This is a genomic window from Desulfurellaceae bacterium, assembly GCA_021296095.1.
Classification (GTDB): domain Bacteria; phylum Desulfobacterota; class Binatia; order Bin18; family Bin18; genus JAAXHF01.
In genome coordinates this window covers 1-42,945 of record JAGWBB010000010.1, presented here as the reverse complement: position 1 = coordinate 42,945, position 42,945 = coordinate 1, and the positions used below count along the sequence as shown (strand labels likewise).

The 42,945-nt window shown below is 63.5% G+C and carries 40 protein-coding genes and 2 tRNA genes; 24 read left to right on the top strand and 18 right to left on the bottom strand.

Features of this window, described 5'->3' with window-relative positions; translation table 11 throughout:
• From J4F42_04115 to J4F42_04100, 4 genes are all read right to left on the bottom strand, one after another.
• On the bottom strand, positions 1-1,061 hold a 1,061-nt coding region (locus tag J4F42_04115; GenBank protein MCE2484671.1), incomplete at its 3' end, for a TonB-dependent receptor plug domain-containing protein.
• A gap of 270 nt (positions 1,062-1,331) precedes the next feature.
• Positions 1,332-3,197: a c-type cytochrome gene (locus J4F42_04110; protein ID MCE2484670.1), complete on the bottom strand. Its 1,866-nt coding sequence runs from the start codon at positions 3,195-3,197 to the stop codon at positions 1,332-1,334.
• A gap of 129 nt (positions 3,198-3,326) precedes the next feature.
• Positions 3,327-4,973 (bottom strand): hypothetical protein, encoded by a 1,647-nt coding sequence (locus J4F42_04105; protein MCE2484669.1) that lies wholly within the window; start codon positions 4,971-4,973, stop codon positions 3,327-3,329.
• Between the two features lie 34 nt (positions 4,974-5,007).
• Positions 5,008-5,223 (bottom strand): hypothetical protein, encoded by a 216-nt coding sequence (locus tag J4F42_04100; GenBank protein ID MCE2484668.1) that lies wholly within the window; start codon positions 5,221-5,223, stop codon positions 5,008-5,010.
• A gap of 381 nt (positions 5,224-5,604) precedes the next feature.
• Here J4F42_04100 and J4F42_04095 point away from each other — a divergent pair, with 381 nt between their 5' ends.
• Positions 5,605-6,066: a hypothetical protein gene (locus J4F42_04095; GenBank protein MCE2484667.1), complete on the top strand. Its 462-nt coding sequence runs from the start codon at positions 5,605-5,607 to the stop codon at positions 6,064-6,066.
• Positions 6,067-6,106: 40 nt separating this feature from the next.
• On the opposite strand, the gene J4F42_04090 is transcribed toward J4F42_04095, so the two are convergent.
• From J4F42_04090 to J4F42_04070, 5 genes are read right to left on the bottom strand one after another with little or no spacing between them, the layout of a single operon-like run.
• A complete protein-coding gene (locus J4F42_04090; GenBank protein MCE2484666.1) occupies positions 6,107-6,466 on the bottom strand; it encodes a hypothetical protein in 360 nt (119 codons plus the stop codon).
• Positions 6,467-6,488: 22 nt separating this feature from the next.
• Positions 6,489-7,496: an FAD:protein FMN transferase gene (locus J4F42_04085; protein ID MCE2484665.1), complete on the bottom strand. Its 1,008-nt coding sequence runs from the start codon at positions 7,494-7,496 to the stop codon at positions 6,489-6,491.
• A 1-nt stretch (position 7,497) separates the two neighbouring features.
• Positions 7,498-8,082, bottom strand: a complete 585-nt coding sequence (locus J4F42_04080) for a hypothetical protein (protein MCE2484664.1) — start codon at positions 8,080-8,082, stop codon at positions 7,498-7,500.
• Between the two features lies 1 nt (position 8,083).
• Positions 8,084-8,638, bottom strand: coding sequence for a hypothetical protein (locus J4F42_04075; GenBank protein ID MCE2484663.1), 555 nt, complete (start codon positions 8,636-8,638; stop codon positions 8,084-8,086).
• Entirely contained in the window at positions 8,616-10,061 is a 1,446-nt protein-coding gene (locus tag J4F42_04070) for a hypothetical protein (protein MCE2484662.1), read from the bottom strand. The genes J4F42_04075 and J4F42_04070 overlap by 23 nt, the downstream gene beginning before the upstream one ends.
• Before the next feature lie 428 nt (positions 10,062-10,489).
• Here J4F42_04070 and J4F42_04065 point away from each other — a divergent pair.
• From J4F42_04065 to J4F42_04055, 3 genes are all read left to right on the top strand, one after another.
• Positions 10,490-10,576, top strand: a tRNA-Ser gene (locus J4F42_04065).
• A gap of 147 nt (positions 10,577-10,723) precedes the next feature.
• A tRNA-Arg gene (locus J4F42_04060) sits at positions 10,724-10,798 on the top strand.
• 58 nt (positions 10,799-10,856) lie between these two features.
• Positions 10,857-11,147 carry a hypothetical protein gene (locus J4F42_04055; GenBank protein ID MCE2484661.1) on the top strand — a complete coding sequence of 97 codons (291 nt, stop codon included), beginning with the start codon at positions 10,857-10,859 and terminating at the stop codon, positions 11,145-11,147.
• Positions 11,148-11,286: 139 nt separating this feature from the next.
• Here the strand turns inward: J4F42_04055 and J4F42_04050 are convergent, their stop codons facing one another.
• The 8 genes from J4F42_04050 to J4F42_04015 are packed head-to-tail and all read right to left on the bottom strand — an operon-like array spanning position 11,287 to position 21,087.
• Complete coding sequence (locus J4F42_04050) at positions 11,287-13,443, bottom strand: bifunctional (p)ppGpp synthetase/guanosine-3',5'-bis(diphosphate) 3'-pyrophosphohydrolase (protein ID MCE2484660.1); 2,157 nt, start codon at positions 13,441-13,443, stop codon at positions 11,287-11,289.
• Positions 13,440-14,141 carry a guanylate kinase gene (gene gmk, locus J4F42_04045; GenBank protein ID MCE2484659.1) on the bottom strand — a complete coding sequence of 234 codons (702 nt, stop codon included), beginning with the start codon at positions 14,139-14,141 and terminating at the stop codon, positions 13,440-13,442. Before gmk ends, J4F42_04050 begins: the two co-directional genes overlap by 4 nt.
• Positions 14,142-14,145: 4 nt before the next feature.
• On the bottom strand, positions 14,146-15,021 hold the full coding sequence (locus tag J4F42_04040; GenBank protein MCE2484658.1) for a YicC family protein: 876 nt from the start codon (positions 15,019-15,021) through the stop codon (positions 14,146-14,148).
• Positions 15,009-16,037: a D-glycero-beta-D-manno-heptose-7-phosphate kinase gene (gene rfaE1 / locus J4F42_04035; GenBank protein MCE2484657.1), complete on the bottom strand. Its 1,029-nt coding sequence runs from the start codon at positions 16,035-16,037 to the stop codon at positions 15,009-15,011. The genes J4F42_04040 and rfaE1 overlap by 13 nt, the downstream gene beginning before the upstream one ends.
• A 4-nt stretch (positions 16,038-16,041) precedes the next feature.
• A complete protein-coding gene (locus J4F42_04030; protein MCE2484656.1) occupies positions 16,042-17,148 on the bottom strand; it encodes a glycosyltransferase in 1,107 nt (368 codons plus the stop codon).
• Entirely contained in the window at positions 17,111-18,754 is a 1,644-nt protein-coding gene (locus J4F42_04025; protein MCE2484655.1) for a glycosyltransferase, read from the bottom strand. The genes J4F42_04030 and J4F42_04025 overlap by 38 nt, the downstream gene beginning before the upstream one ends.
• Positions 18,755-18,785: 31 nt before the next feature.
• The gene (locus J4F42_04020) at positions 18,786-20,030 is read right to left on the bottom strand and encodes a sulfatase (GenBank protein ID MCE2484654.1); all 1,245 of its coding nucleotides are present in this window, start codon (positions 20,028-20,030) and stop codon (positions 18,786-18,788) included.
• Between the two features lie 16 nt (positions 20,031-20,046).
• Complete coding sequence (locus J4F42_04015; protein MCE2484653.1) at positions 20,047-21,087, bottom strand: glycosyltransferase family 9 protein; 1,041 nt, start codon at positions 21,085-21,087, stop codon at positions 20,047-20,049.
• A 237-nt stretch (positions 21,088-21,324) separates the two neighbouring features.
• On the opposite strand from J4F42_04015, the gene pyrE reads away from it, so the two are divergent.
• Together pyrE and J4F42_04005 are read left to right on the top strand one after the other, a co-directional pair.
• Positions 21,325-21,924: an orotate phosphoribosyltransferase gene (gene pyrE / locus J4F42_04010; GenBank protein ID MCE2484652.1), complete on the top strand. Its 600-nt coding sequence runs from the start codon at positions 21,325-21,327 to the stop codon at positions 21,922-21,924.
• 24 nt (positions 21,925-21,948) lie between these two features.
• Complete coding sequence (locus tag J4F42_04005) at positions 21,949-22,743, top strand: alpha/beta hydrolase (protein ID MCE2484651.1); 795 nt, start codon at positions 21,949-21,951, stop codon at positions 22,741-22,743.
• A gap of 50 nt (positions 22,744-22,793) precedes the next feature.
• Here J4F42_04005 and J4F42_04000 read toward each other — a convergent pair whose 3' ends face one another.
• Positions 22,794-23,948, bottom strand: a complete 1,155-nt coding sequence (locus J4F42_04000; GenBank protein MCE2484650.1) for an acyl-CoA dehydrogenase family protein — start codon at positions 23,946-23,948, stop codon at positions 22,794-22,796.
• A 214-nt stretch (positions 23,949-24,162) separates the two neighbouring features.
• Between J4F42_04000 and J4F42_03995 the strand changes: the two genes are divergently transcribed.
• The 18 genes from J4F42_03995 to J4F42_03910 form a co-directional block, all read left to right on the top strand.
• Positions 24,163-25,350 carry an acyl-CoA dehydrogenase gene (locus J4F42_03995; protein ID MCE2484649.1) on the top strand — a complete coding sequence of 396 codons (1,188 nt, stop codon included), beginning with the start codon at positions 24,163-24,165 and terminating at the stop codon, positions 25,348-25,350.
• An 86-nt stretch (positions 25,351-25,436) separates the two neighbouring features.
• Positions 25,437-26,222 (top strand): N-acyl homoserine lactonase family protein, encoded by a 786-nt coding sequence (locus J4F42_03990; GenBank protein MCE2484648.1) that lies wholly within the window; start codon positions 25,437-25,439, stop codon positions 26,220-26,222.
• Between the two features lie 20 nt (positions 26,223-26,242).
• Entirely contained in the window at positions 26,243-26,761 is a 519-nt protein-coding gene (locus tag J4F42_03985) for a zinc ribbon domain-containing protein (GenBank protein MCE2484647.1), read from the top strand.
• A gap of 82 nt (positions 26,762-26,843) precedes the next feature.
• Positions 26,844-27,782, top strand: a complete 939-nt coding sequence (locus J4F42_03980; GenBank protein ID MCE2484646.1) for an FAD-dependent oxidoreductase — start codon at positions 26,844-26,846, stop codon at positions 27,780-27,782.
• A 3-nt stretch (positions 27,783-27,785) separates the two neighbouring features.
• Positions 27,786-29,204 (top strand): hypothetical protein, encoded by a 1,419-nt coding sequence (locus J4F42_03975; GenBank protein MCE2484645.1) that lies wholly within the window; start codon positions 27,786-27,788, stop codon positions 29,202-29,204.
• Positions 29,201-30,640 (top strand): UDP-N-acetylmuramoyl-L-alanine--D-glutamate ligase, encoded by a 1,440-nt coding sequence (gene murD / locus J4F42_03970; GenBank protein ID MCE2484644.1) that lies wholly within the window; start codon positions 29,201-29,203, stop codon positions 30,638-30,640. Before J4F42_03975 ends, murD begins: the two co-directional genes overlap by 4 nt.
• Before the next feature lie 30 nt (positions 30,641-30,670).
• A complete protein-coding gene (locus tag J4F42_03965; GenBank protein ID MCE2484643.1) occupies positions 30,671-31,081 on the top strand; it encodes an OB-fold domain-containing protein in 411 nt (136 codons plus the stop codon).
• Between the two features lie 8 nt (positions 31,082-31,089).
• Positions 31,090-31,872, top strand: a complete 783-nt coding sequence (locus J4F42_03960) for an SDR family oxidoreductase (protein ID MCE2484642.1) — start codon at positions 31,090-31,092, stop codon at positions 31,870-31,872.
• A gap of 17 nt (positions 31,873-31,889) precedes the next feature.
• The gene (gene rsmI, locus J4F42_03955; protein ID MCE2484641.1) at positions 31,890-32,771 is read left to right on the top strand and encodes a 16S rRNA (cytidine(1402)-2'-O)-methyltransferase; all 882 of its coding nucleotides are present in this window, start codon (positions 31,890-31,892) and stop codon (positions 32,769-32,771) included.
• A 138-nt stretch (positions 32,772-32,909) separates the two neighbouring features.
• The gene (locus J4F42_03950; protein MCE2484640.1) at positions 32,910-34,136 is read left to right on the top strand and encodes an aminotransferase class I/II-fold pyridoxal phosphate-dependent enzyme; all 1,227 of its coding nucleotides are present in this window, start codon (positions 32,910-32,912) and stop codon (positions 34,134-34,136) included.
• Complete coding sequence (locus tag J4F42_03945) at positions 34,118-35,437, top strand: homoserine dehydrogenase (GenBank protein ID MCE2484639.1); 1,320 nt, start codon at positions 34,118-34,120, stop codon at positions 35,435-35,437. The genes J4F42_03950 and J4F42_03945 overlap by 19 nt, the downstream gene beginning before the upstream one ends.
• A gap of 28 nt (positions 35,438-35,465) precedes the next feature.
• The gene (gene thrC, locus J4F42_03940) at positions 35,466-36,851 is read left to right on the top strand and encodes a threonine synthase (protein MCE2484638.1); all 1,386 of its coding nucleotides are present in this window, start codon (positions 35,466-35,468) and stop codon (positions 36,849-36,851) included.
• 70 nt (positions 36,852-36,921) lie between these two features.
• The gene (locus J4F42_03935) at positions 36,922-38,151 is read left to right on the top strand and encodes a cofactor-independent phosphoglycerate mutase (protein MCE2484637.1); all 1,230 of its coding nucleotides are present in this window, start codon (positions 36,922-36,924) and stop codon (positions 38,149-38,151) included.
• Positions 38,152-38,163: 12 nt separating this feature from the next.
• Entirely contained in the window at positions 38,164-39,120 is a 957-nt protein-coding gene (gene glpX / locus J4F42_03930; GenBank protein ID MCE2484636.1) for a class II fructose-bisphosphatase, read from the top strand.
• 1 nt (position 39,121) lies between these two features.
• The gene (locus tag J4F42_03925) at positions 39,122-39,904 is read left to right on the top strand and encodes an enoyl-CoA hydratase/isomerase family protein (GenBank protein ID MCE2484635.1); all 783 of its coding nucleotides are present in this window, start codon (positions 39,122-39,124) and stop codon (positions 39,902-39,904) included.
• 242 nt (positions 39,905-40,146) lie between these two features.
• On the top strand, positions 40,147-41,784 hold the full coding sequence (locus tag J4F42_03920) for a methylmalonyl-CoA mutase family protein (protein MCE2484634.1): 1,638 nt from the start codon (positions 40,147-40,149) through the stop codon (positions 41,782-41,784).
• 82 nt (positions 41,785-41,866) lie between these two features.
• Positions 41,867-42,283, top strand: a complete 417-nt coding sequence (locus J4F42_03915) for a cobalamin B12-binding domain-containing protein (GenBank protein MCE2484633.1) — start codon at positions 41,867-41,869, stop codon at positions 42,281-42,283.
• 3 nt (positions 42,284-42,286) lie between these two features.
• Positions 42,287-42,945, top strand: a 659-nt coding sequence (locus tag J4F42_03910) for an FAD-dependent monooxygenase (protein MCE2484632.1), incomplete at its 3' end; no start/stop codon positions are given.

Here is a 42,945-nt window from a genome sequence, read left to right as displayed (position 1 = left end):
TCGCTGCCCCAGGTGTCCCAGTCCAGGTCGTCCTTGATGCGTGTCCGACTGTGGTCCGGGGCGCGGCGCTTTTCGTCCTCCTGAATATCGGTCTGGTGCAGATAGCCCAGCCAGGTGATGCGGCTCAGCCACGAACCCGGTGAGTGGTGTTCGTAGCGCAGGTTGAACAGATTGCGGTCCGTATCATCGTCTTGGGTACGGCTGGCGTATTGGTCGCTCGACGCAAAGGGAATATCCGAGGTGTCGCGAAAGAGTTGGGTGGTGAAACTCAGCGTATCCCGCTCGGTCACAAAATAGCGGCTCTTGAGAAACACGTCATTTGTGCGGAAGCCGCTGTTGTCGATGGTGTCTCTGGCCGTCTCCACATCGCTCGCGTCGTGGCGGGTGTAGCTGACGATGTAATCGAAACGCTTGCCAATGATGCCGTACAGGGAGACGTGCTCGCTCAGCTCCTGGTTGTTGCTGTTAAACGTCCAGCGCGCCCGGGCGCCCACCGTCTGGCCGGGGCGGAGCATTTCACTGCCGCTCTTGGTCAGCATATTGATCGTGCCGCCCAGGGCGCTGCTGCCGTACAGCGCCGAGGCCGGGCCGCGGATGATTTCGAGCCGTTCCAAGGACTCGATGTCAACGAAGTTGAGGTTGCCCCCATGGGCGGTGTTGTAATTGAGCCGGGCGCCGTCGACGGTCAGCAGGACGCGGGTGCCGCTCAGCCCGCGAATCGAGGGCCGTTCGGTGATGCGGCGTGGTCCCGAAACAATGTCTATGCCCGGCTCATAGCGCAGCAGGTCGGCCAGGTCCTGGGCCTGGTAACGCTCAATGTCCTGGCGGTCGATGACGCTGACATGGCCGGGGATATTGGACACCGAACGTTCCTCACTTTTTGTGGCTGTTACCGATATTTTGTCCAGCATGACAGCCGGAGCGGACGACGGCGGGACGGGTTGCGACACGGGCTGTTCGCCCGAGGCTGGTGTCTGCTGCGGGGAGTCCTGGGCCGGGCTGGTGGTCCCCAGACACACGACAAGAACGGCCGCCAGGCTCCAAACACAGCTGGTTCGCATACGCTCTCTTTTTCGGCCTGGGCAAACCTCCCGAGTCGGCCAGAGTCTGCCGTAACGACAGGTCTGCTCTTGTCATCCCTGGCCGGGAGGCTGGTCGCCCCGCTGTTGCACTCCTGTTATCCGTCCATAAAAAAAGCCCGCCGGAAAACATGCTTCCTGGCGGGCTCTGAGCTGTATCGCTGCTGGCCTCTACTCTGTCAGTTGAAATTGATTTTCAAATTCAACTAGCTCCTACGATTATTCTTTGTCTTTGTCAAGGCCAAACGCCGCTCACAGCGACTCCAAAAACGCGATCAGGGCTTGGCGGTCTTCCTTGGCCATCGCCCGCACGGCTTCTCGTGACCGGGCGGCTTCCCCACCGTGCCACATGATCGCTTCCATGAGGCTGCGAGCCCGGCCGTCGTGCAGGAACAGGGTATGGCCCTGGATACGCAGGGTGAGCCCGATACCCCACAGCGGCGGGGTGCGCCACTCCCGACCCGTGGCCAGAAAGTCGGGCCGACCGTCGGCTAAGCCCTCGCCCATGTCGTGGAGCAGCATGTCGGTGTAGGGATGAATCGTCTGGTGTGATACCTCCGGCACCCCGACCAGGACGCCTGTCCGCAGCGTCGGGGTATGGCAGGCCGCACAACCGGCCTCACCAAACAGTGCTTCGCCTCTACGGACCTGTGGGTCGTGTATGTTGCGACGGGCCGGAACGGCCAGCGTCTGGACGTAGAAGGTCGCCACATCAAGGGTTTCCATATCGATCTCGGGATCGTCGGACAGGCCGTCGGCCTGGATTTGGCCCGAGGCGCTTTCAAGCGGCAAGACCGGATTGGTAATGCCGATGTCTTGCTGATAGGCGCTGAAGGTCTGCTGGAAGAGGTTGGGATTATTGGCCTTCCAGCCAAAGCGGCCGAGCTGTGTTGTGCCGCTTACGATGTCCCAGACCATATTCGGCCGACCGGAAATCCCGTCTCCATCGGCGTCAAACTCGTCGGCCAGGGCCAGGATCGTCTCCTGCTCAATCGCTTCGAGCAGGCCGCGTCCTAAGACAGGCAGGCCGGTGCGCGGCGAGGTCAGGACATGGGCGGGCAGGGGTTCAGTCGGATTCTCGATGTGGAAGTGTAGCGTCCGCAGACGAATGGTCTCGCCGTCGGCAAAGGTTTCGATACGCTCGGTCTCGGTCATGCTCACGTCCGCTTCCGGCCGGACACCAAACACGGCCCGATGTTGGAGCTGGGTGCCCATACCCGGAACGGGCAGCGGCCCGCCCGTCAGGGGGTCGGTGCCGGGGACGCTGATACGCAGAAACATGGACCTCAGCCGCTCGCCCTCGCGGGGCGGGCGGCCGCGTCCGTTTTTCGGGTGACAGCTGTCGCAGGCATTATTGTTGAAGATGGGACCCAGGCCGCTGAAGACCGGAGCCGGGGCGGTGACAAAACTGTCTCCAAAAGCGGCGTCCCCATCAAAATGCTTCTGGAGACGCTCCCCGACCAGGTTCGGAGCCGGCATTTCAAACGCCTGGCTGCTCGCGTCGAAAAGGGTGGTCTCGCCGCCCGACAGGGCGGCGTGCTGAGCGCCGCTCGGGTCGCTGTCGGTGGCGGCCACAATGACCGGCGATTGGTTACGCGGCTCATAGGTCACCCGCAGGTCAACCGTGCTTGTGCCCAGCTCGGAGCGCAGCCGGACCCCGGACAGCACGAGTTCATTGCCCTCAATGCCGGCCTGGGCCTGACTCAGGTCGAGCTGGTCAACGAACTCGGCCCCGCCCGGCTTCACCACCCTGACGGGATGCTCGACAAAGACCGGCTCTTCGCCCGGCGCCGTGACCTCCACCCCCAGGCTGTGGACGCCCGCGTCGAGCAGGCCGTAGTTGAACAGCAGGCCGAAGGCCGTATGCAGCGGCGCCCCAGGGATGGCGTCCGTCACATCCTGGCGCGGGCCGCAGCAGGGGACGGGGCCGTAGGGCTCGCCGTTGATGCGGAGCGCGACCGTAATGGGCGCGTCGCTGTCCGAGAAGGCCCAGCCGGAAATGACGCTCAGGCCCGAGACACTGCCGCTATCGCCGGGGTTTTCGAGGCTGACGGTCAGGGTGGCCTGACTCACCGCCGGCCACACCAGGCAGACACACAGGATAAACGCACGATACAACACTGCTCTCCTTGCTCCTTCCTTGGCTCTTGGTCTGAACCCTTAGGTGTCTGGAAGGAGAGCAGGAACGTGTCCTGTAGGGGATGGGCCGCTCAGGGCAGTCTCTCCCTCGTTCAGTCATCGGGTCGCTCAGTGGGTGAAGCTCGCCGCCTGGACGACAGGCAGGATTTCTTCCAGCGTCGCCTGCAAGTGCTGGGCTGCCTCGACCGCCGCTTGGACAGTCGCGCGATGGCTCATGATGCTCTGGCCAAACGGCTCGGGGATGGCGATGACTGCCGTCATGGCGTCACGGATCGCCATCCGTACCTTCGCGTCAAGGGCCGGGTCTTGATTGGCGACAAAATCCGTCACTCCCGTCGAGGTGCCGTCATGCTGGTCAAAACGGCCCTCATAGACGTTGTTGATGCTGCGCACGTTGTCGATGAAGTCGCGCCTGGAGTTGTTGCTGAAGCGCGACTCTTCTTCGGCGGTGCTCTGATCGTTGAGAGGAACCCCTATTTTGACGTTGCCCAACTCGTCGGCAATCCCGATCATGCCGTTGACCAGCTCCTGCACGGCCGATTTCTGGTCGGTGTAGGTCATCCTACCGCGGCCGGCCAGGGCCAGTTCGTGCACAAAGTCGCCGCCTGCCGGGTCCCAACTGTTGCGGAGTTCCTGGGTGTGGCGGGCAAAGAGACCGGCCACAGTCCGCGCGTAGGTTCGCCTGCGTTCGTCGGTGCTGAAGCCGGCCACAATCGCGGCGGGGTCGGTACTCCCGTTTTTGTCTTGGAACAGCAGATATTCCAGGGCGTGGAAGCCCTGGACATCGTCGGCAAGATCGAGGGTCGCAATGTCATCGCTGGAGGCGATGATATTTTCGAGGTCGGTGACGTTGAGCGGCCAGGTATCCAGGAAGGGGTCGTGTTCGTCACTGTCCACCGGCCCGAACAGAAACGCCTCGCTCTGCTCCCAGGGGACCCGCGTATTCCGCCAGGCGGCTTGGACGGCGGGCAGCAGCTCAACAGCCGCAGCCTGGCTTCCGGCGCTCGTCCCGACAAAGGAATGGACCGCCGCGTGCAGGGTGCTCGTGTCCACCGTCATGCCCGTGGTGGACGCCTCCGGGTCTATCGTCGCTTCATTCAGCGCGTCATAGGTGGCGAAGATGGCATGGGCGACATCCTCTAACAGTTCCAACGCATCGTAGGGGGACTGCATGGGACCGAGGTCATCCTGAGCCATGTCGATCCCAAACCCCTGACGGCTGACGTGGTAGGACAGGGTCAGATCTGTTTTGACTGAGGTGTCGTCTGTTGGGGTCGCCTCGGCCTCGGTAATATGAATTTCGCCGTCATGTATGTCGACCCTGGCATTGTCGATTGAGAGCGACTCGAGAAACTCGGCATCGGCCGGTCTCACCACGGTGATGCTGCTGTCCGCAATCACCGACTCCTCGCCCTCGGCGCTGACTTCGACGCCGATGGTGTGGACGCCCGAGGGCAATGCACCATAATTCCACAACAGGCCGAAGCCGCTGTTGAGCGGCGCCGCTGCGTGCCTATCCTTGACATCTTGACGCGGTCCGCAGCACAGCACTGTGGTCTCGGTGGTTTTCCCGTTGACGCGCAGCGAGACCGTGACTGCGGCGCCGCTGTCGCTGAAGGCCCAGCCGGAAACAACCGTCACTCCGCTGGCGCTCGTCCCGCTGGCCGGGTTTTCCAGGCTGACCTGAATGGTGGCGAAGGCCGGAAGGGCGCTGAACAGCAGGCCCGCAAACATCATCCATATTGACTTCTTCATGCAATCTCCTTCTCAAGTTCAGGTGCCGACCGACTCAGTGCTTTGTGTGGCCATGTTCAAAGCCGTCATGTTCGAGCAGGTGTTGTTGGGTGGCCATGATAATTTCCGCCAGATCGAGAAAATCCGACTTGCGGAGGGACACGCAGGTATGACCGATACACACGGCCACACTGCCACGCGGACAGATCCGGGTGGAAAGCCCACGCTGGTTCATGAAGACGACCGTGTTGTTGTCCTGGATTTTTTCCATCGGTTCTTCCTCCTTTTCCGACTGAGCCTGAACGGCACAAAAAAAGCCCGCGAAGACGATGTCTCCACGGGCTCTGGGTGCATACCTCTGGCCGCTTTTCAGCTCTTATCTCCGGTCCTGTGAAATATAGACTAGGGTCCCATATGGCGTCCTTTCCGGGGTGAATTGAAAATGCTTTTCAATATCAGTTCATGAATAGCGTTTCTAATTGAAAATGGATTTCAAAATCGTCTTTGCTTCTAGTTGAAAATGATTATCAGAATCATTTTATTCAACAAAATCAGTAACTTAGATCGAAAATAGGCTTGACACACCGGGTCGAGCGTATTACTCTATGTGCATACGACGTTTTGTCCTGTCCTGAAGCGAAAGGAGTTCACGATGGATACCAAAAAGATGATTGATGCGCTCAATAAGGCGGTTGCTTTGGAACACACCGCAGTCATGCAGTACAAACAGCACGCCCTGCTGGTCAGCGGCTTGTGGCGCAAGGAGTACGCGGGCTTCTTTTCCGACCAGAGCGAGAGTGCCCACGGCCACGCCCACAAGTTCGGCCAGAAAGTTGTGATCCTGGGCGGTATCCCGACGGTCGAGTTGGGCGCGCCGATTCGCCAGTCAACCGACCTCGAAGAGATGCTGAACCAGGATTTGGAACTCGAACGGGCTGCCCTGCAGGCATACATGGACGCCCACGCCCTGGCCGACGATAACCTGCCGCTGCGCGTCATGCTGGAGAACCAGATTGAGGCGGAGCAGGCAGACATTGAAGAGCTTGAAATGTATCTCGGCATGGTCCAAACGAGTGGGCTTGAGCGCGAGGTGAATCTGCGCCGGGTCGGCTAAACGCGAGGCTCTTCACCCTTTTTTCCGATAAGCGGGCAGCTCATGAACGGGCTGCCCGTTTTTTTGTCCGTTTCGCCCTCTCCCCATCGCCTTTATCCGTCCTCCCGCCGCCGAGAATCGTACCCGACGCACGTCCGGGAAACGGAATGACCTTTCCGCCAGTCCGTTTCGAGTGTTTCCGCCAGGTGTGGCCGCTTGTGCGCAAGGTCTGAAGCAGGGCCTCCGCTTCCGCCGGCCCGAGCTGTAAGGTGTGTTGCCGGTACCAGCCCACGCCTTTGCCCCACGACTGCCGCCGGAGTTCAAGGGTCTGTTCGCCGGCGGCATCGGAGCTGAGGGCGACTTCAAGACGGCTGTGCTCCTTGTCGGCCGTGATGGTACTCAAGATTTGCTCGTGTGACATACGTCTCTCCTGATGTGTGCGCTTACAAAGCAACAAACGAAACGGCCTGCCGCCAGCCCTTCGTTTCCCACCGCTGCCCGTCTGCTTCGAGTAACAGGCCCTCTACGCCTGACTGACGCTCCAGCAGCGCCGTTCCTTCCGATTCACCGAGGATGAGCAAGGCTTTGCTCAAGGCTTCGGCCTGGGCGGCGCTGGGAGCGACCACGCAGGCCAGCAGGTCGCGTTGAATGGGCTGCCCGGTGCGGGGATCGATCACATGCCCGTAGCGCCGGTCGCCGAGCGCGACACTCTGGCCCAGGCTGCCCGAGACGGACAGGGCTTGGTCGCGCAGGGTGGCGATCCCCGTGATGGTACCGTCCGGGAGTCGGACCAGCAGCCGCCAGCCTGGGGCATCGGGCGGGCGGCCCACAGCCCACTGGCTGCTGTGGCCAAAATTGAGCAGGGCGCGGCCGACCCGCCGCTCCTTGAGCAGGGCGACCATGCGGTCGAGCGCAAACCCCTTGCCAATACCCCCGAGGTCGAGGGTCATATCCTGCTGAGCCAGGGCAACCGTCCCCTGCGGGGAGAGGACGATCTGGTGGCTGCCGACCCGGCTGAGGGTGTGCCGCACAGCGTCGGGGGAGGGCAGGCCGGAGGCGTTCTTCCACAAGGCCATGAGCGGGCCAACGGTGATGTCAAACGTGCCGCGGGTCAGCTCCCAGTAGCGAACGGACAGGGAGAGCGCGTCCATGACCTCGGCCGGAACGGGCATCGCGCCCTGGCCGGCCGTGGCGTTCAGACGGCTGACCGGGCTGTCGGGCGCGTATGTCGTCAGCAGCCGATCCAGCCGAGCCGCAGTCTGAAACAGGCTGTCGCTGGTGCGCCGGGTATGGTCTGGGTCGGTTCCACACAGCGTCAGCTGCAAGACCGTGCCCATGGTGTAGCGGCCGTCGATCACGCACGACAGCGGCAGGCCGGCGCTCGGCAGACTCAGCAGGAGCAGGCAGCCGAAGACATGGAGGATGATGTGGAGGCGGAGAGGTCGCAGCATCCTAGCGCTCTACTCCTTCCAGACCGACTTCCGTCATGGGCGACTGCTCGGGGCTGTTGGAGGGCGGTCGGGGCGTCGCGGCCGGCCTGCGGTCCTTGCGGTACTGCTCCTGAGAGCCGACAAAGACTGCCCACAGCGCGACAAGGATCAGCACCGCCAGACTGATTTCCAAGGCCACAAACCCGCCGATTTTCAGGTAGGCGAACACGGGATGGACAAAACGCACCAGCCAGCCGCCGCCCTCGTTCACCAGAGCGGACGTAAACGGAATGATGATGAACCCGGCCTTGGCATTCGGGCTGAGCGGTACGAACAGCATCAGATGGGTCAGCGTCAGCAGGAGCAGCCCCATGGCAAAGAGATGAAAGTGTGCCACTTCCAGCATGCCCTGATAGCTGCGGGGCTGCAAAAAACGTTCTTCCGATCCCAGATAGTATTCCGTCACCGAGGCATAGCTGAGGCTCATCTTCTGGAAATACAGCAGGGCGTTGGTCAGCCACAGGCCGGCCACATAAATGACAAAGATGACGATGATGAGTTGGAGCAGCCGGTTTTTGGACCACTCGCCGGTAATCACAAAGCGCACGCTATGGTTTCTCCTGAATCAAGACCTGAAAAAGGGCCAGGACTTTGCGCACGCCTTGGGTCGCAGCCTGGGCGGTCAGGGTGGAGCCCATGATACCGTGGATATCGCGCCGCAGGCGTAACGCAGGCGTCAAGTGTTTCTGATCGAACTGCTCCAACCAGAGATCTGACGGCAGGTATTCGAGCGGCTCGTAAAAGGCCAGGACCAGGAGTTTTTGCAGGCTGCCGTCGGGTGACACCACCATCAGAAAGGTTTCCGGAAAGGTCCGCACAATATGGGTCTCAATAAAGGCGTAGCCCTGCACGGTGTCGGCCGCATGGCCGACGTGAAAGGTGGCCAGCTTGGAATCGACCGAGGTCTGGGCCAGGGCCTCAACCCGCTCGATCTGCTGCGGGGTGAGGAAGAAGGTTTGCGTCTCGACGCGGTCTGCCGTGGGAAATGCCACCTGCAACGCCTTTGCCTTGGAATAAAAAACCTCGGCTTCAATAATAGTGGCACTGCCCAGCAGTGCCACCACGCACAGGATGTACGGGCTAGAAGACAAAGCCAATGCCAAAGTTGACCTCGTCTTCGCGCTCGTGGTTGTTATCTTCGGTATCGAAGTTGCGGTAATCTACCTTGAGCACGACGTTGGGGTGAGGTTTATAGCTGATACCGGTGGTCCAGATGTTGTGCTCGTACCGATCCTGTTCCTCCCAGTCTCCGGCCATATCGGCATGCTGGTCGATAAGCGAGAAGCGGAAAAAGGGCGACAATTGCTGTTGGGTGTCGCCCAGCAGCCACGGCATGATGTCGTAGGCGGCCTCGGTATAGAAGCCGTACATCTCCTTGGCGATCTTGCCGCCGCCGCCGATCCGGTTGAGTTCGTCCGAGTCTTCCAGATGGGACATGGCGAACAGCGCCCGCAGGTCCAGCCCTTGCCAGCTGTACATGCCATGCAGTTCCCAGATGGTCAGCCGCGCGCCGGGCACATTGACCGGGCCACATTCCCCGTCCACACACTCGTAGTACTGACTGTCGTGGGAGGTCTTGCCGGTGTACACCGAGCCGCCGAACGTGAGGTTCAGCATCGGCGTATAGTCCAGCCGCGCGGCCAGGGCGATATCCTCGGCCATGGCATTCCCGCCCTTCTGGCGCGTGCTGCGGAAGTGTTCCTTCAGTTTGAACGAGGGCTTGGTCAAACAGTTGCCGTTCTCGTCAGGCGTACACGCTGCCGTGTTGCTCGACGCGCCTTCAAGCGCGTTCATGCCGTAGATGCGGTATTCCAGGCCGGGCAGCAGTTGGCCGAATATGCCGATGCCGTTCTCGCGCCAAGTTGAGGGGATGATGCGCCGCTCGACCTCGGGTCGCTCCACGCCGTAGAAGAACACGGGCTCGTGCAACTCGTTGACGATACCCAGCGGGGCGAGCAACATGCCGGCGCGGAAGTTGGCCCACTCCCACATCAGGAAATCGATGTAGGCGAACTCGACCGACACCGAGCCGCCGGCGCCCGTCCCGGCGTGCTCGAACTCCAACTCGGCGTTCAGGATGATGCGGTCGGTGAACTTATAGCCGGTGTACAGTACGAAACGCAGGTTGTCCGTGAAGTCGCGGTCGCTGCGCGTCTTATCGCTCACATCCTTGCGGTAAAAGGCCTCACCATAGCCGCCGATCGACAAGCCCCGCTCCACGCCGTAAATCTTCGAGGCTGCCGGTCCCAGGCCGTACACGCTGTCTTCCATGGTCAGCGGCTCGAAGTCGGGCACGGTCAGGCTGGTGCGCAGGTTTTCCACTTCCTCGGCCAGCAGGCTGGTGCGCCGGGTGGCTTCTTCCTGCTCCTGCTGTCGTTCTTCTTTGAGAGCAGTCAGTTCTTGTTGCATCTGTAGCATTTGCTGTTCCAACTGCTGAATTCGGTCATCATCAGCTGCCCGGGCCAACTGAGAAGTCCCGCCCATGCAGATGAGCGTCGCCAGGGCGACTGCCAACATTCGTACCATTCTCAACCCTCCTCCCTGTTTGAGGTCCATCACAAAAGGGCTCTGGGTTTGGTACCGCTGGCCTCTGCCGCACTGATTCGATCACATCATGGCTCTGGGCTCAGTTGCCTCCTTCCTGTTCGGCGTCCCGCCACTCAGCTGTCACGTCATGCCGCATCGACGCTGCACCCCACGGAATGAGAACGATCCGTTTACAGCGCCGACATTTGAGTTCGACGCCGTTTGGGCGGAGCAGGGCTAAGAGGTTCCCGCAGCAGCAGCGACACTCTTGCGCATGGCTTGATGAGGAAGATGGAGCTTGGACTTCCATGAGTGAAATTGAGAATCATTATCAATTTCATTTGTCAAGGGCTAGAGAAGAAAAAGTCGTTGCGCGGTTGTGGCAGAAAGGCTAGTATTCCGGGAGCCGAATCCGAGCCAAACAGCGTGGAGAGGTGGCCGAGTGGTCTATGGCGCTCGCCTGCTAAGCGAGTGTACGTTAGCGCGTACCGCGGGTTCGAATCCCGCCCTCTCCGCTCCCGTCTCTCGGCACCGCACCGCTTCCACTGACACGCCTTGATCGAGTCGTACAAGGACCGACCGCTGCGCTCGGCGCTTGTCGTGTTCCTGCGGGTATGCTAGGAGGGAGAGCCCATGACCGGAGGGGTTTTTCCGCCGTGTATGCGCCCTTAGCTCAGTCTGGATAGAGCGGCAGACTACGAATCTGTAGGTCGGAGGTTCGAATCCTCCAGGGCGCGTTTTTTTGAGCGAGAAGCCTGCATGGCGAAACGCCGGTGGGCGGAAGAGGCAAGACGCATGGCAGCCAACCAAACCGGTGTCCACAAGAAGATGGATAAGATTCTGCAAAAGCTGGCTACTCTGGAAGACAACGATAAAGCGCTGCTGAAGCAGACCAACTACCTGGCGCAGCTCGTAGTGCTGGCCAGGCAAGACTCTACTCGCCAGCAGCAGGAATCTCAGACTATGCTGCGCGAGTCCCAGGCTATGCTGCGCGATGTGGGGCAAATGCTGCTGGAAATCAAGCAATCCTCAGACCGGACCGAGGAACGGGTCGCGGCAATCCTGGCCGAGACTCGTCAGCATTAGAGCCTTCACTGTACTCCGGTCATCACAAAGTTCTGCGAAGCTTGTTGCCAGACAGTTTGGAGCGACATTGCGGGCCGTCAGTATCTTCTACCAGAACTGGCCGGCTAGGCTCGCAGGCGCCTGCCTGACCCGCACGACCTTATTGACGCTCGCGGACGCGGTTGACTTTCACCACGCCACGGATCTTGCCCAGATTGTTGACGACCCGCTTGAGGTCTGTCGCGCTGCCGACCATGACCTCGAAGACGTTCAGCGCCCGGTTGTCGGACAGGGTGCGGACATTGGCGCTTTTGATATTGACCTCGACCGAACTGATGGCCTTGCTCATGGCGGCCAGCAGGCCGGGCCGGTCTTCAGACAGGACTTCGACTTTGACCGTGCGGGTGAAATCGTTGGCCTTGTCCCAGCTGACCGCGACGTGGCGTTGGGGATCGCTCTCCAGCAGACGCTGACACTCCACCGCGTGCACGGTCACGCCTTTGCCCCGGGTGATGACGCCCAGAATGCGCTCTCCGGGCAGGGGATTGCAGCAGCGCCCGAAGCGCACCAGGATATCGCCGATACCCCCGACCCGCACCCCGCTCCGGCCGCCGCCTTCGCGGTCCGTTCGGCTGACAATCTTGTCGAGTTCGGCCTCGCCCAGGGCTTGCCACGACTGGCTGCCGTTGGCCGGCAGCAGGTGGGGCAGCAGATTTCTGACGGTCAGCTGGCCGTAGCCCAGGGCGGCCAGCAGGGTCTCTTCCCCCTTATAGCCCAGGGCCTTGATGGCGCCCTCGAGTTTGCCCTGTTTGCGCAGCGCGGTCGCGTCGAGCTGGTGGCGGGACAGCTCGCGCTCCAGCAGTTCGCGACCCAGGGCAACGCTGCGCTCGCGCTGCTGGGCCTTGACCCACTGCCGAATCCGGGCCTGGGCTTTGGGCGTTTTGACGAGTTTGAGCCAGTCCTTGCTCGGCGTTTGGGAGGGCTTGGTCACAATCTCTACTGTATCGCCGTTGCGGAGCTGGTAGCGCAGCGGCACCAGACGGCCGTTGACCCGTGCTGCGGTACAGTGGTTGCCGACCTCGGAGTGGACCCGGTAGGCGAAATCCACGGCCGAAGCTCCCTGCGGAAAATCGTGCAGGTCGCCCTTTGGGGTGAACACATACACTTCTTCGGTGAACAGGTCGCCCTTGACCGTGTGTAGAAATTCGGCCGGGTCCTGAACCTGCTGCTGCCACTCCAGGAGCTGGCGCAGCCAGGAGAAGCGTTGGTCTTCCTCCACCACCCGACGGCCCTCTTTATACGTCCAGTGGGCGGCAATGCCCTCCTCGGCAATCCGGTGCATATCGTGGGTCCGAATCTGCACCTCGATGCGCTCGCCGTAGGGACCGATCACGGTGGTGTGCAGGGACTGATACCTGTTCGCCTTGGGCAGGGCGATGTAGTCTTTGAAGCGGCCGGGAACCGGTCGCCAGTGGCTGTGGACAATCCCCAGGGCGCCGTAGCACTCGCTGACCGAATTGACGATAATCCGAAACGCTACCAAGTCATAAATCTGGTCAAACAGCAGGTTCTGGGACTCCATCTTCTGGTAGATGGAGTAGAAGTGCTTGGGCCGGCCGTGGACATCGGCCGAAATCCGGGCGTGGTCGAGCTTGGCTTGCAGAATGCTGATGACTTCGTCGATATAGGCCGCCCGCTCGGTTTTTTTCTTGGCGATATCGCGTTTGAGCTGCCGGTAGACCTCGGGGTGGAGGTAGCGCAGGGCGTTGTCTTCGAGTTCGCTTTTGAGCCAGTAGATACCTAGCCGATGGGCCAGGGGAGCATAAATGTCCAGGGTTTCTGCGGCAATCTCGCGCCGCTTGTTCGGCGACAGATAGGACAGGGTGCGCATGTTGTGGGTCCGGTCGGCGAGCTTGACCAGCACTACCCGGATATCACGGCCCATGGCCAGGATCATTTTACGGAAATTCTCGGCCTGGCGTTCTTCGCGGGTGGTGAAATGGATCTGGCTGATCTTGGTCACCCCATCGACCAGACCGGCCACTTCGGTGCCAAACTGCTGCTCGACCTCTTCCAGGGTGGTCAGGGTATCCTCGACCGTGTCGTGCAGCAGGCCGGTGATGACCGTCGGCACGTCCAGCTTCATCGTGGTCAGAAGCTTGGCGACCTCAACCGGGTGGACGAAGTAGGGCTCCCCGGAGCGGCGCTTCTGGCCCTGATGCATGCGTTCCGAGAACGTGTAGGCCCGGGCCAGCAGGTCGGTGTTGGCGTCCGGATGGTAGGTCTGAATGGTGTCGATCAGCTGTTGGTGGGTCATGGCTGTTCGTATCCGTCGGGCGAGACCAGGGTCGGGGCGGTTGAAGAGCAGTCCGGCTGCGGGCCGAGCAGACTTTGCAGCGTCACCGACTGGGTGAAGCGGGCAATGCGGGTCCGCTCGGTTCGGATGATAGCCACGAGGTCGGCCTCGGTCTCGTCGAGTTGCTCGTTCACCACGCAGTAGTCATACCGGGCCAGCTGGCGAGCCTCCTGGCGTCCACGGGTCAGGCGTCGGGCAATGGTCTGGGCCGAGTCGGTGGCGCGTTTTCGCAGCCGTCGCTCAAGCTCCTGCCATGACGGTGGCAGAATAAAAATCGCCACTGCCTGCGGATAACGGCTTTTGATGTGTCGCGCCCCCTGGACATCGATCTCAAGCAGCAGGTCGCGGCCACGTGACACGGCGGCGTCGAGGACGGCGTGGGCAGTACCGTACAGCGCGCCGTGGACCTCGGCCCATTCGACAAAGGCGTGGGCTCGGCGCAACCGCGCAAACTCGGCTTCGCTCACAAAGTGATACGCCCGTCCGTCGACCTCTCCGGGCCGGGGCGGGCGGGTAGTATACGAGACCGAGACCGACAGCCCGCTCACCCGCTCCAGCAGCCGCTGGGCCAGCGTGGTTTTGCCCGTTCCGGAAGGAGCCGAGAGCAGAAAAAGCACCCCCTGTCGGGGAAAGCAGAAACGGTGAGCCTGACGCGACATACAGTTACTCTACATTCTGCACTTGTTCGCGCAATTTTTCTACCTCCTCTTTGGCCTCAACGACCAAATGGCGGAGCGGGGCGTCATCGGCCTTGGCGCCGATCGTATTGACCTCGCGGTTGATCTCTTGCAGCAGAAAGTCCAGGCGTTTGCCGACCGGTTCATGGCTGGCAATGAGATCCATCATGGTCTCCACATGGCTCTGTAAACGGACCAGCTCTTCGGTGATATCGCTCTTCTGGGTGGCTACCACCACCTCCTGGAGCAGGCGCGACTGGTCGAGCTGGGTGTCAGCCAAAAAGGTTTGGACCCGCTCGGCCAGCCGCCGGCGGGCGGCCGTCTGGCTCCGGCCGCTACGGCGGGCGGCCGCCCGTCCAAACCGGCTCAAGGTCTGGAGCCGGCCGCGCAGCTCGCGGCGCAGAAATCTGCCCTCCCGGCTACGCTGGCGCTCCAGGCTACGCAGGGCCCTGTCAACCGCTTTTTTGGCCGCTCCAAGCTCGGTCTGACTGAGCTGGGGCTGGACGCTGACCTGGAACAGCTCCGGCCGCGAGGCCAGCAGCCGCAGGTCGAGCGGGGTGTCGATGCCGAGTTCTTTTTGCAGCTCGCTGAACGCCAGGCGGTAGGCCCGAGCCAGGTCGCGGTTGAGGGAGACTGTGGAGGTGTGCGGCGTCCGTCCGCTCAGATTGAGCGACAGCTCAAGCCGACCGCGGCCGACCTGCGCGCTCAGCTGGCGCCGGAACTCATCTTCCCAGGGCAGAAAGAGGCGCGGCAGCGACATCTTCATTTCCAAAAAGCGATGGTTGACCGTCCGTATTTCAGCGCTCACCCGTCCACCCGGAAAGGCTGCGCTGCCGCTTCCATAGCCTGTCATACTGCGCATGGGTATGTCTCACATAGGACCGCCCGCAGCTCTGCCGGGCTGACCGTGGCGGTGCCGACTTTGCCGACCACGACACCGGCCGCATGGTTGGCGAAGATGGTTGCCGCCTCCAGAGAGGTGCCGGCCCCGAGGGCCAGCGCACAGGTGGCGTGGACGGTGTCCCCGGCTCCGGTAACGTCAAAAACCTCGCGCGCCATAGTCGGGAAATGGCGGACCGTTTTGCCCGCTTGAAACAGGCTCAGGCCGCCCTCGCCGCGCGAGATCAGGACTGCCGGGGTATCCCACCGGTCGAGCAGTCGCGCGCCTGCCTCGGCCAGACTGGTCTCGTCATGAATGGCCAGGCCGGCGGCCTGACTGGCTTCGGCCAGGTTGGGTTTGACCAGACTCGCCCCCCGGTAGGCGGCGAAATTGGGCGGTTTGGGGTCGATCACATACACAAATCCGTGCTGGCGGTGTGAGGTGGCCAACAGGTCGAGCAGCTCGGCGTCAATCGCCCCCTTGCCGTAGTCGGACACCACGACCACGTCGCACTCCTCAATGTGACCACGAACAAAGGCGCGCAGCCGAGCTCGGAGCCGGCTCTCGACCGTCCGGTGCGGCTCGCGATCCAGCCGAACGACCTGTTGGCTATGGGCGATAATCCGCGTCTTGGTGATCGTCGTCATGCTGCGGCTCGTCAGGACGCCGCTGACCTCGGCCCCGCTGGCGGCCAGCTCGTGCACCAGGCGGCGTCCGTGCCGATCCCGACCAACCAGGCCGCAGGCGATGACTTGGCCACCCAGGGCGCGGATGTTGGTGATGACGTTGCCGGCTCCGCCGGCCCGCAGGCTCTCGTCGGTGACCCGCACGATCGGCACCGGGGCCTCGGGAGAAATCCGCTCGACCTGCCCCCAGATGTAGCGATCCAGCATCACATCACCGACTACCAGCACACGTACCTGGGAAAAGCGCTCCAGCACGGCGCGGATATTCGGGACGGGTGGGGCGTCAGGGCGTGTGGACAGGTGTTGGGCCATGATTTCACCGTGTGAGCAACTCGTCATACAGCAGCGCGTTGGCGCGTGCCATAGCCCGGATATCAAAATGGGCCAGCGCCCGCTGCCGGCCGGCCCGCCCCAGGCGGTCGGCCAGGGCCGGCTTGTGGACCAGTTCGGCCAGCGCCGCAGCCAGCGCGCTCGGTGCCTGAGGCGGAATGAGCAGGCCGGTGTGGCCATCCTCAACCAGCTCAGGAATCCCCCCGACCCGGCTGGCGATAACCGGCCGGCCGGCGGCCAGGGCCTCCATAACGGCCACCCCCAAGCCTTCCCAGTACGGAACGTGGACAACCGCATCGGCGGCCGCCAGATAGGCCGGAACCTCGCTGCAAAACCCCGGGAAATAGACCTGGAGGCCCAAACCCGCGGCCCGCGTCTGGGCCTCCAGCCGCTGGCGGTGGGGGCCGTCGCCGCACAGCAGGTAGGACAGCCGCAGCCCCTGGCGGTGGAGCTGAGCGGCAGCCTCAATCAGCACAGTCTGGGCCTTGCGTTCGACCAGCGCCCCGACCGACACGACGAGGAAGTCCGTACTGCCCAGGCCGTAGTGGCGACGGATGCGTTCCCGGGCCTGCGGGTCGGGCGTAAAACGGGTGGTATCGATTCCGCTCGGAATGCGGCGGATGCGGGCCGGCGGGACACCCCCGGCAATCAGGGCCGACTCCACCCGACGAGAAATGGCCACCACCACATCGACGCCGGTGTGGTACAGAAAGCGCTGCCAGCCGCCCCGCTTGAGCGGATAGTCCATGCGGCGGGTGACGACCCGCTTGACTCCCAGGCCGTGCAGCCACGGGCTCAAGGCGTGAGCCCGGGCAGTATGGAAATGGACCAGCTCATAGCCTCCGGTTCGCACCAGGCGGCGCAGGCGCAGGCCGGCCAGCATGTCGAAATCGTTGCGCACCCGCAGCCCACACTGGGGCAGAGCGGCTTGGCTGAGGCGCCGCCCCAGCGCGCCATGCGGCGCAACCGCGACGACCGACCGATGGCCGGCCTGGTGCAGGTAGCGGGTCAGGCCCAGGACCTGGGTTTCCCCGCCGCCCCAGTCCCGTTCCGGGTCAATATGCAGAACGGCCCGTCGGTCGCGTCTGTGCATGGGGTGGCTTGCCCAGCGTGTGTTCCCACAGCTTGGCGTATTTGAGAAAGGTGTACAAAGCGGCGGTGACCGACACAAAGAACCCTGCCCGGCCGTCCCGCATACAGCCGCTCAGCACATAAAAACGCACAAAGCGCCACAGCGGGCGGAACAGGATATCCCACACATGAACCCGGACGCCACGCTGGGCCAACTCCTGGGCGGCGATGTCGGTCAGGTCGTTCACCGTCCGCAGGTGATCGGTGATATCGTCGTAGGTGTAGTGGTAGATATTGCCCGCTACACGGTCGGCCTGACCGCGCAGCAGGACTTTTTCGTGCGGGTTCACCCCTCCCCAGCTTACCTTGGTCTTGCGGAACAGGCGCAGCCGATAGCTGGGATACCAGCCGTGCCACCACCAGCGGCCCAGGTAATACACCAGACGGGGGATGTAAAAGCCGTCAACCGCAGGATCGTCGCGCTCCAGGATCGTCACAATCTCTTGTTGCAGGGCCGGTGAGACCTCTTCGTCGGCGTCGATATTCAACACCCACTCGTGGCTGGTCTGGCCCAGCGCAAAGCGCTTCTGCTCGACAAAGCCGGGCCACGCGCGCCGGATGACGTGGGGCGTGTACTCCCGGCAGATCTGTACGGTCTGGTCGGTGGAGAAGGAATCGACAACAACAATCTCATCGCACCACTTGACGCTTTCCAGACAGCGGCGGATGTGGGCGGCTTCGTTAAAACACACAATACAGCACGAGATCGGTGCCCGCTGGAGGTCGGCCTCCAGCGCCGCGTCGGACGGCCGGTCCGCGTCCGAGCGCCGGCGCGCCCGGCGACGGGTGTACTCTCTATCTTTCTTGTCCCGCAGCCTGACGAGTCGGCGCAACAGATCCCGACGAGCCTGAGAGGGGGGGAGGGGGGTGCCCAAGTAGCGGTAGAAGAAGAAGACGCGCTGGCTCAGGCGAAGCCGACGACCGAGCGTCCGCTCCAGTTGGACTAAGTTCTTGAGCCGGCGCTGGAGGCTGAGGCGCGGAAAGTGGCGCACCCGGTCGAGATCGACCAGATAAAAACGCCAGTCTCCGTCTCGGTCCGCACCCTGGACCGTCTCGACAAACAGGTTGGCGTCTTTCATGTCTCCGACGTACAGGCCTGCGGCGTGAAAGCGGCGCAGGAAGTCGGCCAGGGCGGCCAGGAAGCGCCGCTGGTGGGCGACCGACCAGCCGGCGTGGTGTTCCCGCCAGTAGCGGTCCAGGCCGACTTGGCTGACCAGCCCCTGGCTGACATACACGCTCTCCCGGACGAGCCCGGCCTGGCGTCGCTCCAGCACGGCCAGGGGGCGTGGCACACAGAATCCGTGCTCCTGGAGCAGCTTTGCGCCCTGCCAGGATCGCTGGGCTGGCGAGCCGTGCAGGAGCGCCTCGCCGATCCGGCCCCAGCGCTGTAAGCGGTGATGCTTGGTGACCACCGCGCCGAGGGGCAGGGACACCAGGCTGACGGTCGTGTCTTTGTCCTGTTTCAGCAGATGGCTCGAACCCCAGTCCTGCGGGGCGATTGGCAGGCGCTGGCTCAGGTCCGGCCTGTCCGCAACACAAAAGACGGGGGAGAGGGGAGGGACTGCCACGCTACGCTACTCCGGGCGACACATGCCGAGCCTATGACAGATAGCCCAGATCGGCCATGCGCTTCTCCAGCGCACGCCGTTCGTCGGCGCTCATTTGCTGGCCCGGATTGGCGGCCAGCGGGCCGTTTTGCAGGCGTTCGATCTGTTGGCGGAGTCTGAGCCCAACCTCGGGCTGGGTCTCGATCAGGTTGTGTCGTTCGCCCGGATCGGCCGTCAACTGATAGAGTTCTTCGGGCAGCTCGGGATTTTCCGGCGCATAGATATATTTCCACTCCGCCGTCCGCCAGCCGACCCGGCGGTCGCGCGGATCGGAGTGGATGCGCAGGAAGGCTTCGAGGTAGGCTTCGAGCCCGAGCGGCGTGTCTGTGGCCAGGGCCGGAACCAGGCTGCGACCGTGGATGTCGTCCGGCGGCGTCAGTCCGGCCAGCTCGAGCAGGGTCGGCAGCACATCAATTTGGCGCACCGGCTGCGTGACGGTCTGCCCGGCGGGGAGCTGGGGGTGGGCCGCGGGACCGAGGAAGGAGAACACCAGCGGTACCCGAATCAGGTCTTCGTACACGTCCATCTCGTGTCCCTCGCGCTTGGCGATGGACGGGCCGAAGACGTCGCGCAGCAGGCGATAGGTCCGGTAGCCGAGATCGGTCTTGACCAGCTTCTCGCCGTGGTCGCCGTGGACGACGACAATCGTATTGGGCGGCAGGAGATCGATCACCGAAGCCAACTGGTCATCCAGACACGACAGCGCCCGCTCATAGCGGTTGCGCCCGTAGGCCCGGCTGCGGAACCGGGGCAGAATATGCCGGTGGTGGTGGAGTTCCCACAGGTGCAGAAACCCGAACCACGGCTGGTGGTAGGCGGTTTGCAGGCGGTGGCGCAAGTCCGTTCCCCAGTCGGTCGACAGATAGGCCGGGCCGTCGCGGAAGTCGTAGGTGTCGAAACCCCGGTCAAGCCGGGTTTCGGGGAACAGCGGCCCGCTGACCTCGGCATAGGTGTGATAGCCGTGGGCCTTGAAGACCTCGACCAGGGAGGGCACCTGGGGGCTCAGCTTGAGCCCGAAGATGGAGCGTATGCCGTGGACAAAGGAATAGGTGCCGGTCAGCAGACTGGCCACACACGGTGTGGTCGAAGAGGCCGACGAGACAGCCTGGGTACAGCTGACTCCCGAGCGGACCAGCCGATCCAGGGTTGGGGTCTGGCAACCACGTCCCTGGCCGAAGAGGGCATCGGCCCGCAAGCAGTCGATCAGCAGGACGAGAATATTCGGCGGTGACATCATGTAGGGCTATCAGCTATCAGCTGCCGAGGGCCCGCTCAATAACCTCGAGGACCTGGGACGGCCGGATGCGCTGCATGCAGCGGCGGCCGATGCGGCACTGCCGCGTATAACACGGGCTGCACGCCGCAGGTCCGGTGATCACCCACTGCTGCGAACCCCAGGGCGCCGAGCGGACCGGGCTGGTTGCCCCCCACAGCGAGACCACCGGCGCGCCGCTGGCGGCCGCGATATGCATCGGTCCCGAGTCGGGTCCGAAGGCGAGGCGACAGCGCGTGAAGATGCCGATCAGGTCGCGCAGGCTGGTCTGGCCGCTCAGGTCGGTGACCCCCGGGCCGCCCGCCCGCCTGACCGTCTGGGCAAACGCCACCTCGTCCGGGCCCCCGAGCAGAACCACCCCCAGGCCGTGCTTGGCGCGCAGCGCCCGTGCCACCTGGGCGGTCGATTCGGGGAACCAGAAGCGGCTCGGCCAGCGCGAACCCAGGAAAAAGGCGGCAAACGGCTGCGACGTATCGCCCAGCAGCCGCTCGACCCGTCGCTCCTCTTCGGGACGCAGGCGGAGCCCGAACTCCACCGCCGGGGGTTCCTCCAGTCCTAGACGCTCGGCAAACTTGAGATACTGGCCCAGCTTGAGCGAAAAATCGGCCACCGGTTCGATGGCATGGGTATTGAACAGCCAGTTGCCCTCCTTGGTGTTCACGCGGTGGAAACCCAGCCGCACCGGTGCGGCCGACCACCAGCTGACCAGACCGCTTTTGGCGTGGCGTTGCAGGTCGAGCACCAGATCAAAACCCTGGCCTCGAACCGCGCGTAGAAAAGGAATGAAAGCCCGCAGGCCGCGCGCCCGGTGGTAGATCAGGACATCGTTCAGGGCCGGATGATACTCCAGCAGCGGCGCTGCGGCCGGCTCGACCGCCCAGGCAATATGGCTGTCGGGATAGGCGTGTCGAACCCGCATCAGCAGCGGCAGGGCTCTGGTGACATCGCCGATTGCCCCGAGCAGAACGATCAGAATGCGCCGGGGGCTCGGAACGCTCAGGGGCGGCGGAGAGGTTCGCATGGGGGACTGCTCGGCAGCGTCTCGGGGTGAAAAATCCAAACGACTGGGGGAAGGGTGCATGGCGTCCGGCCCCGCCGATTTCAGCTGACCGGTGGGTATCCTATCCGCTGACGGATTGGCCTGTCGAGCCGGGCCGGAAAATCCGTCGCCCTATTGATGGGAAGCGCGGTTTACGCTACAGCAGCCTAGGGGCAAGGTTTGTGGCAATGGATCTTGCTCGTGAGGAGCACGACATCCATGCCAGACGCACGACAGCAGTTATTGGCCGCCCTGGTCGAGCAGTCCTACCGCTGGGACCCGGTCAAGCAGTTTCGGCTGGCCTCGGGCCGGCTGAGCGACTATTATCTGGAGTGCAAACTGACGACCTTTCAGGCTCACAGCCTGCCGCTCGTCGGCCAGCTGCTGTACGACATGCTCAAGGGCCGCGCGGTGGCCTGTGGCGGACTGACCCAGGGCGCCGATCCCCTGGCCCTGGCCCTGGCCTACTACAGCGCCGGGCAGGCCGATCCGATCCAGGCCTTCAGCGTCCGCAAAGAACCCAAAGCCCACGGGGCGCGGCGCTGGATCGAGGGCTGCGCCCGGCCCGGCGACCGGGTCTTTGTGCTCGACGACGTGGCGACGACCGGCGGCTCGACCATCAAGGCAATTGAGGCCTGTCGGGAGGGCGGTTTAGATGTCCGGGGCGCCCTGGTCCTGGTTGACCGTGAAGAGAACGACGGGCTGAACAACATCCGGGCGGCGCTCGGCGAGGCATTGCCCGTCCTGACTGTCTTCACCCGCACCGAGATCGAAGCCTGCCGGCGCGAGTCTCAGCCTGCCTCACCCCCAGCCCATTAAACAGACTGGAAAGGAGGACATCCATTGGCAGAAACACAAGGATGGCAAGACGAAACGGTCCAGGTTGCTGGTACCGAGTTGGTAGTGACGACAGGGGGCTCCGGCCCCGCATTGCTCGTGTTGCACGAGGAACTGGGACACCCGGGCATTACCAGTTGGCATGAAGAGTTGGCCCGGACGCATACGCTCATGATCCCCCACCACCCGGGTTTCGGAAAATCGCCCCGGGTCGAGTGGGTCAACAATGTACGCGACCTGGCCGGTTTTTACGCCCAGGCGATCCAGGACAGGGGGCTGGCTCCGGCCAACGTCATCGGGTTTTCGCTGGGCGGCTGGGTTGCGGCGGAAATGGCGGCCGCCAACGCTGCCCAATTCCGGCGTCTGGTGCTGGTCGGCGCAACCGGCATTCGACCGCCCGAGGGCGAGATCAAGGACATGTTTGTGGTGACCGCCCGGGCCTATCTCGATGCCAGCGTTGCTGACATGGAAAACACCCCGGAATTCGCCAAACTGTACGGCGGCGAGCAAACCCCCGAGCAGTACGAAGCCTGGGAAGACGCGCGGGCCGAGACCGCCCGTATCGCCTGGGAGCCGTATATGTTCTACCCCAGCCTGGGGCCCCTGCTGGCCGGGGCAAAAGACCTGCCGACCCTCATCATCTGGGGCAGGAACGACGACGTTGTCCCGCTGAGCGCGGGTCAAGCCTATAACAAGGCGATTCCGGGCTCCGAGCTGGTCGTCTTCGACAACTGTGGCCACCGGCCCGAGATCGAACAGACCGAGGCCTTTGTCGAGCGGGTTCGGCGCTTTTTGGCCTAGCCCTGCGGTGACAGCCGACCGGGGCGGTTCGTCCGTCCCGGTCGGAGCCCCTAGGACCGATAGGCGGTATACTCCCGTCCGAACGCCTCGCGGGCGACAATGCCCTTCATGATCTCCGGCGTGCCGTCGCCGATCTCCAGACCCAGCACATCCCGCCAGCGCTGTTCCAGCGGCGCGTCCATGCTGTAGCCGTAATGGCCGTGCAGAATGATGCAGGCGTGAATCGCCTCGGCCGAGAACTTGGGCCCCATCCATTTGGCCATGGCCGCTTCTTTGGTATGTTTGCGGCCCTGGTCCTTGAGCCACAGGCACTTGTAGGACACCAGACGCGCCGCTTCGAGCAGGCTCAGATGCTCGGCAATCTGGAACGCCACGCCTTCAAAGGTGGCCAGCGGCTTGCCGAAGACGATCCGGCCCTTGGTGTACTCGATAGTCTCGTCCAGCGACTGCTGGGCGGCGCCAACGCAGGCCAGCCCGATAATCGCCCGGTTGAAATCAAAGGCGACCATGGCCTGCTGAAAACCCCGGCTCTCATCGCCGACCCGATTGCGGGCCGGCACCCGCACCCCGTCAAAAAACAGCGAGCCGCGCTGGGTCAGCCGTTCGCCCGGACTCTTATACACCTGGCGGCTGACGCCCGGGCTGTCGAGCGGGACCAGAAAGGCCGACAGGCCGTGGGCGCCCTGCTCACCGGTGCGGGCAAAAACAATGCAGGCGTCGGCATAGCCGGCAAAGGTGATGGAGGCTTTTTCGCCGCTGATGACGTAGTCGTCGCCCATCTTTTGGGCCCGGGTGGTGATGCGGGCCGCGTCTGAGCCGGCGCTGGGCTCGGTCAGGCCAAAGGCGATAACCGCGTCGCCCCGGGCGTGTCGGGTCAGCCACTCGGCCTGGACCTCGGGGTGGGCGTAGTCGGCCAGCAGTTCTGAGGCGATCAGGCCCAGCTGGATATACAGACTGTAGTTGAAGTCGCCCCGTGACAGCTCCTCGGTCATCAGGCCGCAGGTGACGTAATCGACCTCTTGGCCGCCAAACTTTTCCGGCACTCGCAGCCCGAAGATGCCCAGTGCGGCCGCCTCCCGCAGCTCGTCACGGCTGATCGTGTGACCCGCATCCCAGTGGGCGTATTTGGGCAGCAGTTTTTCCTTGGCGTACTGGCGCAGGCTGTCTTGAAGCAGGCGCTGCTCTTCACTAAAGGTGAATTCCATGGCTCTCCTCTCAGCGGGGCAGGTGGGGGCATGGTACTGGCCACGGGCAGGGGCTGCAAGATATGCGTGGCGCTATGCGGGCCCACGGTACGCTTCGCTTTTTTGGTCGGAGTGGGCTATAAGGCAGGCGATCAGGCTGGGCAATGCGTTCGTCTCAATGGGGCGGTCGCCCTGCGCCACTTCGGTCCGGCCTGAAGGAGCCAAGGAGCCAGACATGGATTTCAGCTATTCACCGGCAGAAGAACAGTTTCGTGACGACGTGCGGGCCTGGATGGAGGCCAATGTGCCGGACGACCTGCGGGGCGGCAAGGACGAAGACCTGGAGCCCGCAGAACGCTGGCAGCGCGGCCTGGACTGGCATCAGAAGCTGCACGAGGGGGGCTGGGTCGGCCTGTGGTGGCCCGAGGAGTACGGCGGGCGCGGAGCATCGCTGCTCGAACAGGCCATCTTTAACGAGGAGATGAGTCGTCTGGGTGTATCGCAAGGGGTGAACCTGAGCGGGATTTCGCTGCTCGGGCCAACTCTGATGCACTGGGGCACGGAGGCCCAGAAGCAACGCTTTCTGCCCAAGATTCTGCCGGCCGAGCACATCTGGTGTCAGGGCTATTCCGAGCCGGGCTCGGGCTCGGATCTGGCCTCGATCCAGACCCGGGCGGTTGAAGACGGCGACCAGTTCGTGGTCAACGGCCAGAAGGTGTGGACAAGCTGGGCGCAGTACTCGGACTGGTGTTTTGTGCTGGTCCGGACCGACCCCGACGCTCCCAAACACAAGGGCATCAGCTATATCCTGGTCGATATGCACAGCCCCGGCGTGACGGTCCGCCCGCTGGTCCAGATCAACGGCGATGCGGAGTTCAACGAGGTCTTTTTTGAGGACGTGCGGGTGCCCAAGGAGAATCTGGTCGGAGACCTCAACCAGGGCTGGATGGTGGCGATTACGACCCTCATGTTCGAGCGGGTGTCGAGCAGCAGCTTTTATCGCTTCGAGAAGCTCCTGCCCCAGCTGCACGAGGTCGCCCGCCGGGTCGAGTTGAACGGGCGTCCGGCGATTGAGGACGAGGCCGTGCGCCAACAGCTGGCCCAGTTCTCGATCGAGGCCGAGGCGGTCAAGTACAACGAGCTGCGGCGGCTGACCCGCCAGCTCCACGGCCAGCCGCCGGGACCCGAGGGTTCGTTCTCCAAGATCATCTCCACCGAGCTGAATATGCGGGTCGTGGACTTTGCCATGGAACTCTTGGGACCGTATGCGGTGCTGGCCAAGGGCTCGCCGTTTGCGGTCGATCAGGCCCGCTGGTCGTATCGGATGCTGAGCGCGCGGGGCGGCACGATCGCCGCCGGGACGAACGAGATTCTGCGCGGAGTGATTGGCGAGCGGGTGCTGGGGCTGCCCAAGGCACGCTAGGGCTCAAACGCTTGACACTGGCGAGCGGCTTGGACTAGCATTTCAGCCGACCCGAACACTCCCGGCTGAGGGCAAAGGAGGAAGCCATGGCGAATGGAACAGCGACCAAGATGTGGGCCTTGCCCAACGCAACCCTGACCGTGCCCCAGAGCCTGCTGGCCCACGGCGGGGCTGACGATCTGGTGGAGATTCCGTGTCCGGCCTATCTGATCGAACACCCCAAGGGTCTGGTCCTGTTCGATACCGGCTGCCATCCGGCTGCGGCCGATGACCCGGTCGGCCACTGGGGACCGTTCGCCGAAGCCCTGCAGATCAACTATCCCAAAGAGCTGTTGCTCGACCGCCAGATTCAGGCCCTGGGCTACAAGATGGACGATATCAAATACGTGATCGTCTCCCACCTGCACCTCGACCACACCGGCTATCTGCACGCCTTTCCGAACGCCAAGTTCCTGATCATGGAAAACGAGCTGCGCTACGCCTACTGGCCGGATACGCACCTGCGGGACGTGTTCGTGTTCAAGGATATCGTGCCGACCCGCAATTTCGACTGGCTGGAGTTACAGGGCGATTTCGACGTGTTTGGCGACAGCAGCCTGCACCTGCTCAAGACCCCGGGCCATACGCCGGGCGAAAGCTCGCTGTACGTCCACCTGCCCAACCGCTCCATCCTGCTCGTTGGCGATACCCTCCACCTGCGGATGCAGTTCGACACCCTGGCCGGTATGCCGCTGGACACCGATCCGGCGCAGTCCTCGCTGTCGATTCAGCGCATCAAGGCCCTGCGCGACCTGCACGAGGCCAGCGTCTGGATTTCGCACGACCCCGAAGACTGGGTCGAGTTTCCGCACGCGCCCACGCCGATCGAATAGGCCTCCCCGGGAGAAGACCCATGCCGCTGTACGAATACCACTGCGTCGCCTGTCAGCTCACCTTTGAGGAGTTAAGCTCAATGCGTGAGTCCAACAAAAAGAAGGCGTGTCCGAGCTGCGGCAAACGCGCCCCCCGGATTGTGTCGGCCTTTGCCATCAGCTCCGGCGCGGTTGATGTCCACGCCGGACAACAGCCCCGGCCCAGCCCTCAGAATCAGCACCAGCGGCCCCTGTGCATGCGCTACCCGCAGGTCCCGCTGTCGTGCCACATGGACGAATATTCGGTGAAGCGCTTTGCCGCCCACAGCGTCGGCCGGGGCAACGAGTTTGACGATACCACGGCCAAGGCGGCCGAGGTGCGCAAGCAGCGTGGCCTGCCCGAACCCAGCTATGCGCCGCCCTCGCACGGCCATGACCACACTCACGGCCACAGCCATAAGAAGAGCACCGACAGCAAGAATTTCCGCCGCCACGCCCATTCGCGCGATCACGGTCCCACCAAGGGTAAGACCGCGGCCAAGGCGGCGCATAGCCACTAGCCATGGCAGCCCCACGCCCCGCCTGTGTCTGTCTCCCGGCGGGTAGAGGGCTGAACGGTATCCCGACCAGCGGAGAGACGCCATGCATGTTGCGGTTCTCGGCGCCGGGGTGCTTGGCCTGAGCACGGCTCTTGTGGCCCAACAGCGCGGCTGGACCGTTAGCCTGTACACCGACCGTCTGCCGCTGCACACCACCTCGGTCAAAGCCGGCGCCAGTTTCAAGCCCCACGCGGTGGGCTATACCGCACACACCCGGCGCCTCCTCGAAGACAGCTGGACCGCGTTTGAGCGGGTGCTAGCCGAGGCTGGCGCGGTTGCGGGCGTGCGTAAACACGTCCACTGGGAGGCCAGCAGCGCGCCCCGGCCCCCGGCCGACTATCTGTCAGTGATGCAGCAGGTACGCATCCTGGAACGGCCCGAGGTGCCCGGCGGCTACGCCTTTGGCTGGAGATACGTGAGCTTTTTTATTGACATGCCCGTGTACCTGACGTGGTTGATGGCCCGGTTCGAGCAAAACACGGGCCGTGTCGTGGTTGTCGGCCAGCCGTTCACCGACCTGGAGCAGTTGGCCGGTCTGCCGGCCGAGGTTATTTTCAACTGTACCGGCCTGGGCTCGCGCCGGCTGTGTCACGACCAACGGCTGATCCCGATCAAGGGCCAAGTCGTGGTCGTCGGCCCCCGACCCGACATGGACTGGTCGATCAACGCCGACGGGTTTTATGTATATCCGCGTAAAACCGAGACCCTGCTGGGCGGCACGACCGAGAGAAATATCTATACCGAAACGGTCGACAACGGGGCGCTGCACCTGGTGATTCACGGCAACAAGCGCATCCTGCCCGGTCTGGAGCTGGGCGATGTCCGCCGGGCGTATGCCGGGCTGCGGCCCTACCGCGAGGGCGGCAGCCGGATTGAGGCCGAAGAGCGAAACAGTCGGCGTATCGTCCACAACTACGGCCACGGCGGAGCCGGGGTGACCCTGTCGTGGGGCAGCGCCCGGGCCGCCCTGGCGTGTGTCTGAGCCATGGCCCTGACACTTGAGCGGCTGCGCAACCGCTATCCGCAGTTCAGGTATGAACGCTACTCCCACGCTCTCCGCGGGCGGCGCTGGACGCTGGGTTTCCGTTTTGTTGTCGAGCCGGATATTGTCTTTGAGCCCCAGCTGAGCCTCGACGTGGTCAATCCCGCACGGCTCGACAGCCTTGAACCGTGCGTCCTCAACAACCTGGTCTTCCACCTCGGCCTGATTGAGATGCTGAGCTATTGGAAGGCCACCTGCTCGCCCCAGATTGTTGTCCAGGCCGGTTATTTGGACGCGCGGCAGATCGACTGGTGGACAGATCTGCTGCTGCACGGGATGCGGGAGTTCTTTTACCGCAACCGCATCAACTACAAGCAGCCGGATTTTGTGCGATTGAGCAGCACCCACGCCCCGCCCGCCCGAATACCGGTCTACACCCAGGCCCTGCACGACGAGCAGGATCTGCTGCTGCTCAGCGGCGGCAAAGACTCCGCGCTCAGCGTGCGGTTGTTGCGGGACGGCCAGCGGTCGTTCAACGCCCTGCTGCTGAACCCGGCCCCGGCGGCGCGCGCCCTGGCCGATTTGGCCGCCTGCCCGGCCCCGATTATTGTCAGCCGGGCGATTGATCCCAGGCTGTTGCGGCTCAACGCCGGCGGCTATCTGAACGGCCACACGCCGTTTTCGGCCTACCTGGCCATGCTCGGGATGGTGGCGGCGGTGGTGGGCAACTACCGCCGGATTGTGGTCTCCAATGAGCGCAGCAGTGAGGAGGACTCGGCCCGGTTTCTGGGCAGCGGGGTCAATCACCAATATTCAAAAACCCTCCGTTTTGAGCGCGCCTTTCAGTGGTACAGCCGTCGCTATGTGGCCAGCCGAGCCCACTATTTCAGCCTCCTGCGTCCCCTGTACGAATTGCAGATCACCCGCCTGTTCGCCCGTTATCCCGAGTATTTTTCGGTGTTCAAAAGCTGCAACCGCAGGCTCAAGGAAGACGCCTGGTGCGGTGAGTGCGCCAAGTGTGTGTTTGTCTTCACCGCCTTACATCCTTTTCTTGAGGCCGATGAGCTGCACGCCATTTTTGGCCGCGACCTGTTTGCCGACGAGCGCTCGGTCGGCCTCATTCGCGAGCTGCTGGGCTTTCACGAACACCGGCCGTTCGAGTGCGTGGGAACCAGCCGCGAGGTTTTGGCCGCCCTGTATCTCAGCATTCGCCGAGCCGGGTCGGCGCCCCTGCCGGCGGTGTTGCGTTATGTGGCCGCCGAAGTGCTGCCCCGGTCTCCCGACCTCGCCGCTCTGACCGCCGAGCTGCTCGGCGGCTGGGGCGAGCGCCACAGCCTGCCCCGAGCCTATGTCGGGCTGCTGCGCCGTGGTCTTGACCGGAAGATCGGCCCGGCGGCCCAGAAAGCGCAGGCCGGCCGGTGAAGTTTTCCGCTCTCGAAACCCCGTCGGTCCTTATCCTGGGGCTGGGCCAGGAGGGGCTGTCCAGCCTCGAGTTTCTGTGCCGGCGTTTTCCCGGCAAACGCTTTGGGGTGGCTGACCGGGCCGAGTTCGATGGGCTGAGCGGGCCGGCCCAGGACCGCCTCCGCGCCCAGTCCGGGCGGCTGCGGCTTCACCTGGGGGCGGACTATCTGAACAGCCTGGCCGACTATGATGTGGTTATCAAATCCCCCGGTATTCCTCCTACCTTGCCCGCTATCCAGCGGGCTGCGGCCCAAGGCAAGCTCACCTCACACACCGCCCTCTTTTTCAGTAACTGCCCGGGGACGATTATCGGCATTACCGGCACCAAGGGCAAAAGTACAACCGCCGCCCTGACCCACGCCATCCTGCGGGGCGGCGGAATGCACGCGCGGCTGGTCGGAAACATCGGCCGACCGCCGCTCGATATCTTTGCCGACACCAACGCTCGGACCGTTTTCGTCCATGAGCTGTCCTCGCACCAGTTGGAGGGCTTACGCCACAGCCCGCATATTGCCGTGGTGCTGAACATCATGCCCGACCATCTGGATTACTACCCGAGCTTCGAGGACTATGTGCGGGCCAAGCTGAATATCGCCCGCTTCCAATCGGCCGGGGATTATCTGATCTATAATGCCGAATCGGTCCGGCTGAGCCGGGCGGCGGCCGACTCCCGCGCCCGGACTCTGCCCTTTTCGACCCGGCGACGCCTGGACCGGGGCTGTTTCGTGTCGTCGGGCAGGCTCGTCTGGCGCTCGGAAGCGGGCGGCGAAGAACCGCTGCTGGCTGTTGCAGACATTCCGCTGCCGGGCGATTTCAATCTGCCCAACGTGCTGGCCGCAGTCGCAACGGCTCGGCTGTTGGGGATCGGGGGCGAATCCCTGCGCAGGGCCGTGCGCGGCTTCGAGGCTCTGGAGCACCGCTTTGAGCGGCTCGGTCCCTACCGCGACATCAGCTTCTACAACGCCCCGCTGGCGACCGTGCCTGAGGTCACCCTGGCCCACTTGGCCGCCCTTGGCCCGGACGTGCAGACCGTCCTGCTGGGCGGTCATGACCGCCACCTCGACTTCTCCGAGCTGGCCGGGCGACTGGTCGGCGGCGGGATCAGGAACTTGGTGCTGTTTCCGACCAGCGGAGCGCGGATCTGGCAGGCGGTCCGCGCCCGGTCGGCGGTGGCGTTGCAGCCCGCGCCGCACGCTTTTTTTGTCAGCAGCATGGAACGTGCCGTGCGGCTGGCCTACGCGCATACCGAGCCGGGAAAAATCTGCCTGCACTCGCCGGCGTCGCCGAGTTTTGGGCTGTTCAAGGACTATCGGGAACGCGGCCGGCTGTTCAAAGACTGGGTGCGGCGTCTGGCCGGCGACGGACACGGCCTAGAGACATCCCGGCCGATGCGATAAAGGAGAGGCTGACAAAGGAGGACCTACGGCATGCCAGACACCCCCAACTTCCCCCGTCCTATTCCCAGCTTTGACGCCCAGCCGTACTGGGATGGCTGTCAGCGCGGCGAGCTATGGATGCAACGCCACAAGGAGTCCGGGCAGTGGTATCCGCCCAACCTGTTCGGGCCGTGTGAGGTCCTGGGCCGGGAGTGGGTCAGGGTCAGCGGCCGGGGCACGGTCTACTCGTACACCATTATCACCCATCCGGTGCATCCCGCAGCCAGGGAAAAGGTACCGTACAACGTGGTCCAGGTTCAGCTCGACGAAGACCCCGAACTCATCATGGTCAGCAGCCTGGAGCACGTCAGCAACGAAGACATCAGGATCGGCATGCCGGTCGAGGTCATCTTTGAAGAGCATGAACCCGAGGTATATCTTCCCAAGTTCAAACCCGTGTAGGAGGGCGTATGCAACTCGATCTGGAGGGCAAAGTCGCGATCGTGACCGGTGGCAGCAAGGGCATTGGGCGGGCCACGGCGCTCAGCCTCATTGCCGAGGGTGCATCGGTGCTGGTGTGCGCCCGGGGTCAGGACGCCCTGGATGAGACGCTCAGGCTGGCCGGCGAGCAGGGGGCGGGGAAAATCCTGGCCATGTCGGCCGACCTGACCCAGGCCGAGGTGATCACGGCGGTCGTGGCGCGCTGCATCCAGGAGTTCGGGCGGGTGGATATTCTGGTCAATAATGCCGGCAGCGCGCGGCCGGGCGATTTTTTGGAGCTGCCGGACGAGGCCTGGCTGGACGACTGGACGCTCAAATTTTTTGGCTACATGCGGATGGCGCGGGCGGTCTTGCCCCACATGCAGCACCAGCAGGGCGGGGTGATCGTCAATGTCATCGGCACCGGCGCGCTCAAGCCGATGGGCAGCTACATGATTGGCGGGGCGGCCAACGCCGCGCTCAACCATTTTACCAAGGCGCTGGCCGACGAGGGCTCCAAAAAGAAGGTCCGGGTGGTGGGGGTGAATCCGGGTCCGATCCTGACCGAACGCCTCCAGCGTTTCATCTCGACCTTCAGTCCCCAGAGCGGCAGTCCTGAGGAAGCCTTGCAGAAGATGACCCCGATCGGCCGGGTCGGCCAGCCCCAAGAGGTGGCCGACCTGATCCTGTTTCTGGCCTCGGACAGAGCCGCGTTCATTCATGGGGCGAATATCACCATTGACGGCGGGGCAAACCAGGGCTTGATGGGCTAGGGGCCGAGGCGCAGACCATGGCCCCCCCGAGCGAGGCGACTGAGCCGGGCAGGCTGTACGTGGTGGCCACCCCGATTGGCAACCTCGAAGATATCACTCTGCGCGCGCTGCGCGTCCTCAAAGAGGTTGACCTGATTGCGGCTGAGGATACCCGCCGCACCCGCCGGCTGCTGGTCCACTACAATATCAGCACTCCGCTGACCAGCTATTACGACCAGATCGAACGCAAAAAAGCGCCGGCTCTGCTCGACAAGCTGCGGGCCGGCCAGTCAATCGGCCTGGTCAGCGACGCGGGCACGCCCGGTATTGCCGACCCCGGCTACCGCCTGGTGCAGGGCGCCTGGCAGGCCGGCGTGTGCGTCGTGCCCGTCCCCGGCCCGTCCATGCTGACCGCCCTGCTGAGCATCGGTGGGCTGCCCACCGACCGGTGCGCCTTCGAGGGCTTCCTGCCGGCCAAACAGGGCCAGCGTCGTAAAGCCCTGCTGCGTTTGCAGACCGAGACCCGCACCCTGGTGGTGTTTGAATCCCCCCACCGTCTGGCCGAAAGCCTGGCCGACATGTGTGACATCCTGGGTGACCGTCCGGCAGTCATCGGCCGTGAGCTGACCAAGCGCTTTGAAGAGGTGTTGCGCGGTCGGCTGAGCGAGCTGCAAACGCGCCTGCACGGGCGGCCCATTAAGGGCGAGGTGGCGCTCCTGGTCGCCGGCTGTGATGAACAACAGACGCCACTCGACGCTTTGGCCCTCGGCCACCACATCGACCAGCTTGCGGCCGAGGGCTTGGCGCTCAAAGACATTGCCCGGATTCTGAGCCAGCGGCACGGGCTGTCCAGGCGGGAGGTGTATGCGCTGGGCGTACGGATGAAAAAAGCCGAGAACCGGGCAGGGGAGGCGTCCTGAGTTCTCGGAGCCGGCGGTGCGAGGCCGGGTTGTTTGACCCTGTGCCTGAAATCAACTATATCCGTACAGACCGCTACCGCAGGGCGTGCTACGATCGCCCAGTTCCAAAGGTTTTACGCAAAGGTGGGTTGAACCCGCATGGAATTTCCCCGCATCAAACGACTGCCGCCCTACCTGTTCGCCACCCTCGACAAGATGAAGATGGAGGCCCGCTGGGCCGGCGAGGATATTATTGATTTTGGCATGGGTAATCCAGACCAGGCCTCCCCTCGGCACGTGGTCGATAAACTGGTCGAGGCGGCCAACAAATCCCAGAATCACCGCTACTCCAGCTCACGCGGCATCTATAAACTGCGCGCGGCGATTTGTGACTGGTATCGGCGTCGCTTCGATGTTGAGCTCGATCCAGACTCCGAAGCGGTGGTGACCATCGGCTCAAAAGAGGGGCTGTCACACCTCGCCCTGGCCATCCTGGGGCCGGGTGAGGTCGCCATCTGTCCCAGCCCGACCTATCCCATCCACCAGTACTCGATTGTGATGGCCAACGCCGACCTGCGGGTCGTGCCGCTGATGCCCGGCCAGGACTTCTTCGCCTCGCTGCAGGAAACCGTACGTCAGTGCTGGCCGAAACCCAAGATGCTGTTGATCAACTTTCCCCATAATCCGACCACGACGGTCGTCGAACTGGAGTTCTTTGAGCGCGTGGTCGATTTTGCGCGGGACAATGATCTGTTTGTGGTCCACGATTTTGCCTACGCCGACCTGTTTTTTGACGGCTACCGCCCGCCGAGTTTTCTGCAGGTGCCGGGCGCAAAAGATATTGGGGTCGAGTTTTTCACCCTGTCCAAGTCGTACAATATGCCGGGCTGGCGGGTCGGCTTTGCCTGCGGCAACCCCGAAGCCCTGACCGCCCTCAGCCGCCTCAAGAGCTATTTTGACTACGGTATTTTCCAGCCCATACAGATTGCGGCCATTCACGCTCTGAACGGACCCCAGGACTGCGTCGAAGAGATTCGCCAGCGCTACCTGGTGCGGCGCGATGTGCTGATCGACGGCCTGGAACGGCTGGGCTGGCATATCCCCAAGCCCCGGGGCACGATGTTTGTCTGGGCTCCGGTGCCCGAGCCGTTTCGGGAAATGGGCTCCATGGACTTCGCCAAGTTCCTGCTGACCGAGGCCAAGGTGTCGGTCTCGCCGGGAATCGGTTTTGGCCCGTATGGGGATGACTTTGTCCGCTTCGCCCTGATTGAGAATGAGCAGCGTACCCGCCAGGCTATCCGGGGCATCCGCCGGGCCTTTGGCGGGGCGGACAAGCGTGCCGTCAACGACGCAAACGTGGGGTCGGCGTGGCAGCGGGTGAGCTGAGGCTGGGTCTCATCGGCCTGGGCACGGTGGGCAGCGAGGTTGTCCGCCTGCTGGAGCAGAACGCCGACGCTCTGGCCCGCAAACGGAACTGCCGCTTACGCCTCGTCCATGTGGCCAGCCGCAGCATTCATACCAAACCGCACCCCGACCTGAGCGGCGCCCGTCTGTCAACAGACCCTTGGGCGGTGGCCCGCGATCCCGAAGTCGAGCTGGTGGTTGAGCTGATCGGCGGCACCGAGCCGGCCCGCTCTCTGTTGCTGGCCGCTCTTGAGGCTGGCAAGGCGGTGGTGACCGCCAACAAGGCCCTGCTGGCCGTGCACGGTGAGGAGATTTTTTCGGCGGCCGAAGAACGTGGCGTGCCGCTCGGCTTTGAGGCCAGTGTGGCCGGCGGGATTCCCATTCTGCGCACCCTGCGCGAGAGTCTGGCGGCCGACCAGAATCACGCCCTGTTCGGGATTGTGAACGGCACCTGTAATTACATCCTGACCATGATGCGGGAGCAGGACGCCGAGTTTGAGACGGCCCTGCGCAGCGCGCAGGACGAGGGTCTGGCCGAGGCTGACCCCAGTTTCGACATTGACGGCATTGATGCAGCCCAGAAGCTGACCCTGCTGGCCATGCTGGCCTTTGGCGTGCGGGTGCCCTTTGACGCGGTCTACACCGAGGGTATCCGCCAGCTGAGCCAGACCGATATCCTGTTTGCCCGAGAATTCGGCTACGAGATCAAGCTGCTGGCGATTGCCAAGCAGGAGGACGGTCTGGTCGAGCTGCGCGTCCATCCGACTATGGTGCCCCAGCGCAGCCTGCTGGCCGGGGTGGGCGGCGCCTATAACGCGATTTTTGTCCAGGGCCAGGCCCTCGGTTCCTCATTGTATTTCGGCCGTGGGGCGGGTGGCCCGCCGACTGCGGCGGCGGTGGTCTCGGATATTCTGGACGCGACCCGGACCTGCGGCCTGGCCTCGGCCCGTCAACTGCCCGGCCTGGGCTATGCCTGGAAAGAGTTGCGCAGCGCGCCGATCCGCCCTATGGACGAGGTCGTGAGCGAGTACTATGTCCGCTTCCAGGTTGCCGACCGGCCGGGAGTGTTGGCCGCCATTGCCGGCAGGCTGGCCGAGCAGTCGATCAGCATCGCTTCGGTCATTCAGCGCGGGCGCAGCAATAGTGACGCGTCTGTCCCCCTGGTCATCCGTACCCATGCTGCGGGTGAGCGCAACCTCAAAGCCGCCCTCCGGCAGGTGAACCAGCTGCCGGTCGTCGAGGGCCAGGCGGTGTGCGTCCGCATTGAAGAAAATCTCGGCTAGCAGCCTTGGGGAGAAGGAGGGACGTCTTATGGCTGACGGCGCGTTTGCTGAACCTCTGGCTGTATCGACACCGCCCCCGTTTCGGGCCTGGTTTGGCTGCGCATCCGGCTGTAGCGGGCAGTGGCCGCTCAATCAGATCATGTATTACTGTCCCAAGTGTGGCAGTCTGCTCGATGTTCAGCACGATCTGGATGCGCTCAGAACCCGCCCGCCCGAGGACTGGAAACGGCTGTTTGATGATCGCTACCGACGGACCACCTACCCCTATGGCAGCGGGGTGTGGGGCAAGAAGGAGATGGTGTGCCCGGCGGTCGACAACGGCAATGTCGTGTCCACCTATGAGGGCGGCTCCAACCTGTTCTGGGCCGAGCGGCTGGGCCATCAGATCGGGCTCGAAGACCTGTGGGTCAAGCAGTGTGGGACCGCCCATACCGGATCGTTCAAGGACCTGGGCATGACCGTCCTGGTCTCCATGGTCAAGCAGATGATTGCCGAGGGGACGCGTATCCCGGCCGTGGCCTGCGCCTCGACCGGCGATACCTCGGCCGCCCTGGCCGCCTATTGTGCTGCGGCCGACATTCCGGCCATCGTTATTCTGCCCCGCAACAAGGTCTCGACCGCCCAGCTGATTCAACCCATGGCCAACGGTGCCCTGACCCTGTCCCTGGACACCGACTTTGACGGCTGTATGCGGGTCGTGCGCGAGCTGTGCACCAGGGAAAACATCTATCTGGCCAACTCCATGAACAGCCTGCGGCTGGAAGGCCAGAAGACGATTTCGCTGGAGATCGTCCAGCAGTTTGACTGGGAAGTGCCCGAGGTGGTGATCGTGCCGGGCGGCAATCTGGGCAATATCACGGCCATTGGTCGCGGATTTTTGCTCCTGCGGGATGTCGGCCTGATTGATCGGCTGCCGCGCCTGGTGTGCGCCCAGGCTGCCCGGGCCAATCCGCTGTACCGCAGCTATGTCCGGGGCTTTGAGTCGTACCGGCCGGTGCGGGCCAAAAAAACCCTGGCGTCGGCCATTCAGATCGGCGATCCGGTCAGCGTGCACAAGGCGATCAAGACCCTCAAGGCGTTTGAGAGCAGTATTGTCGAGCAGGCGACCGAAGAAGAGCTGGCCGACGCCGCAGCCCTGGCTGATCGGACCGGCCTGTTCAACTGCCCCCACACCGGGGTCGGACTGGCCGTCCTGCTCAAGCTGCTCAAGCGCGGCGTGATCACCGCCCGTGAGCGTGTCATTGTCATCTCGACCGCCCACGGGCTCAAATTCACCGATTTCAAGCGGCGCTACCACGAGGGCAAGCTGCGGGGCGTCGCCTCGCGCTACGCCAACCGGCCGGTCGAACTGGCGGCCGACTATGAACACGCCCGGGACGCGATTTTTCGTGCCCTGGAAAACAGTAGCCACTGATGCACCCCCGATCCCAGCCGGGATCGTTGACTGAGTGACGGGGTGAGCACCCCGGACTGAGGAAGCTGGTATGAAGTACGTCGTGCTGCAAGGTGATGGCATGGCCGATTGGCCGGTACCGGAGCTGGGTCATAAAACTCCCCTCGAGTATGCCCACACCCCCAATATGGACCGGATTGCGGCCCGCGGCAGGCTGGGGCTGACCCACACGATTCCCGACGGCTATCCGCCCGGCAGCGATGTGGGCACGATGAGTCTGCTCGGTTTTGACCCGCGCGACTATCACACCGGCCGCTCACCGATTGAGGCGGCCAGCATGGGGGTCGAGTTGGGGCCGACCGACATTGCCTTTCGGTGCAATCTGGTCAGCTTTGCCACCCAGGCCGACGGCCGCGAGGTGATGCACGATTTTACGGCCGGTCATATTCCGAGTGAAGAGGCGGCCGAGCTGATCGACGCGCTGAACGCTGAACTCGGCGGAGCCGAGCTGCGCTTTTACCCCGGGATGAGTTACCGGCACCTGCTGGTCTGGCACAACGGCACGGAAGCCATGACCACGACCCCGCCCCACGACATCACTGATAAGCCGCTCGCCGGCCATTTCCCCCACGGCCAGGGCGCCGAGCGGCTGTGCGCCTTGATGGAGGCCTCGCGCGAGATTTTTGCCGAGCATCCGGTCAACCTACGGCGGCGCGAGCAGGGCCAGACTCCGGCCTCCGGCATCTGGCTGTGGGGCCAGGGCCGACGGCCTGCGGTGCCCACCCTGCACGAACAGTTCGGGCTCCACGGCGCGGTCATCTCGGCCGTTGATCTGGTCCGCGGTATCGGCGTGCTGGCCGGCCTGGAGGTGATTCTGGTACCCGGCGCGACCGGTTTTCTGGACACCAACTATCTGGGCAAGGCCGAGTATGGCCTGGAGGCACTCAGGCACAAAGACTTCCTGTTTTTGCACGTCGAGGCCACCGACGAGGCCGGGCACATGGGCGCGGCCGACAAAAAGGTCCAGGCGCTTGAGGATTTTGACCACAAGGTTGTCGGCACCATCCTGGAAGGGCTCGGCCGCTTTGCCGAGTGGCGGCTGTTGCTGATGCCTGATCACGCGACCCCGGTCGCCATCAAGACCCACTCCGACGACCCGGTGCCGTTTGCCGTGGTGTCGTCGCGCGAGTGGCAAAACGCTCCCCCTCGGGACGTGGCCTACAACGAGTCGAGCGCCAAGCAGACCGGACTCGTCGTCCCCCAGGCCTGGCACATCATGCCCCGCTTCATCCGCGGCCAGGCCATTGGCGCGGATGCCTGAGGTCGGAAGCGTATGGAACGCAACCTCGCCCTCGAAATGGTCCGGCTCACCGAAGCTGCGGCCCTGGCGTCGGCCCGACTGATGGGCCGGGGAGACGAAGTTGAGGCCGATTATGCTGCGGCCGAAGCCATGCACAGCCTGTTTTCGGTTATTGAGTGCGACGGCCAGATCGTCATCGGCGAGGGTGAGGAAGAGGCGATTCCCATGCTGTACGTTGGCGAGAAGCTGGGCAACGGCTCCGGGCCGCCTATTGAGCTGGCGCTCGACGCCCTGGAGGGCGCGACCTCGTGTGCGACCGGTTCGTCGGACGCCATCTCGGTCATCGCGGCCGCCGAGCCGGGCGGCTTTCTGCGCTGCCCGCCCAACTGTCACATGGACAAGATTGCGGTCGGGCCGGAGGGCCAGGGCGAGATCGATCTGGACAAGCCGGTTGAAGACAACCTGTTGGCGGTGGCCAAGGCCAAGGGGGTACCCGTCTCCAACCTGACGGTGGTCGTGCTGGATCGCCCCCGCAACGAAGCTCTGATCGGCGAGCTGCGCCGGCTCGGCACCCGGGTCAAACTGATCGGCGATGGCGACCTGTCGGCCGCCCTGGCCACCACCCACGAACCGGCCGGAGTCGATTTGCTGATGGGCATTGGCGGGGCAGCCCAGGGCGTGTTGGCTGCGGCCGCGCTGCGCTGTATTGGCGGCGAAATCCAGGGGCGTTTTCGGCCCCGCAATGAGGACGAGGCCAAGCAGCTGCACGATCTGGATATCTATGACTTTCGCAAGAAGTATGGCACCGAAGAGCTGGCCGGAGGGAATGTCATGTTTGCCGCTACCGGGGTGACGACCGGTGGCTATCTGACCGGTGTGCGCTTCTACAGCGGGGGGGCGATGACCAATTCGGTCGTAGTGCGGTCTGAGACCCGAACCCTGCGGCTGCTGGAAACCTTTCACCACTTTGAGCAACACCCGGAGTATTAAGATGGCCTATGAGAATATTGTGTTTGAACAGGACGGCGCGGTCGGCATCCTGACCGTCAATCGGCCCAAAAGCCTGAACGCGCTCAACCCGGCCACCGTGCAGGAAATTGCGGCCTGCCTCGAACAGGTGCGCCCCGACGCCTCGATTCGCTGCCTGATTATCACCGGCGCGGGCGAGCGGGCGTTTGTGGCCGGGGCCGACATTTCGGCCATGGTTGAGATGTCGCCGCTCGAAGGCAAAGCGTTTGCGAGTAGTGGCCTGAATGTCGGTCGAACTCTCGAAGAACTGCCCATCCCGGTGATTGCCGCAGTCAACGGCTTTGCCCTGGGCGGCGGAACCGAGCTGGCCCTGGCCTGCGATCTGATTCTTGCTGCGGACACGGCCAAGTTCGGGCAGCCCGAGATCAACCTGGGGGTGATTCCGGGCTTTGGCGGCACCCAGCGCCTGGCCCGCCGGATCGGTCTGCCGCTGGCCCGCGAGCTGATCTACACCGGCGATATGATCGACGCCGAGACCGCGCTGCGCTACGGCATCGCCAACCGCGTTGTGCCCCTGGCCGATCTGCTGACCGAGGCCAAAGCCCTGGCCCAAAAAATTGCGACCAAGCCACCGATCGCCATTCGTCAGGCCAAGGCCGCGATCAATTCGGGGATCGACATGGACATCGCCAACGCCAGCCGATTCGAGGCCGAGGCGTTTGCCATGACCTTTGCGACCGAGGACAAGCGGGAAGGCATGGCCGCCTTTCTGGAAAAGCGCGCGGCCAAGTTCACGGGCAAGTGAGGGCGTAGCCCGCCACCGAAGCGTCCCCTGTAGAGGAGAGACACGCCAAGCCGTGTCTTTTTTGATGCGCTTGCCTGCCGGGGAGGAGAGGGAAGCCCGACCTGTCGTTCGGCCAAGACGCTCTCCCCGACAGTTGATCTCTGAGCCGGGCAGGTTAAGATAGCCGGGATCGGAAAGGCGTGTGTTCCGACCGTGGTCCGAGCAGGTGTCATGCGCCGACTTTCCGTTGTTAAGGAGGATCGATGAACAAACACGAATGGCTGACCCAGAAGTATCCCAGGCAGGGCGAACGGCTGGAACGTTTTTCGACCATCTCCGATATGGAGGTCGCGCCGCTGTACACCCCCGAAGACAAGAACGGGACGGACTATGAGCGGGACATCGGCCTGCCGGGCGAATACCCGTATACCCGTGGGGTGTACCCGAATATGTACCGCGGCAAGTTCTGGACCATGCGCCAGTTTGCCGGTTTCGGGACGCCCGAGGATACCAACCGGCGCTTTCGGCTGCTGCTGTCGGAGGGCCAGAACGGTCTGTCCACGGCCTTTGATATGCCGGTTCTGATGGGCTACGACGCCGACAGTCCCCGCTCACTGGGCGAGGTCGGCCGCGAGGGCGTGTCGGTCTCGACCCTGAACGATATGAAACGTCTGTTCGACGGGATTCCGCTCGATCAGGTGACCACCTCGATGACGGTCAACTGTACGGCCAGCATCATCCTGGCCATGTATATCGCGGTGGCCGACCAGCAGGGCGTGCCGCGCGAGCAGCTGGGGGGGACGATCCAGAACGATATGCTCAAGGAGTATATCGCCCAGAAAGAGTGGATCTGTCCGCCTGAGCCGGCGGTGCGGATTGTGACTGATATGATCGAATTCTGCGCCAAACAGGTGCCGCGCTGGCACGCGGTGTCGATCTCCGGCTACCACATTCGTGAGGCCGGCTCGACCGCGGTCCAGGAACTGGCCTTTACCCTGGCCGACGGCATCGGCTATGTGCAGGCAGCTCTGGAGCGCGGCCTGGACGTTGATGAGTTCGCGCCCCGGCTGTCTTTCTTCTTTGACCTCCATAATGACTTCTTTGAGGAAATCGCCAAGCTGCGGGCGGCCCGGCGCATGTGGGCCAAGATCATGAAGGAACGCTTTGGCGCCAAGCAGCCCAAATCGCTGCTGCTGCGCACCCACTGCCAGACGGCCGGGGTGAGCCTGACCGCCCAGCAGCCGATGAATAATGTCGTCCGGGTGGCCGTCCAGGCCCTGGCCGGGGTGTTGGGCGGCACCCAGTCGCTGCACACCAACTCGATGGACGAAACCCTGGCCCTGCCGACCGAGCAGGCGGTGATGGTTGCTCTGCGAACCCAGCAGATCATTGCCGAAGAGAGTGGGGTGACCAACACGATTGATCCCCTGGGCGGCAGCTGGGCGATTGAGGCCCTGACCGACCGCATCGAACAAGACGCCTTCGCCTATATTGATCGGATTGATGAGTTGGGCGGGATCATCAACGCCATCAATACCGGCTATCCGCAGAAGGAGATCGCCGACTCGGCCTACCGCTACCAGCAGCAGCTCGACGCCGAGGAGAAGATCATCGTCGGCGTCAACAAGTATCAGGTCCCGCCCGAGGAACGCCCGCTCGAGCTTCTCAAAATCGAGCCCGAGGTGGAGCGCAGCCAGATTGAGCGGGTCAAAAAGATCAAGGCCGAACGTAACCAGACTGCGGTCAGCGAACATCTGGGCCGGGTGCATGCCGCAGCCCGCAATGGCACCAATCTGATGCCGCCGCTGATTGAGGCGGTCAAAGCCTCGTGTACCCTGGGCGAAATCTCGGATGTCTACCGTGATGTGTTTGGGGTCTACCGCGACCCGGCTTGGTTGTAAGTCTGACAGGGGGGTCTCATCCGCTCTGCCTGGTCCACAGGCCAGGATGAACCGCCTCGAATCGCCATGACGGAGGGTTTCTGTGTCCGACAAGAACGTGTTACGCATTCTGGTGGCCAAAGCTGGCTTGGACGGCCACGATAGAGGGGCCAAGATTATTGCCCGCGCCCTGCGCGACGCGGGTTTTGAGGTGATTTACACCGGCCTCCATCAGACGCCGGAGATGATCGCCGAGGCTGCCGTCCAGGAAGACGTGGACGCCATCGGGCTGAGCATTCTGTCCGGGGCGCACATGACGCTCTTTCCGGCCATCATGAAAGCGCTCGACGAGCGCGGGGCTGAGGACATCGCGGTCTTTGGCGGCGGGATCGTGCCCGATGACGATATCCCTCAGCTCAAACAGGCCGGGGTCAAAGAGATCTTCACGCCTGGGGCGAGTACCCAGACCATTGTCGACTGGATTCACGAGTACGTGGAACCGCGGGCCGGGGTGGTCTGAGGCGTGACCTACGATGTCGCGATCGTCGGGACCGGGCCGGCCGGGACGGCCACGGCCCTGTCTCTGCTGAAGGCCGAGCCGCAGCTGCGGGGCAATATCCTGCTGCTCGACAAGGCCCGCCATCCCCGCGACAAGATCTGCGCCGGCGGGCTCATTCCGCATACCCTCAACTGTCTCGATGAGCTTGATGTCCCGCTCAGCATCCCCCATGTGACGGTTGACCGGGCGTTTGTTCGGGTGCCGCCCGAGCGGCAGGTGGTGTGCGAGGACGGCGGCCTGTGTTCGATTGTCCGGCGCAACGAATTTGACTTCTTGCTGGTCCGCGCCGCCGAGGAGCGGGGAGCCGAGGTCCGCCAGGCCGAGAAGCTGATCGATGTGGTGCGAGAGCCGGACAGCGTCCGCCTTGTCACTGATAAGCAGACCTACCGGACCCGGGTTCTTGTCGGGGCGGACGGTTCGGGCAGTCGGGTGCGCCAGCGACTCGTCGGCGCACCGCCCCTGCCGCTCGGCAGGGCGGTGATGTGTGACGTGCCGGTGGCCGACACCAACTGGGACGGGTTTGGCCGGCAGCGCTACGATTTTAACTTTTTGCCCGTTCCCCACGGCTTGCCGGGCTATCTGTGGGCCTTTCCGTGTCTCATCGCTGGGGTGCCGCACGTGAA

Bases quoted from the DNA above. Each gene is read 5' to 3' on its own strand.
- J4F42_04085 (MCE2484665.1), bottom strand. From the start codon at position 7,496: ATGCTGCGACCTCTCCGCCTCCACATCATCCTCCATGTCTTCGGCTGC.
- J4F42_03985 (MCE2484647.1), top strand. From the start codon at position 26,243: ATGCCGCTGTACGAATACCACTGCGTCGCCTGTCAGCTCACCTTTGAG.
- J4F42_03960 (MCE2484642.1), top strand. From the start codon at position 31,090: ATGCAACTCGATCTGGAGGGCAAAGTCGCGATCGTGACCGGTGGCAGC.
- J4F42_03965 (MCE2484643.1), top strand. From the start codon at position 30,671: ATGCCAGACACCCCCAACTTCCCCCGTCCTATTCCCAGCTTTGACGCC.
- rsmI (MCE2484641.1), top strand. From the start codon at position 31,890: ATGGCCCCCCCGAGCGAGGCGACTGAGCCGGGCAGGCTGTACGTGGTG.
- J4F42_03950 (MCE2484640.1), top strand. From the start codon at position 32,910: ATGGAATTTCCCCGCATCAAACGACTGCCGCCCTACCTGTTCGCCACC.
- J4F42_03975 (MCE2484645.1), top strand. From the start codon at position 27,786: ATGGCCCTGACACTTGAGCGGCTGCGCAACCGCTATCCGCAGTTCAGG.
- gmk (MCE2484659.1), bottom strand. From the start codon at position 14,141: ATGTCGCGTCAGGCTCACCGTTTCTGCTTTCCCCGACAGGGGGTGCTT.
- J4F42_03995 (MCE2484649.1), top strand. From the start codon at position 24,163: ATGGATTTCAGCTATTCACCGGCAGAAGAACAGTTTCGTGACGACGTG.
- pyrE (MCE2484652.1), top strand. From the start codon at position 21,325: ATGCCAGACGCACGACAGCAGTTATTGGCCGCCCTGGTCGAGCAGTCC.
- J4F42_03925 (MCE2484635.1), top strand. From the start codon at position 39,122: ATGGCCTATGAGAATATTGTGTTTGAACAGGACGGCGCGGTCGGCATC.
- J4F42_03920 (MCE2484634.1), top strand. From the start codon at position 40,147: ATGAACAAACACGAATGGCTGACCCAGAAGTATCCCAGGCAGGGCGAA.
- J4F42_04015 (MCE2484653.1), bottom strand. From the start codon at position 21,087: ATGCGAACCTCTCCGCCGCCCCTGAGCGTTCCGAGCCCCCGGCGCATT.
- J4F42_04030 (MCE2484656.1), bottom strand. From the start codon at position 17,148: ATGCACAGACGCGACCGACGGGCCGTTCTGCATATTGACCCGGAACGG.
- J4F42_04100 (MCE2484668.1), bottom strand. From the start codon at position 5,223: ATGGAAAAAATCCAGGACAACAACACGGTCGTCTTCATGAACCAGCGT.
- J4F42_04020 (MCE2484654.1), bottom strand. From the start codon at position 20,030: ATGATGTCACCGCCGAATATTCTCGTCCTGCTGATCGACTGCTTGCGG.
- rfaE1 (MCE2484657.1), bottom strand. From the start codon at position 16,037: ATGGCCCAACACCTGTCCACACGCCCTGACGCCCCACCCGTCCCGAAT.
- thrC (MCE2484638.1), top strand. From the start codon at position 35,466: ATGGCTGACGGCGCGTTTGCTGAACCTCTGGCTGTATCGACACCGCCC.
- glpX (MCE2484636.1), top strand. From the start codon at position 38,164: ATGGAACGCAACCTCGCCCTCGAAATGGTCCGGCTCACCGAAGCTGCG.
- J4F42_04090 (MCE2484666.1), bottom strand. From the start codon at position 6,466: ATGTCACACGAGCAAATCTTGAGTACCATCACGGCCGACAAGGAGCAC.
- J4F42_04095 (MCE2484667.1), top strand. From the start codon at position 5,605: ATGGATACCAAAAAGATGATTGATGCGCTCAATAAGGCGGTTGCTTTG.
- J4F42_04105 (MCE2484669.1), bottom strand. From the start codon at position 4,973: ATGAAGAAGTCAATATGGATGATGTTTGCGGGCCTGCTGTTCAGCGCC.
- J4F42_04070 (MCE2484662.1), bottom strand. From the start codon at position 10,061: ATGGTACGAATGTTGGCAGTCGCCCTGGCGACGCTCATCTGCATGGGC.
- J4F42_04040 (MCE2484658.1), bottom strand. From the start codon at position 15,021: ATGCGCAGTATGACAGGCTATGGAAGCGGCAGCGCAGCCTTTCCGGGT.
- J4F42_03935 (MCE2484637.1), top strand. From the start codon at position 36,922: ATGAAGTACGTCGTGCTGCAAGGTGATGGCATGGCCGATTGGCCGGTA.
- J4F42_04050 (MCE2484660.1), bottom strand. From the start codon at position 13,443: ATGACCCACCAACAGCTGATCGACACCATTCAGACCTACCATCCGGAC.
- J4F42_03980 (MCE2484646.1), top strand. From the start codon at position 26,844: ATGCATGTTGCGGTTCTCGGCGCCGGGGTGCTTGGCCTGAGCACGGCT.
- J4F42_03990 (MCE2484648.1), top strand. From the start codon at position 25,437: ATGGCGAATGGAACAGCGACCAAGATGTGGGCCTTGCCCAACGCAACC.
- J4F42_04055 (MCE2484661.1), top strand. From the start codon at position 10,857: ATGGCAGCCAACCAAACCGGTGTCCACAAGAAGATGGATAAGATTCTG.
- J4F42_04000 (MCE2484650.1), bottom strand. From the start codon at position 23,948: ATGGAATTCACCTTTAGTGAAGAGCAGCGCCTGCTTCAAGACAGCCTG.